This window comes from Glaciimonas sp. GNP009 (genome assembly GCF_054343755.1).
This window is the reverse complement of record NZ_JBTGUV010000004.1, coordinates 3,575,159-3,632,829: the sequence shown is the minus strand read 5'-3', so window position 1 is coordinate 3,632,829 and position 57,671 is coordinate 3,575,159. Positions and strand designations below refer to the sequence as shown.

Sequence of the window (57,671 nt, the reverse complement as noted above, 5' to 3'; positions counted from 1 at the left end):
GATGCAAAAAAAGCAGCGGAAGCAGACGACAAATTGAAGCAGAAACAGGAGGCGGCAAAAGAGGCGGCTAAAAAAGCTGCTATCGACAAACAACGCAAGGCCGACGATGCAGCTTCCGACAAACGACATAATGATGATATGAAGCGGTTACTGGGACAGGCTACCGGCAATGGCGCATCGAATAGCACCGGCACCGCCGCACAATCTCAAGGACCGCGTGGCGATCCTGGTTACGCCCAAAAAGTTGGTGCCAAAATAAAAGGATTTATCAACTTTAACGTGCCCGATGGCATGGCTGGAAATCCGTCGGTAGAATATGAAGTACAGCTACTTCCAGATGGATCAGTGGCCAGTATTCACTTGCGAAAACCCTCAGGTGTCTCGGGTTTCGACGAAGCGGTAAAGCGTGCAATTGAGAGATCTGCACCTTATCCAAAAGATAAATCGGGTTCTGTTCCCTCTAGCTTCATCGGAATCCATAAACCGAAAGATCAATAAACTATGAAAAAGAACCCATCAAGCCCGTTAATCGGGACTTGGATACGACATTCAGTGCGCTCAATTGCCGTGATCGGTATAGCCGTCACAGCCCTGATATCGACGCCATTGGTGTATGCCCAGTTACGCATTGAAACTGCAGGCGTGGGCGCCACGCAAATTCCTATCGCAATCGCTGGTTTTAGCAATGAAAATCTGGCACCGCAACAAATTACAGCGATCATTAAAGCTGATTTGTCGCGTAGCGGCATGTTTAAGATTATCGATACCAGCGACGTGGTCTCCGACGCATCGCAAATCAACTACGGTGATTGGAAATCACGTGGGGCCGACGCCTTGGTTGTGGGTAGTGTAGAAAAATTAGCCGATGGCCGGTTCGACGTCCGCTATAAGTTGCTCGATACAGTTAAGTCAGCCCAGCTTTCTGGACTGTCACTGTCGTCGTCTGCCCAATACACCCGCGTTTCAGCGCATAAAATTGCCGACGATATTTATCAAAAACTGATCGGCATTCGTGGTGCTTTTGCTACGCGTATTGCGTACGTCACTAAATCTGGTAAAGAATATCGTTTGGAAATTGCCGATGCAGATGGCGAAGGTACGCAAGTCGCTCTGCGATCCAACGAACCTATCATTTCGCCAGCTTGGTCGCCTGATGGAACCAAGGTAGCATATGTGTCATTTGAAGCAAAAAAACCGATTGTGTACGTGCAGAATCTAGTGACAAAACAACGCACTATTATTGCTAACTACAAGGGTAGTAACTCGGCCCCATCGTGGTCGCCTGATGGCACCAAGATCGCGATTGCCCTGGCGCGCGACAGCCTGACCCAAGTGTACGTTGTCAATGCTGATGGTAGCAGCCTGCGTCGTTTGACAAATACTTCCGGCATTGACACCGAGCCGCAATTCTCTGCTGACGGACAAAGTATTTACTTCACCAGCGATCGCAGTGGTGGCCCGCAAATTTACAAAATGAGTGCTAATGGGGGAGAGGCCCAACGCGTGACTTTTAGCGGTAATTACAACATCAGTCCTCGAATTTCGCCAGATGGCAAAACATTGGCGTATATTTCTCGTCGGAGCGGTGGCTTCCAGTTGTACGCCATGGATTTAGGTAACAACCAAGAGCAGCGTTTGTCGGATACGGTTAAAGACGAGTCCCCAAGCTTCTCGCCAAACGGTCAATACATTATGTATGCAACCGAGTCTGGCGGCCGTCGTGGATCGCTCGCGGTTGTCTCAGTCGATGGCCGTGTCAAACAACGATTGACCGTTCAGGCCGGCGATATCAGGGAGCCGACCTGGGGCCCGTTTATGAAGTAATTACCAAGTAGTAGTTCCATCGCGATGTGTATTAAAGTTAAGTAATAAGTAAAACAATAGGACTTACGCAAAATTGTCCCAGCAGCGGGCTTGCCAACCCTGCCGACAAAGAACGTTAGGAAAGCACAACCCCATTGGGGCGATTTTGCAGAAGTCCTGAACAACTCACCTCTCTGGAGAATAATAATGCGCCACCTCAGTAGCTTTGCCCTTATCGTTTCAAGCGCCGTTTTACTTGCCGCATGCTCATCCCCTGTCAAGCTTGACGACAAGGCTAAGATCGAAGACCGCGGCAGCATGACCGGTGGAGCAGATCCACGTTCCGTCAACCCGGTCAACGCTGGTTCAAGCGATGCATTGAATGACCCGCAAGGCGTTCTGTCCAAGCGCAGCATTTATTTCGACTACGATAGCTATTCGGTCAAAGAAGAGTTCCGCTCTGTTGTTGAAGCGCACGCTAAATACCTGATCGCTAACAAGGGTCGTAAGATCATCATTCAAGGCAATACCGATGACCGCGGCGGTCGCGAATACAATCTGGCACTGGGCCAGAAACGTGCTGAAGCAGTTCGTAAAGCAATGGCATTGCTAGGTGTTCCTGATGCACAGGTAGAAGCCGTTTCTCTGGGCAAAGAAAAGCCTAAAGCACTGGGCAACGACGAAGCGTCTTTCGCTGAGAATCGTCGCGCAGATATCGTTTATTAATAAACCAAGTGATGATCATGCGGATTTTTTCTAAATCAACGCTGACTGCGGCCTTGCTGGCCGCAGGTTGCTTTGCACCGATAGCCCACGCCGGTTTGTTTGACGATGCTGAAGCACGACGCGCAATTCTTGATATTCGCAGCAGAATTGATGCGGTGAATGCCCGCGTCGACGGCAAAGCGGATAAGAGCAGCTCACTTAGTCTGGCTGATCAAAACGATCAATTGAATCAAGAGATCGCCAAGCTACGAGGACAGATTGAAGTGTTGACCAACGAGGTTGCCAATACGCAGCAACGCCAGAAGGATTTTTATGTCGATCTGGATAATCGTTTGCGTAAACTGGAGCCGCAGAAAGTCAACGTTGATGGCCAGGAAGTCAGCATTGATCCTAACGAGCAGAAATCGTATGACGCTGCGCTAGCCAGTTTCAAGGGTGGCGACTACAAAGGCGCTACCGCGGCGTTCTCCGATTATCTGAGGCGCTATCCAGCGTCAGGCTTTGCGCCTTCGGCACAATACTGGTTGGGCAATTCGTACTTTGCGCAACGCGACTATAAAAACGCCATAGCGGCACAGCAAGTGGTGATCAAAAAATATCCCGACAATCCGAAAGCGGCTGACGCTCTTTTGAACATGTCGAGTAGTTACACTGAGTTGAAGGACAAGGGCGCTGCAAAAAAATCACTTGAGCAAGTCATCTCTCAATATCCAAACACGCCTGCGGCTGTGACTGCTAAAGAACGTTTAGCCGGTGCAAAGTGAACTAAAAGCAGTCTTTTCACGAAGATGAAATAAAAAGACAAGAGTAGTTTGACATAGTGCCTACACCTTCTCTATAATAGCGTTCTTTCGGGTCGTTAGCTCAGCTGGTAGAGCAGCGGACTTTTAATCCGTTGGTCGCAGGTTCGAATCCCGCACGGCCTACCACGAATAAAAAAGGGTTTTAGACGAAATCTAAAACCCTTTGTTATTTCAGAAATTTTCAGAAATAACGTCGTTTAGTTTTTAAGTAAGTGTGAACAAAAGACGGCTTTTTTGATTGCACTTAGCAGCACTGTTTTGGGTCGTTAGCTCAGCTGGTAGAGCAGCGGACTTTTAATCCGTTGGTCGCAGGTTCGAATCCCGCACGGCCTACCAAAATAAAAAGGGTTCCAGATTTCGATCTGGAACCCTTTTGTATTTCTGCTTCATCCTCTATTTTGTTCAGCCGTTGCTTCTGTCATGTTGACGTCGTTTTCGGCACCGGGTCTCTACCTTAAAAAGCCATCACACTTTTCCCAGTAAGCCACACGGCTATTTTTAATCCAGGCTCTCAGCTTTACCAATATTTTTGAGATCACTGACCAAACCCAGTCAATCCAACTAACGCACCCACAGCCAAAAACCATAATGGATGTAATCGGGTTTTCAACGTACCCACGACGCAACCCAGTGTGATCGCTCCCAATATCAAGGCATGAACGGATGCCTCCGTGATCAATGACGCGCTCGCCGCCACCAAACCAACCGTCACAGGAACCAGACCAGCCTGCACAATACCGCGCCAAGACTCATCCTTAAACCGTCGCCAATAATGCAAGGTAATGCCGGTGAGTATCGATGACGGGCCGAATTTTGCGATTGACGTCACAATCACGCCTGGCCACCCTGCTACATGCCAGCCAACCAGCGTCACCACCATCATGTTTGGCCCCGGTGCGGCCTGCGCCAGCGCGAACATGGCACTGAACTCCTGCGCCGACATCCAGTGATGAATATGGACAACCTGACGCTGCATCTCTGGCAGTATGGTATTGCCACCGCCAAAGGCAAGCAATGAAAGTTCTGAAAAAATGGCAGCAAGGGAAAGAAGAACTGCAATCATGCCGCCCACCGCCATGTAACAAGAATACTGACAGGAACCAAGACCAACATTGTTGGTAATAACGGCAAACGCAACAACGCAATCGCGACGAAGAAGGTGGCTGCTATCAAGATCCCTAACGGTTTGCGGCGTAGCGGTGTTGCCATCTTTAAAGCGGTCGATATAAGTAACCCCGCCGCCGCCGCCGCGAGACCGGCAAACATATGCGCGATATGGGTATCATTCTGAAAGCGCTCGTAAATAACCCCAAGGGCAATCACAATGGCAGTCGGCGCCGCGATCAATCCCAGCAGAGCGGCAAGCGCACCTCGGATACCACGAAACTGCAATCCGATCGCTACCGAGAGATTAATGATATTGCCACCGGGCAGAAACTGACACAGACCAAGAAGATCAGTGAACTCCGCATCGGTTAGCCACCGACGCTGCTCAACCAACATACGGCGTGCCAGAGGTAGCACTCCACCAAATCCGATCAATCCCAACCCGAGAAACCCTAAAAATAATGCCCGCACCGATGGCGGTTCCTGTGCGGGATGATTATTGTGCGCAGGGTCAGATTGTTGTGCCGCCCGTTCGGTTTGCACCTTCGTTGGTATCACCGCCTGCATTTCCGTTTGCGTCACCACTCGTATCACCATTTGTTTCACCACTTTTTTTGATCGGAGTATGGGAGATTTTTGGATCACCCTAATCGCTAAGCACAACCAGCTACCCAGTTGGCAACGGTTGGCGATTTAGTCGACATCTCATTTTTTTAAAATCTAAAAGTTGCAGCGGTCCTCTAATCCATCGGATAGCGATTATTCACATTCTGACGATATAGATGAGTTTTGCTGGTTAGCCGTATTTTATATTGATACAAACTCTGCCGCACGGCACTTAAAAGGACGTCAGAAGGAACAGGAAGCGCTTAATGGGGAGTGCGAGTGCAAGCCGGTCTGACGTCAACAAAATAGGGCACGACCACCATTGCCTCGCCTCGCGGGTCGACAACATTACTGGTGAAGCCTGGATTCAACATTAGAGGAAATAAAAAAACCGCTGCAATAGATGGCAACGGTTTTTTTAGAAAAATACAGCATTAGTTCTGATTGATACCTTCAACCTGAATCTTCAATTTTACTTCCTGTTTGAAACCCATTTTTTTGCCGTAGTCGATGCCAAAATCATCACGATTAAATTTACCGTCAACGTCGGCACCGCACACTTCACGCTTCAACATTGGGTTGATCTTGCAAAGAAAATCGTCAATCTTAAGATTCACTTTCTTAGTGACGCCGTGCATCGTCAGTTCGCCCTCAACTTCTTTCGGGACGTCGCCGTCAAACTTGATGAACTTTCCTTTATAGGTAACCTCAGGAAATTTAGCGACGTCAAACATATCGGCGCTTTTAGCGTGATCGTTCAGCTTGGCATTACCAAAGTCGATTGATGCAGGATCAATTTTGATCTCGATTGATCCTGTTTTGGCAGCACGATCGAGCAACACGGTACCGCTACTTTTCGTGAATTTGCCACGCCATTTAGACAAACCGCCCATGTGATCGGCCTCAAAACTTGGATACGTATGAGTCGGATCCAGATTATAGGTCGCGGGAGCAGCCATTGCAGCGGTTGCAAACAGTGCCGCAAAGGCAGCAACCAAAGTACGTAGTTTCATCGTTTTCCTTTTCGTTGAATGAATGGCCTCGAAACTTAGCCGTGTGTCATAAAAATTCTTAGCGCATCAACTTAATGCATCAACTTAGTCCCTCAAAATTTGCAGACCTTTTGCTTACGAGGTTTGACGGACACTTATTTTTTTACTGCAGTGACAATACGAAATTTGATCTGTACTTCATCAGCGACAACTGAGGTATCTTTCCAATCGCCCTCGCCTATGCTGAACGCGTTGCGTTTAATCGGCAATACGCCTTCAAACACGTTACCCCCAGCATCCTGCTTATAGCTCGCACCAATTACAACATCTTGCGTCCGGCCCTTGATGGTAAGTTTACCGACAACGTCATATTTGCCAGACGCGCCCTGCTTAATACTGCTGGAAACAAACGTCGCTTTAGGATATTTAGCAGTATCAAACCAGTCCTTACCGCGTACTTCTTTGTTGTACTCTTCCGCGCCAATGTCGAAACTCGCCATATCGATATCGACCTTGGCTGTTGATTGCGCCAACTTAGCTGGATTGAAATCTACCGTTGCTTCAAATTTTTTAAATTTACCGTCCATCGGCACGCCCAATTGTTTGGCTACAATGCTGACCGAACTTTTAGCCACATCAAGTTGTGCCCAGGCAGTATTAGCCATCCCGGCTATCGCACCAATCAGAGCCAGTACTATCGTCGATTTTGCTATCGTCGATTGCATAAGAAAATTTTTCACTAACATTACTCCTTCATTATTTTTCGAATCATTTCAAGAGCGTTTCTTTTATCCCTGATCAGGAAGTGAAAAAACTTACTTTAGAAATGGCAGCATACGACTCAACGTACCATCACGGTCAATCAACTGATGCTTCAATGCAGCCAGAACATGCGCTAACACAATTGTCGCCATCAAATAATTCAACCAGACATGCGTCGGTCCCAAAATAGATTTTAGCTGATCATTTTTTTCAATCAGCATGGGCATTTTAAACAAACCCAAATACACCACAGGAATCCCTGATGCGGCGCTGTAAAAATAACCCGTCAGCGGAATCGCGATAATCAACACATACAACAGTTGATGTACCAGATGCGCAGCTTTCTGCTGCCAACGAGGAATACCCATCGGCAAAGGCGGAGCTGGATGTAATAAGCGCCATGCAACGCGGATCACCGCCAAGCCAAAGACCGTCACGCCGAGCCATTTATGCCACGAAAATAACTTCAGTTTTTGCGGCGTAAGGCCGGGGATGCCGGTCATATACCAGCCCATCCCAAACGCTGCAAAAATTAATAGTGCGACCAACCAGTGCATCCTGATAGCGGTTGTTGTATAGCGAATAGGGGTGTTTGAATTTTTCATACGCTCATGGTTGTTCGTTGCCTCTGAAGCAATGCATTGACTGTACCGTAAGTAGCAAAGTTCCGCATCGACCAAAATAGACTCATTCAAATTTCTTAAATGATATTTTAATATCATCGGATAGCGTGGCGACAGCGTAGGAACAGAAGTCGTCATACAATAACGCATCCCATTATCAAACAAACCATGGTTATTGGTCGGGATCGAATTTAAGTGCACGAAATTAAGTGACTCAACTTAAGTGGAGATATGAAGACATCGCCGATAAAGTCTTCGATACTACCCATCTAGCCAAGAAAAGAGAGAAATCCCAATGCGCGTTATTGAAATTACACAACATGGTGGGCCAGACGTATTACAAATCCGTGAACGCCCTATTCCCGTTTTTAAGGCCGGTGAATTGCTGATCAAGGTCCAGGTAGCTGGCGTCAATCGTCCAGACGTGTTTCAGCGCAGTGGCAACTACGCGCCCCCACCTGATGCCTCGGATTTGCCCGGACTGGAAGTCGCCGGCGAAATAGTCGATGGAGACTTTTCTGAAACACACTTTAAAAAAGGCGATCTAGTTTGTGCATTGGTTCCTGGCGGCGGATACGCGGAATATTGCACCACGCCTGCTGTGCAATGTCTACCTATTCCCAAGAATTGGACCGTGCTCGAAGCCGCCTCCTTACCTGAGACCTTCTTTACTGTATGGAGTAATGTTTTTGAGCGGGGCAGATTAACGGGAAATGAAACCTTATTGGTTCAAGGCGGTAGTTCGGGAATCGGTGCAGCCGCGATACAAATTGCCACAGCGCTTGGACACCAGGTTTTTGCCACCGCTGGTTCGGACGAAAAATGCCGGGCTTGTGAAGATCTGGGTGCTGTTCGGGCTATCAATTACCGCACTGAAGATTTTGTAGAGGTGGTGAAATCATTGACCGCTGGGAAAGGCGTGGATGTCATTCTGGATATGGTGGCAGGTGATTATGCACCGCGCGAAATAGATTGCATGGCTGAAGACGGTCGTCTCGTTTTCATTGCGACGCTAGGTGGAAATAGTGCCAAGCTGAACTTTAGTAAAATCATGATGCGCCGTCTGACCATCACCGGCTCAACGTTACGACCGCGGCCGATTGCTTTCAAAGGTGCTGTCGCGGCCCAACTACAAACGCGCATCTGGCCGTTGTTGGCAGCTGGAAAAATTAAGCCGGTGATCTTTAAAACCTTCCCGCTCGAACAAGCTGCGCAAGCGCATGCTTTGATGGAGAGCAGCACGCATATCGGCAAAATTATGCTGACGATCGATGGGCCAAAGGATCAGCAGCAATAATGGATATGCAATAATTGAGACTATCAATTGAGACGAAGCGTTGCACATAGTACCAATTAAAAAAGCAGCCATCTGGCTGCTTTTTTAATAACGACAATACTTATCTAACACTATCTTACACTACCGAAACCATTAATCTAAGGGCACACTGCGATACCGATTCACTTCGGATGGTGATACCAACGTAGCGCTGTTACCCCATGAGTTGCGAATGTAGGAAACTACGGCCGCAACTTCTGCATCCGTTAAATCCTGCGCGAACGGCGGCATTCCGTAAGGGCGCGGATTGCCAACCGTTGTCGGCGCAAAACCACCGTACATGACAACCCGTATCGCGTTGACCGCAGATGGCATCGTAATAGCACGATTACCCTTCAATGGCGGATAGGCTGAAGGCGCACCTTTGCCGGAAGTAAGGTGACATGCAACACAATTGTCTTTGTAGACCTTTGCGCCTAATTCAAGGACTTGATCGATCTCATGCGGCCGCGCATATTCCTTCTCTGCAACCGGCCGGCCATCTGAACGAGGTAACGTTTTTAGGTAGACCGCCATTGCAGTAATATCCTTATCATGCAAATGCTGCAAACTGGCCGACACCACTTCGGCCATGGGCCCAAACACTGCACTGCGCGACGATACACCCGTCTTTAGCAGCGCCGCGATATGTGATATCTCCCAATCACCCAAACCGATCTCGACGTCGGACGTTAATGATGGTGCATACCAGTTCACGACAGGAATAAAGCCACCGCCGAGTTCGCCTTTCAGATTGAGTCCTCCCAGCGCGTTACGCGCTGAATGGCAGGCGCTGCAATGGCCGAGACCCTGAACCAGATAGGCACCGCGGTTCCACTCCACCGATTGCGCACTTTCGGGCTGATACACACCAGGCCGAAAATATAGAGCGCGCCAACCATAAAGCAAAACACGATTGTTATACGGAAATCGTAACTGTGGCGCAGTGTTCTTTTGCTTTACTGCTGGCATGCTTTGCAAGTACGCAAACATGGCATCGGCGTCCGATCGCGATACTTTTGTGTAATTGGTATAGGGGAAAGCGGGGTATAACAAACTGCCATCCTTCGACTTGCCGTTATGTAGCGCGCGCCAAAAATCGTTTGCGTTCCAACGCCCGATTCCGGTTTGCTGATCAGGTGTCAGATTCGGTGCGTAAATCGCGCCGAATGGCGTAACAATTGCTCGCCCGCCCGCATATTTTTGCCCACCGCGAACGGTGTGGCAAGCCATGCAATCTCCGGCACGGGTGAGATAAGCACCGCGCGCAATTTGATCGGCAAGTTGATGCGGTGCTAGTGGTGCTAGCGGCGCTGCTATCTGCGTGGCGCGGGGATCAGCATCGTCGATATTCATAAACGCCAGCCACCCGATGATGATAATCGCCAGCAGGACCAGGCTGCCAATACTCCATAACAAAATACGCTTAAAACGTGTCATGCATCTCTCCGCTCAATGTGGAACGCTGCCACAGGCAAGCGGAAGTTTTAGCGCTGAGGGAGCGGCCGCAGTCGCGCCTTCAGGAACAGGTTGCGCAGCTAGCCAGGAGGCGACCGCACCGATATCGGCAGCGCTTAGTCGCTTCGCCACTTGCGACATACAATCCGGTACCGCAGCGTGCCGCACGCCGGTCTGCCAGGCACCGATCTGCGCGACCAGATAATCACGCGGTAAGCCAAGTAACCCCGGAGTTGCCGGCAGAACGCCAGTCATTGCCGTGCCATGACAGGCAATGCATGCGGGGATTTTTTTGCTAACGTCGCCATGTTGCACCAAAGTTCGTCCACGCTGAAAATCGGCAGTCGATAGCGTAAATGGTTGTGGTGGCGGATAAGGTGGATGTTGATCTGAAAAGTAATCGGCTATTTCGCGTAAATAAGTATCAGACATATGATCGACCATATAAGTCATCATCGGATATTGTCGGCGTCCGCTGCGAAAGTTGACGAGCTGGTTGTACAAATAGCCTGCCGGTTTACCGGCGATACGCGGGTAATAACCGTCGCTGGCGGCGCGTCCTTGCTTGCCGTGACACGCGGTACAGGCCAACAATCGCTGTCCGATCGTATCCGGAACCGATGCTTGATCAACATCCACAACGGGGACGGCATTGGCTCCGATAGCCTGCGCGGCAAAGCCAACGCAACTACAGGACAAAACAACGCATATGCTAACGCGCACTACCGCATGCCACGCACGATGTAACGCTTGCGTGTTGAGACGAATTAACATTGGTTTAACCATCTTTCGGGCGATTACTTTGCATGTGGGAAGTTGCCTGTTTTACAGTGTTTTGTGATTTGCGCCATCCAAAAGAGCACACCTTCTTCTAACAACCTAGCTAGCCTCCCCGATCTCGTATTGTTTGCGGCGCACGCCAAGCCGTGCCATTGAACAAGAATCAGTGAGCGAATAGAGAGTAAGGACACAATCATAGAATATGAAATAAAAACAGTCTCGGAGTATACCAATGTTCGGCGAATAAGACGGTGCACTGTATTGTGAAATCGCAGTCGCAGCATATGTCGCATGCAACATATCGCGATGACATAGCGGTCAATGATGATAACGACGGCGTAAAAACCGCGCGATGGGAGGATGATAGATGAAATACTGCACGTCATTAAAAAACGTACAGCATCAAGCTGTCACAGCAAGCGGGGCGGGGCGAGCCGTAACTATTCAGCAAAAATAACGTGCCATGGTGACAGGCGCACTCTACTTTTTATCGGAATCGCGTACTTCCGTTGACACCATGGGACGATCCTTACCGGGTGCGTCGGTATTCGCGTAGACCTGCTCTTCCAGGATATCAAGCTGCTGACTCCCATCCAATGCGTGACCAAACGCAGATTGACGATGTGATGATGCCCGTCGTGACGAGTTGGTTTTCTCTGCTTCAGTTGGTATGACTGCGGACTTAGGCGATTGTTTACTTTCAGGCATGAGATCCTCCTATTGATATAACAATGGCAATTCGATACACAGGATTTTTTCTTCCAAATAGTCCGCACTGAGACTGTTCAGGCTACCTTTTTACTATATCAAAAGCCATAAAACAACATAATCAGGACTTACGCAAAATTGTCCCAGCAACGTGCTTGCCAACCATGCCGGCGCAGACAGTACGCTAGTACTGCGCCACGTTGACGGCAAGGAAAGCACAACGACGCTAGAGCATTTTTGCGTAAGTCCTGACAACTAAGTATCCTCCGAATACGGTCAATGGCAAGCACTGCTTATAAAAACGAAAATGCCGATGCGGGGGCTTCCCAGATCGGCATTTGTTGTATTACGTCATTTCTTATTAGCTGCCAGGGTGAAAACGCCATTACGCAACGACGCACTCATCCTTTAATAATCACCCTGCTTTAACGCTCGTAATAGCCATGATCGTAGCGCGGTTCATAGTCTCGATGATTATAATCTTGACGCTCATAAACCCGTGCTGGTTGATAATAGACTTGCGGTGCCGGGCGATAATAAACTGGTTCAGGACGCACATAGACTGCGGGAGGCGCGTAATAAGCAGTTGAACGGCGGTTGTAATCGCCGCGATCATAGTAACCACGATCGTGATAACCTCGACCTTGATTGCCACCCGCGCTCGCGCCAACCACTGCACCCAGCACACCACCTAAAACCGCGCCATTCCGACCACCAACGACGCTACCAATAGCAGCTCCCGCGACACCACCGATTACCAGATTAGTCCCTTGGTCATACGCTGACGCCGAGACAGAAACAGTAGTAGCTGCAGCAATAAACAGCGCGGAGATGATTACTTTTTTGGTTAACATGAAATAGTCCTTTCAGGATCGACATACGGTGCGACTCTTATGGTTAACTCAGCCAGGCTGATATTCCCAAAAACATCGTTGATAAGCTTTAAATTACCTATTCACGATGCGTTGAATTGAATATAGCAGTGTTAGAACCAAGTAAAGCGCTTCGAAACAGACTATTACACCTGCGAGAGATTGGTTACGTTTTGATGCTTTTTACGATTTACCGCGTCTAGCTACATTTTTAACGTGCCAGAGCGTGTTGAGATATGAGTTGAAATTGCGAACGAGTAGCCGCCTTAGACGCAGCAAAATAACAAACGTCCACATCGAACAGAGCAATGAAGACTAATTTAAGACTAATTTCGCACCTTGCGTTTATCGACGATCAGCTTCAGCAGTTGCCCCTGTGTCAATTGCTGCTCGAGCATTGGCAGCGTCTTAATCGCAAACTCCTTAACATCGGCATCTTTCGCTCTTTTTTGCGCCTGCTCAAACAATGCGATCCGGTCCTTGTGCGCCAGGACACCGATCTCTCGACTGAATTCTTTATCAAAACGAATTCCGCTAAGTTTTGATAATTTCAAAATGGTTGCCCGCTGCATCTTATTGGGATTCAAGGGAAGTATCACTCCCTTGGCCAAGGCCAATCGTCCCAATTCTGTTGTTATTACATCTTGATCAGCGATTAGCGCGGCAGCAAATTTTTTCACTTCAGGACTACTAAGACGCGTCTGTGCTAACTTACTTGCCTCTACTTCGGTATAGCCGCCCTCGGCAACGTGACGCAGAAACAGACCTTCATGGCGCGACAAGTCAGCTGCGCTAACGCCACCAGCACATGCCATTGCCAGCACAAAAAATCCGCCCCTCGACTGAAGGGCGAAGCGGGATAAGTATTGTGTAATTGGTTGGATTACTGCCACCTTCATATCAACTTTGCAACTTTCCATAAGTTAAGATTTATACAAAAATAGATACAGCCATTCACGTCCCCTCACGCCCAGTCAGCATCTCGGCTATCAACACAAAAACACCTCAGCATTACAACAAAATAGCGTGATCTTTATACGACTAATCATTTTCCATGAGGGAAAAGTCCTACAAAGCAATGCGTGGTTGACCGATAGCCATTGCATCTGCAAAGGCAAATAATACGAATATAAACCGTCATTCTCAGAAAATATCAAAAAATGTCAGTTAGGCCTGAATGCAATTTTTTGTCGGGAACCCTCCCGATCACTTTCCCTAAAAGGATGCATCATGAAAACTCTACACCACATGTTAGTTGGGACTCTTGCTTTAGCATTTGTTGCGTCACTAAGCGGTTGCAGCGGCATGTCTCACCGCGGCGCTGATACGGCCGTCGGTGCCGGAGTTGGCGGAGTTGCTGGTGCTGTATTAACCGGCGGTAGCGCACTTGGTACTGTGGGTGGTGCCGCCGTTGGTGGCGTGGTTGGCAATCAAATTGGAAAATAAAGTGTTAGCTCCTAAACATGCCGCACTCAATCAGCTACGCATACAATAACGGGCCGACATCCGGATACCATCCAACCGGAAATATCCACACATCAACCCCGTACACGTGCAAACGTGTACGGGGTTGATGTGTTTTTAATGCAGTTTGACCGAAGGTTTAGCGTGCTTCATCAAGCTGCTTGCGGTCGCCGTAACACCAGTGCGAATCGGCCCTAAGAGTGCGTTCAAGTGCAACAAATGCAAACTGGTGTACATCATGCGCGCAAAAAAACCATCAACAAACCAGCCCAGTTTTGATAGCGAACCCATTAAAGTACCAACCGACGTACTTCTCCCAAAAGACACAAGCGAACCGTGGTCTGTATAAACGTAGGCGGCCGTATTCACTGGTTGACCTTTATGCTCACGAACAAATATCGCTAACAAATAGTCGGCTTGTTGATGCGCCGCTTGCGCTCTGGGCGGCACGAGTCTGCCATCAGCGCTCACGCAGGCAGCACAATCGCCTAATGCGTAGATATTCTTACTATCTTTCACCTTTAAACCGCCGTCAACCTGGAGTTGGCCCAACCCGGTTACGGGCAATCCCAATGTTTTTAATAAATCAGGTGCCTTGATGCCGGCTGACCAAACGCAGAGATCAAAAGCGTAATCGTTACCGTTTGCGTCAGTGACAAATTGTTCCGCAATACTGGCTACGCGACAGCCCGTGACTACGCGCACATCCCTCTCCCTCAGCAACTTGGTTGCCGCATTAGCGACACGTTCCGGTAAAGGGGCCAGCAGCCGCGGTGCGCCTTCAAGGATCGTAATACGCACATCCTTATCGGGATGCAATCTCGGAAAATCGTAATCTGTATACACGCCGCTGGCTTCACGTAATTCTGCTGCTAGTTCAACACCGGTAGCACCGCCTCCCACGATCACGATATCAATACCGGCATCCGGTGAAAATTCCTTTTTGAGGTCGGCCAGCGTCAGCAATTTGAGCAATCGCCGGCGAAAATACTCCGCGTCCTCGGTTGAATTAAGTGAAATGGTGTTTTTCTCGGCACCGTTCAGCCCGAAATAATTGGAGACACTTCCCACTGCAATAACCAGTCGGCCAAAGGCAATTTGTCGTGGCGGCACGACCTCTACACCAGCCTCGTCATTGATCGCATCAACTGTAATGGTATTGTTAATTGCATCAAGGGCGGTCAAAGCACCATACACAAAACGGAATTTATTATCATGCGCCAACATCTGGTAGGACAAACCTTCCTGGTGGATATCACGCGTTCCCGCCGCGACCTCATGCAAAGAGGGCTTCCAGATATGATAAAGGGTACGATCAACCAGAGTGACATGACCATGCCCCAGTTTACGGCCCAACTTACAAGCCAGTTCAAGGCCACCTGCGCCACCACCGACTATGACGACTTCGTTGGATGCTGCTGTAGTCTGGTTCGCAACCTGCGCCAGCACCAGATTCTCATTTTCATTTGACATCGATTTCCCCTTCTCTTGATACATTACTACCTTAGTACATTGAATTGTTGTCCAATATCACTACCAACAGTGATTAGCTTAAAAATCGATGCCGAAAATAGCGCGCTATAACCTTCCCAACCCTTTCACCGCCATAGCCCTTTAGTGTTATCTTGAGATACCGCTAATAGTCTACGTTGAACAGTCTACTTTGAGATATGCAACCAAGGCAATAGAAGCATGCTGTTAGATCAAACCAGCCGCACCCGCAGCATACGTCTGGTGACTACTCCCAGTCTGCGCTATGATTAGCAGGACTAGTAAGAAACTGCTAAAAAACCGACCACCACCGGAGGGCATATGTACCGAAAAATTCTTATCGCTTACAATGGCACACCCGAAAGTCGCTGCGCGCTCCACGCGTGCATCCGCCTTGCTCCCGGTTCTGAAGTAGAAGTACATTTATTAGGGGTTATAAATCTTGCGACCTACCTGATGGCTGGGGAATTCGTCGCTGAATCCGCTATTACGTCAGAAAAAGCTTTATTGGAACAAGAGCTCACCAAAGGACATAAGCTGCTCAGCGATGTCGGCCTAAATGTCATCACCCATTTTGAAAGCGGTGAGCCGATCAATGTCATTAGCGATTTAGTGACGCAACTTGGGATTGATTTGGTGATCATTGCTCATTCACGCAAGAAGCCGTTGGCGTTACGATGGTGGCGTGGCTCCACCGATAGCCTTTTAGTAGAAAAAATTCCGTGCAGTATTCTCGTGGCGTCAGATTCCTGAGTATAAATGCAAAGAGCCCGTTATCACACGGGCTCTTTTTTTGGGCTTTTTTTTTCGACGGTCAAATCCTCATATAAATAAAACGTGGGCCGCTAATCGTATCTTCAAAACGCGTTAAAAAAAATGTAACAAATAGCGCGTTTTTTTATCGAGTTTAGTTAAGCGTAGAGATCGATCAGGCCCAATGAAGATCAAAATACATTGAACAAGCTAACGAACACAAACATCCTGCTGCTTTCTTTGTGCACGTTAATTCGTCACCCGACCAAGGATTAATGACCCTTTTGTGCATCCTTTACGGACTCTTTAACGTCACCAACAGTTTTTTGGACTTTACCAGAAACTTGTTTTTCAAGACCTTTTGCTTGTTGATTGTGGCTACCAACCAATTTTCCAGTTTTTTCCTGGATTTTCCCTGCAGCTTCTTTGACGTTACCTTTGACTTGGTCTTTATTCATTTTTTACTCCTGAGTGAATAAAACACATTGGGAGAAACCAGCTACAACCATACTGAGTGTGGCGATATTGCTGGATATAACTTGGTTTCGTTACACATAAAGGCTTTTGGCAAAATTTACATCGCCGTGTAATCTCGGCCCTGAATGTACTCTTAGGTTAATTAAACTGCGCAGTAAAATCCATCAGACATCCTCCGATAAGCACGTAGGAGATTATGAAGTCCAGTCAACATTAACTTTTATCGATCCGCTAATTGAGGTGTTCACCATCGCTGGCGTCACCCAACCGCGAAACCAGTGGCACCTCGATTTCTACTCTCGTGCCCACCTCTAATCCATTAACCCGACCCGGCTTAAACATCACCCGTCCACCGAGAAAACTTGCGCGTTCTTTTAACCCGCGCAACCCATGCGTATGGGTATTGTCAATACACTCTTGCGACATGCCGATACCGTCGTCACAAATTGTCAGCGCCAGCCGATCTTCATCCACATCGAGTACTACGTTAATTTTGGTAGCTTGCGCATGTTTGGCGACGTTATTTAATATCTCCTGAAGCATGCGATAAACAGCGATTTCGATCTTATGATTAATGGAAATATTTTCGTCCGGCAAACTGGCGCGGCAAATAATTCCTGTACGTTGCCCGAAATCTTCCAATTGCTCGGTGATCGCTGCCTTCAGCCCAAAAAGATCAAGCATATTCGGACGAAGTTCAGTTTGAATACGCCGCGTAGTAGCAACCAATGACCTGAGTAATTCTTGAATACGGGTTTGGCGCTCTTCCCATACAGGATCATCCGGGAAAACTTTATAGACGCCTTCCAAATGCATACTTAATGCGGTAAGCGCAGCCCCCATGTTGTCGTGCAACTCCCGTGCAATGGCGCGCTTCTCCTCTTCGCGGACATCTTCAATATGATTCGTCAGATCGCGCAGTAAAGCGGTACGTTGAAAAATGGTGCGTTCCAGTTCCAACTCCCTTCGCCTGAGTGAATCTTCTGCATGCTTCCGCTCAGTAATATCGGTCGCAATGCCGACGATTCCCATGATCTTTCCTTGCGAGTCGGACCAGGGCGACTTGGTCACTTGAAATGTCACAATGCCGCTTTTGAGAAGAATTGTTTGCTCTATGGTTTGGGACACACCGGCTTCCATAATGCCTACATCGTCATGATCTATCCGGTCGGCATCTTCCTGACGCAAAAATAGATCACGACTCCGCCGAAGCTTAGCCTCACTCCAACTCATATCGAATTGTCGAAGACACGCCGGATTTGCAAAAATTAAATTCCCAGTCCGATTTTTAACAAATATTGGATCGTTAGTATTGTCACTAACCGCGATTAATAAGGCGCTCGCTTCCGCTAATTCGGCAGCACTTTTTAAACGCGCGCTATATTCTTGATCGACCTTTCCTGCCGTTCGCCAAAAAATAAACAAGAACAGTCCACCGCCAATGATAGTCAATAAAGGTGGCACCAAATTGTAGTCATATAATTCTTCGCGGGCGCCCCAATCTACACACCAATTCAACACCGCTAACAAAATCAACATCTGCGGTAATGAGCGCCGCAATATTTGTCCACCAGGCGCATGCCGCGTAATAATCGCCATCAATAAATGGCGTGGACGAGACATTAACAAGGCCAATCCAAATAACAAGAAACACAACTCAGCGACTAACGGCACGCCTCTTTCGTACATCATATGAGTCAAGACGTCGACATCATATAGATAGCCAAACAATGGAATTGTGCTCAAAAAAATCAAAACACTTGCCAGATATTCAGCCGGATAATGTTGTCTCTGAGTTCGATAGTCGAGGACCAGCAAAGCGACCCCAGAAAAGATAAAACCAACCGCAACGAATGGATGCATTTCGGCAAAGCCGGACATCCCGCTCCAGGTAAATAGCAGAAAAAAATGTTCGAACTGGCTAGCAGACCCAAGCAGTTGCTCGGCCAATACAGCGATGGCTGGCACTAGCATCAATACGGCCAATATTTGCGTCAAAAACTTGATCGGCCACTTGTCGGCTAACGGCGAACATTGAAGTAGAAGAGCTGCCCCGCCCATCAAGAATCCCAGGACAACATTGGGTTGCAAAGTACTAAACTGCAACAGTACTCCGCTACCTTTCACCCCGTATAAAGCGCATACCAGAGTCAGACACGAAGCCACCATGACAACCAATATTAAGGTTACTGCGGTGGCGATAGTACGAGATACGTAAATGCCGGATAGCGCAAAGCGCTCAAGTGCGCGGCTTTTAAGCAGATATTGGTAATGCGGATGGTCGTCGCTTATTTCCTTTTCATCTGACGATTTTTTTTTATTCATATTTTCTTGCCCCTCTCGTCCAACTGATCACCATCGCAGATAAACATCATCTCTATAATCCGGGGTTTTATGCTAAGGCAAACAGTATCACTCATGCAACTAAAATACGGGGGATTTTGCGCGCACAAAGAAAAAAACCGCAAACGCCTAATGAGCGTAGCTGAACGTTTTTCACTACATCATACTGTGGATTTTTTTGCTACTGCGCAGCGTATGAACGACTGGCGTGTATCAAAGACTGATAAACAGAATGCACTGCTATCGTAACAAAAGCACATCAATGCATACTGGAACCTAATTCTTCAAGTAGCGTGCGCAACTTGGTAAATTCGGAAGTTTTGTCAAAAAAGAAGCGGACACCGTATTGCTCTCCAGCCCGCCGGTAGACCTGGCTGACATTGTTACTGAAAATTATCTTAAGATGGTTAATACTTTTATTCGATTTGGATAACGTCTTCAACAGGTTCATACCATTGCCCTGCCTCAACTCTATATCGAGGATCAAAATATCATAACTTTCAGCATCAATTTTCTCAAGCGCATCATTTTCCTCCGCCGAAAATCCAGCCAATATCACCCCTTGAATACCATTGACGGTTTCAATAATCCAATCGCGTACATCGACGGAATCTTCCACCAAAAAAATTCGCAGCGGTGCTGAGTGATTTTTTTCAGGCGCGGAAGTGAGAGTTTTTTTCATGAGTATTTGACAAACTTCAACGGCATCCATAGTTATCTTTAGCATTGATAATGGCGCTTCCCGAGCCGTAACGGAAACCAACATTACGAATAATAAAGCACAATAAATAGAGCTGAGCCTATCTGCAATCGCCTTAGGTTCTGGAACATTTTTCAATTGTCTTTACATCAAATTTACCGCGCAACTAAACTACTTCAATGCATCGATCAATCTTATCAATCGATCAAATTATTCTTAATTGCATAATAAATAATGTCAGCATTGTTAGTCATGCTCATCTTTTGTAAAACACGGGTACGATAAGTACTCACAGTCTTCACACTAAGACATAGCTCGTCGGCGATTTTTGTTACTCCCTCGCCTAGGCTTAGCTTGTAAAAAATCTCATATTCACGCTCAGACAATAACTCGTGTAACGGCTTCTGATCATCTGTATCAGGATCAGCGGTTAATAGCTCCGCGACGCCATAACTAATGTATTTATGCCCATCCAGAATTGTATTAATCGCTTTGACCAATTCCGTGGCAAGGGCCTCTTTCTGCACATAACCATTTGCGCCACTACGAAGTACTTGCACCGCATAACGGCTTTCGGGATGCATGCTGAGTATTAAGACTGGAAGTTTTGGCTTCTCACGTTTGATCTGCTTCAAAACTTCAACCCCGCTTTTGTCGGGCATCGCAATGTCCAGCAGGACAATATCCCACTCATGTGCGCGCACCATCCGGATGGCCTCCTCCGCGCTGGCCGCCTCGCCTCCTATTTCCATATTGGGCACATCGGCAATAAAGTAATGGACGCCTGCGCGCACGACAGCATGGTCGTCAACCACTAAAATTTTTATCATAGTTTCAACATTTTTTAAAACCCCGATCACGACAACTGTTCACAGGTTGATAATTACTTTTAAAAAGTTATTTATTTTAATCCATGATCAAGCAGATTCTTTCGCCTTATCAGTTTTACACCATTTTGTGTTAATTGACCTAAAATAAATGTAAATCCTATAAGTATTTTTAAGTCATATCTGTTCTTCCCAATTGCAAAAAGTCCGGGAGTCTTCTATCGAAGATCCCGGCGCGACCAAACCATTCAGCGTTGTTTTAGCTCTGCTTGATTTGGCTAGCTTGATTTAGCTGAATTTTTAACGCAGACGAATGTCGTTTTTCACAGACTGAACACCCTTAACGCCAGCTGTTACATTTGCCGCGGTCGCCGCATCCTGACGCTGGGCCACAAAACCACTCAACTGCACTATGCCCTTATAGGTTTCCACATTAATTTCAGCCGACTTCAATGTTGGCTCATTGAAAATTGCCGCCTTCACTTTGGTCGTAATCACCGCATCGTCGACGTAACCACCAGTGCCTTCATGCGTAGCTGTCGCTGCGCAACCTGCCAGAGACAACATGAGTAGCGCGAAAAAGAAACCAGTGAAACGTTTGGTGATTGATGTCATAGAATTCTCCTAAAAGTAATATATAAAACTACAAGGTCGTACAAAACTACGCATGCCGCATCCCTCACAATGCGTCTTTAATCTAGCTTCTAACTATCACGCCAGTGCAAGAGCTGGGTTGCTTTCATCATCAACAGATCAACGCGAAACCTGAACCAGTTAGGGACGATAGTCTTTATGGTTCTCTTCAAATGCTTTTATTTGCTTTTCAGCTTCATCTTTATTAACCCCATAAGCCTCTTGGATTTTTCCCGAAAGATCATCGCGTTTACCCGCAATCATATCGATATGGTCATCTGTCAATTTGCCCCATTGCTGTTTAATGTTGCCTTTCAGCTGCTTCCAGTTACCCTCAATAATGTCCCAATTCATCGTCATCTCCTGCAGTGAGTGGTGCTGATTAGTGGTGATCGTCAACCATCAGTGAATACTTCTTGCTGGTGTCAATGCTATATCACCCGGTGATTTGCAATGCGATTGAGGCCGCTATAGCGAATTCAACTAGCCAAGTAAATCGCGCATGTCATCGGCATGCTCTTCTTCAACCGCCATAATATTTACTAACATGTGGCGTGTTGTTGGATCAGTGTCACCAATACGCTCAATCATTTGGCGGTAGGTTTCGATCGCAATCCGTTCTGCAATTAAATTTGCTTTGATCATGCTCTTTATGTCGCTTGAATCGTCATATTCGGCATGACTCCGCTCAGCAATCCCGACAGGATTAAAATCTGGTTTACCGTTCAGTTGCACTATCCGTTCTGCAAGCATATCGGCGTGTTGCTCTTCCTCTCCGGCGTGCGCTAAAAACTCCGCTTTGATAGCGCTATTTTCAAGTCCGCTTGCCGTAAAGTAATGCCGCTTGTATCGCATTACGCACACCAACTCTGTCGCGAGAGCACTGTTCAACAAAGCGATGACTTCTTCACGATTACCTTGATAGCCGGATGTTACCGCGCCATCATCCAACTTTTGCGCAGCCGCTCTGATCGCCGCCGTGTCAATAGGCGTTGCGGTAGTCACGCGAGGCTTGCTACTAGCTTTGTTATTTTCGGCATTCATAACCATCCTACTTTCTTTAAATAGTCGACTAACTAACGATAGCTTTAGATTGGAATGTGGTTGTCATTGGTCGTAGTGTAATGGGACAAGAACCAAATACATTAAACGCAAATTGCAACTATCGGCAAACGGATTTAACGCACTTAGCCTTTTCTATTTACGTGACACACAGACGCCTGCAAGTACCCCAACCGCTAAAGAAATCGCGATTACACGCCATGGATTTTCATGAACATATTCGTCTGTTGAAGTAATCGCCGCCCGCCCACCATCTATGGCAGCGCTTTGCACTTGCTGGGCTTTAGCCAAGGTATCATCAAGTAAACCAATCCCTTTATTGATCAGATTAGTCGCTTTTTCACCTGTCTCGAACGAAGCTTCCCGTAGAGTCTTAAGTGCTTCGCGCACCAAACTTTGCATGTCTTGCTCGATGTTTTCTAAAGAATTATTGCGCATGATTGAGCTCTTTCATCAGAGACAGTTAACAAGGCGATGTGGACAGCTGCGTGAGCAGGTCTTACTCGATTTTTAAAATAACTGAGCGCAGTTCAGATATCACCTCAAGTAACGTTAAAAAATTTTCGAGGCAAAGCATGGGAAAGCACTAATGCGATGGAATAAGTCTAACAACCGACGTACCTACCTGACATAGGACAGGCGCTGTTTACTTTGTAGGACAAGCGGAAAAAAACAATGCTCATGATGATCAGCGGCACGCAACAATACGCAGAAAATACAGGGGTTTTGCGGCCCACAAAAAACCTATTATGTAGATATTGAAGGAAGCAGGGGACGCTAAATTTGTGACCGAAAAAGTCGTCATTTCATACTGTTAAAAGTACGTACTGAAGAATTGTGCTGAGGGATTTAGATAGATTACTTAAACCTGCAAACAAACCTTGAAGAAGTCACTTTCAAGATTTTATGTACCTTATAAAAAATTGTTCGACAGAACATATGATGCCGAAAAATTCGGTTTAATCCTCTTAAGTTCACTTATTGCGCCATCGGTAAGCACGTTATAAAACACCGACACACTTTGAGATTTCAAAGTAAATAGTCATCGGTTACGCACATAAGTTACCTACATGGGTTAATAGCCCTATTTATACGACTTAATTACGTACCTTAAATACACGCATAAGCTAACTATTAAGCCGCTTCCGCCACAGATTCATCCTCTGCCTCTTCCCCCAAAAATCCGCCACTTTGATGTGCCCACAACCGCGCATAAAGTCCCCCACTAGCAAGTAATTCACGATGGCTTCCCTGTTCTACAATCCGCCCTTTATCCAATACAATCAGGCGATCCATCGCTGCGATGGTTGATAGGCGATGCGCAATGGCGACCACGGTTTTACCTTCCATCAATCGGTACAAACTCGCTTGAATGGCGGCCTCGACTTCAGAATCGAGTGCACTTGTAGCTTCGTCGAGCAACAAAATCGGTGCGTCTTTCAACATCACGCGAGCGATCGCAATTCTCTGCCGTTGACCGCCCGACAATTTAACACCACGCTCTCCAACATGCGCATCGTAACCAATACGACCCTTAGCATCCATTAGGTTCAGTATAAAATCATGCGCCTCCGCGCGTTTAGCGGCGGCGATCATATCCACATCGGTTGCGTCAGGACGCCCATAGAGAATGTTATCGCGCACAGAACGATGCAACAAAGACGTGTCCTGAGTCACCATACCAACCTGCGCTCGCAAGCTGTCCTGCGTAACATGATGAATATCGGTACCGTCGATGAGTACGCGCCCTTGCTCGACATCATAAAACCGCAATAGTAGATTGACGATGGTCGATTTGCCTGAACCAGAACGTCCCACCAAACCGATTTTCTCCCCGGGTAAAATACGCAACGACAGATTTTGAATCACCGGACGAGGGCCGCCGTATGAAAAATCAACATCTTCAAACCGCACTTCACCCTGCGTAACGATTAACGCCTTTGCATCGGGAAGATCATTAATCGTATGCGAGCGCGATAGCGTATTGATACCGTCCTGAACCGTACCAACTTGTTCAAATAAGGATGCCATTTCCCACATAACCCAATGTGAGATACCGCTCAGACGCAACGCCATGGCGGTGGCGGCTGCGACCGCACCGATTCCAACCTGTCCTTGCGTCCAGAGCCACAGAACCATCCCTGCGGTACTGATAATCAACAACATGCTAAGGATGTGGTTGACGATCTCAAAGCCGCTCACCAGTCGCATCTGGCGGTGCACTGTTTGTAAAAATTCCTGCATCGCGGAACGCGCATAGCCAGCCTCGCGACCGGCATGTGAAAACAATTTTACCGTCGCAATGTTGGTATAAGCGTCCGTAATGCGCCCGGTCATCAGCGACCGTGCATCGGCTTGCGATTGCGCTACGCGACTGAGGCGCGGCACAAAATAGCGCAAAGCGAATCCGTAAAGCACAACCCAACCAAGAAACGGTAACAACATCCACAGATTAAAATTGCCCACGACCGCAACCAACGTGACGAAGTAGATCAGCACAAATACGAGGATATCCCCCAAAATCATACAAATATCACGTACGGCTAACGCAGATTGCATGACCTTGGCAGCGACACGTCCGGCGAACTCATCCTGATAAAATTCCATGCTTTGATTGAGCATCAGACGGTGAAAATTCCATCGCAGCATCATCGGAAAGTTACCTGCCAAGGCCTGCTGTTTAAACAGCGTCTGGAAAGCTACGACGACAATACTAGCGATCAGCACGATGCCAAGCAATATTAAATTATTCCGTTCCTGCGTCCACAAAAGCGAGGGTTGAACATGGCTGAGCCAATCAACAATTTTCCCCATCATCGCAAACAATACGGCCTCAAATGCACCAATCGTTGCTGTCAGCAAGGTCATTGCAATAATGTAACGACGCAGGCCTTTAGTGCATGCCCAGATAAACGCGACAAATCCGCGTGGTGGAGGTGCAATGACTGTTTCAGGATAGGGGTATATCAGTTTTTCAAACAGGCCAAACATACGAATACTCCAATAAATTCTGTAGAAACGTGACTCTCAGGCCGATGGATGCGCAGTAGATAAAGACAGCAGGATCAACGGTGAGCCGAAAGTCGACGAAGCAATGCTATCGCCATGTACCAATGAGGCGAAATAAGAAGGCGTTATAGCAGTCAGCTGGTAACAATGATGCGGCGCCTCGGTGTTGTGCTGAACATGCACTTCATCATGGATGCATAATGAATACGTAATTAATACGTAATGAATGGCCAAAACTCAGATTTCAGCGTCTATCTGATTTTCTGGTGCAGCCATAACGAAAGCGTCAAGTTGGCGGCAGTTATCATTAATGCGTAGCAATGTCGGAAAGGCCGACAAATCACACTTCTGCCGTTGTGCGTTAAACAATTGCGGAACCAGACAGCAATCGGCCAAAGTCGGCGTATCACCAAAGCAAAACTTGCCCACGCGTGCGTCCGCGGCGAGCGTCGTTTCAAGCGCTGTCAAACCCAACTCACACCAATGACGATACCAGGTATTTTTGGCTTCCTCTTCAACTTTCAAGTCGCGCACCAAATACCGTAAAACACGCAGATTATTAACCGGATGAATATCGCATGCGATCATCAGGGCAATACTACGCACAAAAGCGCGATCCAGCGGTGTTGGGGGCAATAACGCCACGTGAGGATACATTTCATCCAGGTATTCAATAATCGCCAACGACTGGGTAAGCACTGCGCGCCCCTCTGACGCATCTTCATCGACCATTGTTGGCACTTGGCCGCTTGGATTCAGTTGACGATACATCGGGCTTAACTGCTCTCCACCATGCTTCACCAAATGCACAGGAACGATATCACAAGGCAACTCTTTCAAATTTAACGCGATGCGCACCCGATAGGCGGCAGAGCTGCGAAAATAACTATAGAGTTTCATCCATTTTCCTATGAACTGGTGATGCATATCGTTGCGCAAAGAAGCACTAATATCGTGGCTTATGATTCAAACGGGCAGCTTAACGCTCTACCGGAGCACATTATAAAACGCTTATCTGGCGCGGTTTGATGGAAGTAACGATGAACAATATGACTTGTTTGGTCTATTGCCTTGCTATCAAAAATGATGCCAACTCAACCATTCACTCGCAAGGCGCATGGTCTCCTTATTTATGACCTGATTAGATGATGCGCAAACTTCAAATGCGCTCACTTAGGTTGCGCTAAGTCCGCTGGCGCCAAGCTGGCATCGTGAATGCCTTAATAACTATACAAGGCGCAAACGTAAATCACCGACACCCTCAACGCTGCCTTCCAGCAGATCACCTTTGACAACGGCTGCGACTCCCGCTGGCGTGCCGGTAAAAATCAGATCGCCCGCATGCAGTTCATAGAAGTTGGAAAGTTGTTCTATCGTTTCTGCGATGCTCCAGATTAGCTGATTGATATCGCCTTGCTGACGTAGCTGACCATTGACGTTAAGTTGGATTGGACCACGCTCAATCGGGCCGGTAACGCTAATCGGACGAATGGCTGAAATCGGCGCTGACTGATCAAACCCTTTGCTAGTACACCAAGGCCGACCAAGCTTTTTAGCTTCAGCCTGTAAATCACGGCGCGTCATATCCAGACCGACGGCGTAACCATAAATGTGTTTCACCGCTTCGGCAGCAGAAATATTTTTTCCACCGCTGGCGAGCGCGACGACCAATTCAATTTCATGATGCAGATCTTTAGTCATCGTTGGATAGGCCATCTCGCCGACGCTTCCCTGCGCTACAGGCAATACCGCATCCGCCGGCTTCATAAAAAAGAATGGTGCTTCGCGTCCGCTATCGCCCATTTCTTTTGCGTGCTCTGCATAATTACGCCCGACACAATAAATCCGATGAACCGGAAATAATTCACCACTGCCCTCAACCGGCACGACCGCTTGCTGCGGTGAAAAAACGAATTCCATGAAAAGCTCCTTTAGTTACAAGAGGATGCTGCTTTAAGTACAGCAGCATAAAGAACAGATCAAATAACAGGCTTACACAAAATTATTCCAACTAGACTACGAACCTGCCGAGCCTGCGAAGAATACAGCATGTCAGTATCAGGCCGCGTAGTTGGCTAGAAAAGCGCAACACTGCTGGGCGATTTTGCGTAAGTTCTTTCCCTGTTATTTCCCGAAAAATACTGCCAAGCGCCGCACTGCTTCTCGCAAATTGTCCATCGAAGTTGCGTACGACAGTCGGATATAGTTACTCGCAGTGAAAGGACCAAAATCCAGACCAGAAACGACTCCGACTCCGACCTCGTTAAGAATCTCTTTTGTCAACCGGTCGGCGTCATCACTCAGGTCACTGCAATCGGCATACACGTAAAATGCGCCATCTGGTGTTACAGGGACCTTGAATCCTAGCGCGATCAATGCCGGGACGAGATAATTGCGACGCTCTTTAAACTCGGCCTTACGCGCCTCATAAATTGCAATTGACGCTGGTTCGAAGCAGGCAATGGCCGCGTGTTGCGCAATCGAAGAAGCGCATATAAATAAATTCTGTGCCAGTTTCTCAATATGCGGCACAAGTGTCTCTGGCAAAACGAGCCAGCCCAGTCGCCAGCCGGTCATATTGAAATATTTGGAAAAGCTATTGATTACAATAATATCGTCGCCTAACGATAGCGCAGAAAATGGAGCAGCATCGTAGGTAAGGCCCTGATAGATTTCATCCACGATGGTAAAACCATTGTGACTACGCACCGTTGCAACGATCTTCGCAAGTTCTGAAGCGAGGATGGAAGTGCCAGTGGGATTAGACGGTGAAGCCAACAATACCCCACGGGTCGCCTCACTCCAATGCGATTGCACGGCCGCGTCGGAGAGCTGAAAGCGTTCAGCCGGACCGCTTGGAATCATTTTTGCCGAACCTTCAAACGCCGCCACAAAATGCCGATTGCAAGGATACGACGGATCGGGCATCAAAACCTCGGTGCCCTTTTCCACCAATGCGGCGCAAGCCAACAGCAATGCTGCCGACGCGCCCGCAGTCACCACAATGCGCGATGGCGCAATATCCAATCCATAGACTTGGGCGTAATGCTTGGAAATAGCTTCTCGTAAGGCTGGCAATCCGGTGGCGGAAGTGTATTGCATCTTGCCGGCTTGCATCGCTGCGGTAGCGGCCTCAACGACCATTGGCGGTGCCGTGAAGTCCGGTTCACCGATACCCATATGAATAATGTCGCGACCCTGGTGTTCGAGCGCCACCGCCATTTTTGCCAACTCCATGACATGAAATGGCGCTATGTTATCTAGCCTTGAAGCGAGGTTGGAGAGGTTCATTAAAACGTCTTTGCAATTAACTAGAGGAGGAAGCGCAATACGATGCGCTTACAAAGCGGTTACGAAGCGGTTACGAAGCGCTACGATAGCGAGTAATTCTGAACTACTCCAATGAATGGAAGTCGGCAGCATCAGCTGCGCGTCATATCCGTTAAAAAGGACTGAAAGAGGTAAAGGAGCGCAACTAACAGGCATCACAGCGTGCACCATTAAACGACGATGCCTATGCCCTCTATCAACTACCTGCGTCGGCTTGACTTAAGCATTCGGCTTATCGTTTAATCGAAAAATAATTAAGAACGGCGACCAGCATTGACTTCCGCTTCTCTGGCCTTAGCCGCAAATTTGTCCAAAACGCCGTTGACATATTTATGACCGTCGATACCGCCAAAAGACTTAGTCAACTCTACCGCCTCGTTGATCACAACTTTGTAAGGAATCTCAAGGTGATTCTGTAACTCAAACGCACCGATTAACAGTACTGCGTGTTCTACCGGCGAGAGTTCGCTAATTTTTCGATCGATCAATGGTGCTAGTTCGCCACGTAAAGTGGCCACATCCTTAATCGCACCGTACAACACCGAATTAAAATGCTCGGCATCGGCTTTATCGAACCCGTGCGCTTCACGGATGTTCGCCTGAATGGCATACACATCTTCATTATTGAGCAGCCATTGGTAAAGTCCCTGCAAAGCGAACTCACGCGCTCGATGACGCGGTGTACGGCTTTTGCTTGGGTTGGCGTGCTTAGGATGTTCTTGAGATTTGTTGGTCATAAATTTTCCGACTTATATTCCAGCCTCACGGCTAGCGGTAATCCATTTAAATACGCACGACTATTGCGCAACTTATTACTTATTTATTTTTATTGCTTTTTTTATTGGTTTATTTGCATTGATTACTTCTATAAAATCCTTTTGGCACACGCAATAACGATCTCTTTGACGCAATATAGAAGCAGCGCATTTTTTGCGCCGATTCATGCTCAGACCGTCACAGCTATCTGTTATCGATTAAATATCAGACCTTAGTCCTCATCGCTGGTCGATTCCGCCAACTCTTCCAGCGCGATCGACAAATTAGCCATTTCGACGGCTACGCGCGCGGCATCGATACCCTTTTCTGCCATCCTGACTTCGGCTTGCTCGTCATTTTCAGTCGTCAATACAGCGTTTGCTATAGGAATACCAAACTCAAGACCAACACGGCTAATTCCGGCACCTGCTTCATTTGAAACCAGTTCGAAATGATAGGTCTCGCCACGAATCACTGCGCCGATTGCCACCAATGCATCAAATTGTGCAGTTTCAGCTAACTTTTGTAACGCCAGTGGGATCTCCAATGCACCCGGGACGCTGACGTGTAAAACGTCTTCATCCACAACACCCAGATGTTTCAATTCACCTAGACAAGCCGATAGCAACCCGTGGCAAACATCCTCATTAAAACGCGCCTGCACAATACCGATCCGCAGACCGACGCCATCCAGATTAGGTTCGTAAGTTCCGACTGTCATGGTTTTTCCTTTATGCGCACTGCGCGTTGATACGTTAACAAATGAACACAACAAATAAAGACAACTAATATCAAAAATCTAGGTGGAACGCTTATAAGTTGCGTCGAACGCTCTCCACCAAGCAAAAGTACAAAGCGAAAGCTAAATTTCCGAAATTCCTTAAAGCAATGCAATTACTTACCATCGCATCTTTTAGCTATTCGGCTTATTTTGGTAGCCAGTAACTTGAAGCTCAAACCCGACCATCGATGGCATTTTTCTCGGGCTGGCTAAAAGCTTCATTTTGCCTACTCCAAGATCTTTTAAAATCTGCGCGCCAATTCCGTAAGTCCGCAAATCGAGGCGTGGCAAGGAAACATTGCCATCGGCACAATCGGCTAACGCTGCAAACTTCGCAAATATCTGCTCCGACGATTGTTCGCAATTCAAGAGAACCACAACACCACAAGGTGAAGATGCAATCGCTTCTAATGCCGATGTCATATTCCAGGAATGATTGGTCGCCTGAGTTTCCAGCAAATCGAGTATTGAAACCGGTTGATGGACCCGAACCAACGTCTCTACATCGGGGGTTGGCGTACCATGCAACAAGGCCAAATGCGCGCCACCGCTAGGCGTGTCGCGATAAGCAATTGTCTTGAACGTTCCTTGTGCAGTATGCGTGGTGCGCTCAGCCAGACGTTCAATCACACTCTCATGATGGCTGCGGTAATGAATCAGATCGGCAATTGTACCAACCTTAAGATTATGTTCACTGGCAAACACCAACAGGTCTGGTAAGCGCGCCATACTACCGTCGTCTTTAAGAATTTCACAGATGACTGAAGCTGGCGTCAATCCCGCCATATGAGTCAGATCGCACCCCGCCTCAGTGTGGCCGGCCCGCATTAAAACGCCGCCTTTCTTTGCCTTAACTGGAAAAATATGTCCAGGCTGAACAATATCGCTAGCCTTGGCATTTTTTGCAACCGCGACCTGAATCGTGCGCGCCCGATCTGCTGCGGAGATACCGGTGGTCACACCTTCTGCGGCTTCGATTGAGACAGTGAAATTGGTTCCGTAAGCCGTACCGTTTCGACTGGTCATCATTCCTAAGTCTAGTTGGGCGCAACGTTCCTCTGTCAGCGTCAGGCAAATTAAACCACGCGCGTATCTCGCCATGAAATTAATAGCTTCAGGCGTCACAAAATCCGCAGCAAGAACTAAATCGCCCTCATTTTCTCTATCTTCTTCATCGATTAAAATCACCATGCGACCAGCGCGCAATTCGGCAATGATTTCTTCTGTTGGTGCAATTGACATGTTATTGCCCTGAAATAGGCCTGTATTGAACGGATATAACCTAATGGTAGGTCGCTATTTTAATAGATTTATCCGTCAAGGACGCTTAGCGAATAAGCGCTTACTGACAATCACGCTTCGAAATCGGAAAAAATAGTGCGTTATAGCAGGCTTTATAGCACGCTAAAAACACGGTTTGCGAAGAATAGACAAAACCTTCATTAGCAATACCAACATTTTCTGAGAAGCGAAAAACGACATTTAATTTCAAAATTGATAACTCTTTGCGGAGTTAATAGCTGAACTCACGCAGCCACTAATTGCATACGTTTCAAAGCCTCTAACAATAGCGCAGGATCACCTGTCGCCAGCTTTTTCGAGTCTGACAACACTTGCCGAAATCCTCGCGCGCCCGGCAAACCAGCCATTAAACCCAACATATGACGCGTAATACTGTTTAAACGCAGGCCACTACCATCGCGACCATATAACTCAAGCTGACGACGAATGTAAGGCATCATCGTTTCCACGACTTCAGCACGGGACTTCGGAGTTACTTTTTCATCATCGTAGTAACGTGCGTCGAAATCCGCCATCAAATAGGGATTGTGATACGCCTCGCGTCCCAACATAACGCCATCCACGTGTGCCAGGTGAAGGTCGATTTCAGCGGTGGTTTTGATTGCACCATTGATGATAATTTCAAGATGCGGAAAATCGCGTTTTAACTGGTAAGCAAAGTCATATTTCAGCGGAGGAATCTCACGATTTTCCTTCGGACTCAAGCCCTTTAAAATAGCGTTGCGCGCATGGACAATAAACGTTTGACAACCCGCCTCCGCTATCGTGCCTACAAAATCACGGACAAAATCGTACGACTCAATTTGATCAATCCCAATTCGGTGCTTGACCGTTACGTCGATATCAACGACATCACGCATTGCCTTCACCCCGTCAGCGACAAGATCCGCTTCAGCCATCAAACAAGCGCCAAAAGCACCCTTTTGTACGCGTTCAGAGGGGCAACCGCAGTTTAAGTTGATCTCATCGTAACCCCATTGCTCACCCAGTTTGGCACTTTTCGCCAAATCAGCCGGATCGCTTCCACCTAACTGCAAGGCAACCGGATGCTCTTCGTCGTTGAAATCAAGATGACGCGGCACATCGCCGTGCAACAACGCTCCCGTTGTCACCATTTCCGTATAAAGCCAGGTATGACGCGTGATTTGACGGTGGAATACGCGACAGTGTCTATCGGTCCAGTCCATCATGGGCGCAACAGATATTTTACGCCCCCCGTATTTCGGCGCTTTATCAAGCGTGGCAAGGGTTTCCAAGGGATTGATAACTATTTTAGAGCTCACGGAAATTCACGTTATTTAATGGTTTAACATCTGTCATTGGACACAAATTGGACAACAATTCATATTAATGGCAACTATACAAAAGATCGGTAAGCGCTGGCGCGCTCGGGTGCGCAAGCAAGGCTTTCCTGCTGTAAGCGACATGTTCGATACTAAAGCGCGTGCCCAAGAATGGGCATCTAAGGTCGAATCCGACATGCGCTCATTGAAGTTTCAGGACGGACGTATCATAGCAGAGATGACATAGGCACTCTTATCGACCGTTATACTATAGAGATTGGGGCAAAAAAACCCTTCGGCAAAAATAAAGCCGCGGTATTGGGATCGCTCAATATAGCGCTCGGTGACGTCCTCTTGCCCGATCTGACGACAAACAGGCTGGTCGACTTTATCAAGATGCGCAGCACGGCTACTTCTGATCGCCCGGGCGCTAGGGGTGTCACTATTGGCATTGATCTAACTTATTTAGGTTCCGTTTTAAAAGCAGCAAAACAATTATGGGATCTATGGTGAGCCGAAACCGGATGATTCGAACCATTGTCGCCACTCCTTACAATTAACCATCAAAGTGGCACTTCTATTTTGTTCGTATTTCGGCGGGAACTATCGATGCAAAGGTATTAACTACTTGTAGTGTTTGATTGTCGGAATTCTTTACATGTGGCTTCCTGTCGATCCTGAGTAAGTCGGCTAAGCATCTGATTTGTATAGTATTTTTCCTGTTTTATATTATGGCATAAGAATTGCTTTATAAACAGCACTCACTGCCCAATCCAGAGGAAAAATTATGAACACAATCAAAAAGAAACTGCTACTGGCCGCTATTGGACTGATGTTGGGATTTGTAGGTTCGTCGCACGCTAGCGTGATACCCGCCATCAATTCTTGGCAGAGCAGCTCAGGCTATTTTGGCGGCAACTGGACGATTGGCTTTCAGTTTTCCGCAAGCCAAAATCTGAATGTAACCGCGCTTGGTACTTATGACGTCAATGGCCTGACGGCACCGACAACGGTCTCCCTGTGGAACGATACGGGTACCTTGCTTGCGTCAGCGGTAGTTCCGGTAGGTGGCAACGTGATCGGCGATTTCATTTACACAAACTTGAGCAACACGGTTTCACTCACCGCTGGTCAGCTGTATCGGATGGGCGTTGGTGTTTCCCAGGCGAACTGGCTGTATCAGGTGAACGGTATCAATACTAGTTCCGACATTTCCTACCTGCAGGGTGCTTGGAGTAATGGGCAAGATACGTTCGTCACCTCCTTGAATGGCGCTTCCAACCGATACGTTTCGGCCAACTTCCTGTCGACGAATGCAAATGTGGTTCCGGAACCTGCTTCGCTGGCCTTGTTGGGCATGGGCCTAGTTGGCTTGGCCGTGGCGGGGCGCCGTAAGCTGGTCAAGTAAACCTGCTGTTCGCATGAACAAAGGCTCCACGCGTTGGGGCCTACATTTACAACATCTTTGATAACGTCGAATGTTATTTCCATTTATTTATTGCAGCTACGAACACTACTCAAACTAAGTAATATTTGTAACTACATTTAGTAATATGCAGTTTTGCTCATCACAATAACAGGCTCCAGGTGCATCAAACTGCGTCACGCCATTGCAAAGTTATTCCCTCCGCGCCCGGCTCAGGGCGCTATCAGCAAGTCGCTCCCGACCAAAGCAATGGCGCAAGAATGGACGCGCAAGATCGAACATGAGATGGATACCTCCGATTTAAGGACGGTCGTACTTTGTCCGCCTTTACCGTTTCAAAGCTAATTGATCGTTACAAACGAGAAATGCAGGCCGTTAAACCTTTTGGCCGCACTAGCTCAGAAAATTGTTGACCTAAGATTCCATGATTTACGTCATGAGGGAATTTCACGTCTATTTGAGCAAGGGTATCGGATCGAGCAGGTCGCACTTGTATCAGGTCACAGGTATTGGAAGATGCTGGCTAGGCACACACAAATACGAGCGAAGGATTTGCTTAGGCACTCCGAAATTATTCAACAATACGCTGCCGAAACCACTGTGCCAGATCTTGCTCGCTGAGCGAGCCAGCTGCGGTTTGTTCCATCGCACGAATCGCCTCGATTGCGGAAAACAGTAGTTTGATGCCATTGTCAGCAAGAAAAACCCGCACAACAACCCAAGCCGTGCGTTTGCTTCCGTCGCTATACCCATGGTTGAGCACTAAACCATGCGCATAAGCTGTAGCTAGGTCGGCGGCATCCGACTTCGGCTCGCCATAGGTTTCGAGTTGCTCGGGCCGAGCTAAATCGGACTCTACTGCATTTTTATCGCGTATTCCATCTAAGCCGCCGTGTGTCGCGGGCACAACATTACGCGAGAACTGAACAGTTACCTTCGCGTACAGGTCCTACAATGTTGGCTTTGCCCCGAATACAAATTCGTTGGCGCATTGGGCCAGCAAGGCTATCCTAGGCGCTGTACGCGCTGCAAAACACCAAAACATTTACCCAATGCAATACTTAAGTTATTATAAACTTTTATTCTTTCAAAAAAAGAAAACATGAAGCGTTCTCAAATAGCCATCGCCGTCGGCGTCGTCGTACTTGCGTGGGTTGCCGTGGTTCCTGGCATAGTCGGCATGCGCGCCAAAGCGGAATTTAGCAAAATTGGCCAGGACACATCGGGCAGTAGTTCCTTGCCGATCAGCACCAAGCTGGCCTCGTTCCAGCGCGGCTGGTTCTCGTCGACAGCCAAGACTGAATACACGATTTCGATGCTAGTGCCGCCGGTCCGCCTGACGGTAACTCACAAGGTCAATCAATTCGCCATTCCGTTTTACCGTTGGGCCAAGATCACGCACACGATCGCGCTGGTAGACGACAAAGGAGTGGAAACACCATTACCGATCAAGCTCAATGCCAGCACCGACAAGCTATTCTTCGGCGGCCTGTCGACCAGCGTTGCAGCACCGGAAATCGATTGGAAGAGCCAGGAAGGCCTGCATATCGTTGGTAAAAACCTTAACTTGAACTTCCATGGGAAAAGCGGCGAAACGCAAAAATACGATCTCAATCTACCATCCCTCAGCGCCACTGCTGCTGGTAGCCAGATCAACGTCAGTCTGAGCAATCTCAACCTGAGCGGTACCTACAAGGACGAGAAGAGCGCCACTGACACCTGGCAACAAGACGGGCACATCAAACTAGATAGTATCGAAGCTACCAGAAACGGTAACGCCGTCCTGAAACTACAAAACCTGGTCATGGAGACCGACCTGAAAGACCACGGCAACAATTTCGATCTAGTTTACCAGACCAGGATAGACAAGAGCATCTTCGGCGATGCCAACGGCGTTGTTGCCGACGACATCCATTTCGATTTTTCCTATCTCAACCTGAACAAGGATGGGCTACTGAAAATTCAGGCTGCTTCCAAGGCGTTTTACGAAGCGGCTGCGAAAGCCCCGCCAGTCGCCGGTGCCGACGTTGCTGCAGTCGCAGCGCCAGCAGCGGGCAACGACAGCACCGATGCCAAGCTAGCCCAGAAAAAGGCACAGATGACCATGCTGATGCAGCATGCCGGCGAACTGGTCGCCAGCTCCCCCAGCTTCCGCATCGACCGCCTCAGTCTGAAGACTCCTAACGGCGAAGTAGCCGGCACCTTTGAAATAAATATGGATGGTAAAGGCTTGACGCCGGACGCGCTGATGGGTGACAACGTGATGGTGCTGCTGAAGGAAAAAATTTCCGGCAAAGGTTCGCTGACGCTCGCGCGCGATGTGTTCCTGAACGCATTCGAACAAAAAAATGCCGCAGCATCTGCACAACGGCAGATGAAGGAAAACCAGTTGAAGATGTATGTCGACCAAGGTTATATCAAGGACGATGGCAAGCAATTGTCGCTGGAATCGACCTTTGGGCCGCAAGGCGTTGTCGTCAACGGTAAACGCATCATGTGACGCCGAAATCGCCCAGTCTTAGCCGATTTACCCAAAATAACATTTCTACGACTCGCTAGCCTCTTCTTTCCTGCCGACCAGGTACTGAAGGCCTTCGGGACCGTAGAACTCCGAATGGGATACGTTTGCTAACAAGTGAAACACACTTCCAGGTGTATAGACTTGTTCTACTTCTCCGACCCGCATGCGCAATTCGCCTGCAAGGATGAGTGCTTTTGCTTCAAAGGAATGCACGTGGGCTTCGAGAAATCCATTGGATTCCCTCTCTACAATTACGCCCTCTGCGAATCCTTCTTTGGCAATCATTTCTACAAATTCATTTCGCTCCATATCGTATCACCTGTCTTTTTATCAGCTGTTTGTTGGTCTTATTTTGTTCGCATTCATCAAACCCGACAGCACGGTCAAGCAGCGCCGAACATCCTCAAGCAATGAATAATTTGCTGATTCATCAAACTTGAGAGTAAGCATTTTTTTAGCTGTTTGCTTAAAATGTAAGCCACCAAACATTATCACGTTCTTTGCCATAGGAATGCTTCGCAACCCACATTCCAAAAGGCAACTTGGATTTATGTGATTCCACATATTGACGAATCAGATAGATATTTTAGAGGGTATAGGCATCCCGCGTTTGCGCGGCGTCAACCTTTAAAAGATTGCTCGCTTAATGGCGTGAAAGCTAATGTTTCGAAGTGTGATTTTAAGGCCATAATTTCTCGGGATACGTCCACCGGAAATCCTTTGCGATGACCTCTTTGATCCATCAGAAGTTGGATAAATAAAGTTTCGCAGATTAATTGTTTTGTCCATGTATTGGCAAATTGGTTCGCAATACGGGGGAAATATTTCATTAACCAAAGAGGCCAAACCTCAACGGGAAGCGTCAATACCCACTGATAAGTTGTCTCGTTCAACTTCAAGTCGGCTGGAATCTCCAACCTACGCGCAGTCTCCCAATGCTCTTCTTTAGCCGCTACGCTAGCTATATCAAGGACCGCTTTTGCTTCAGAGATCGTGACGACTTCAAATGGAATGAACTCCATACCTGCCCCCAATAAAAAATATCGCTGAAGAGGGGATGCGGTGGAGGTTCTCAAAAACAAGACACCATCACATGGGGCCACTCAACAGATGAACATAGCAATTTTATTGCCTTTAGGTATTTTACGCCGTTTCTGGGACTTGGGAGCAATGGAACAGCGAACCGACTTGAGGATTTATGGAGGCCGGAATCCAGCGGTACAGGTCGTGCCCAATCTGGACTTGATGGCTGTGATCACAGCGAGTTGCTACGAGGAGAATGTAAAAACTCCCGCCCACCGTATTAATGCATTGTTCAAAGAGACCACCTACACGGTTCAAGAGTGAACAACAATTGCGGCTGGGGAATGTACTATTCGGCGCCTCAACCCCGGCCCGACTACGCCGAGCCGGATAACTTACATCGTTGACCGTCCGCTTTGTACGGTCTCCGATCTCGAAGCGGTCCCACAGCGCCTTGACCCGCTGTGGTTCAAATACTTCGTACAATGCATCTTACGTGTGGGTGTTGATGTTGTCCGTGACTAATGTGATGCGTGGTGCCTGATGGCTCTGCTGAGCAATGTCGTGCAGAAACTGTGCCCATTCCACCTTGGTCTTTTGCGCTGTCACCTTCGTGATGCGCCTGCCTGGCTAAGTATTGGGTTTTAAGTGCCAATTAAAAACCCCTCTAAAGCCCGTAAGGAATGTAGAGGTTTTTTCGTCTGAAGATTGTGAAACGCCGGCTAATGCTGGCGGCCGTATTGAAAGAGTTAGATGCGCAATTAGGCATCTGACACGCCAGTCTGCACCGCATATTAGAGAACAGTTTGGCGCTGATTAAAAAAATCACGCAAACGATTTGGGCACTGCTAGCGCATGATCGCTTGTAGGAGAAGAAATACGTCAGTATCGTGCCGGAGTTCACTTCCAGTGTGCCTTGATAATCGTGGCCAGCTTATCGAAAGCAGGTCGTATCTGTTCGCTCGGCACGCAAGCGTAGCCCAGTAACAAGCCTTTTTGCGAGAAGGCCGGGTCCATATAATATCGTGATAAAGGACGGGCGACGATACCGGCCTCACGCGCTACGCGACTGATGGCCAGGTCGTCACATTGCGGCGGCAGGCCCATCGCCAGATGCAAACCGGCCTCGCCGCCGGTCAGCGTGATGCGATCGCCGAAATGGTGTGCGATCGCATCCTGTAGCAGTTGCAGGCGCTCCGCATACAGCATCCGCATGCGCCGGATGTGAGAGGTAAAATGTCCCTCGGTCATGAAGTCTGCCATGATCGCTTGCATAAACACCTGACTGCCGCGATACAGTTCGGACACGCCGGTGGCAAATGCGCCCGCCAGTGACTCTGGCACCACCATAAAGCCGATCCGCATACTGGGAAACATGGTTTTGCTAAAGGTCCCCATGTACAGCACCCGGTCATGCGTATCCATCCCCTGCAAGGCTGCCAATGGACGGCTTCCGTAGCGGAATTCGCTGTCGTAATCATCCTCGATAATCCAGACTTTGCGGCTTGCCGCATACTCCAGCAAGGCGCGCCGCCGCGACAGGCTCATTACCATCCCGAGCGGATATTGATGAGATGGTGTGGTGCAGATAAAACGCGGCGGTTGGCGCAGGTTGGCCAGCCGCATGCGCATACCTTCGGTATCTACCGGAATGGCGACCGGCTTGATCCCGAGCGAGTTGAGCACGCTACGGGTACCCCAGTAACAAGGATCTTCGACCCAGGCGCTATCGCCATGTTCACCCAGCAATTTGACAACAATATCCAGCGACTGGTGGATGCCGGTAGTAATGATGACCTGATTAGCATGACAGTTGACCGAGCGCGCTATACGCAGGTATTCGGCGATCGCTTCGCGCAGTGGCATATAGCCGCCCGCTTCACCGTAGGTTAGCAAATCGGCACGCGAACGCCGCCAGTGCTTATTTTGCAGGCGGCTCCATATTTTGTTCGGGAACAACGTCACGTCCGGAACGCCGGGCATGAACGCGCCCCATTGCAAATCGCTGACACCCGCTTGTTGAATCAATTGCGCGCCATGAGCGGAGAGCTCCGATTGACCGCTGGGATCGGTCAGTGGCGGTTTGTTTAAGCGGCCACCGGGAATCTGATTTGGCGTGGTGTCGGCGATGAAAGTGCCGGAGCCCGCACGCGTTTCCAGATAGCCTTCGGCAATCAATTGTTCATAGGCGTAAGTCACGGTATTGCGTGATATTGCCAATTCGCGCGCGAGATCGCGCGATGATGGCAATTGCAAACCGGATGGCAACAGCTGCGCAAGGATGGCTTCACGGATGGCTTGATAAATCTGTCGGTTCAGTGGCGCGCCGGCGCTTGAGGTGGAGGAGCCGCTTGAGAGCCCGGATTTCGGCGTATTGCGCGGCTTTACCAAAGTGCTATCCAAAAGACGCTCAATACGTATCAGCAGAAATTCAGAGAGAGAGGCGATGCGCAAAGTGGCTCCGTTAAATAATTGAAAGTGGCTCTATATTGTAAGTCCACGAAAGCCTTAGTATTCGAAATGCATTAGAAAGTGCGCAAAATAGATACTAACGGAGCGGCGCAAAACCGCTGGCATTCCATATTTGGCAGGAGTACAAGTTGAAACAAGGAAATTTATCCCCCCATCTGGCCGATATCGCACGTAACGGTGTGGATACGCTGGTGCAGTTTTCGGGTGTCAAGAAAACCTATGACGGCGAAAGTCTGGTAGTCAAGAATCTCAATCTGGATATCAAGCGTGGTGAATTTTTGACCTTGCTCGGGCCGTCCGGCTCCGGTAAGACAACTTGTTTGATGATGCTGGCCGGATTTGAGTTTCCGACGGGCGGCGAGATTCGTCTTGACGGTCAACTGCTCAACAAAGTACCGCCACACAAGCGCAATATCGGCATGGTGTTTCAGAATTACGCGCTGTTTCCGCATATGACGGTAGCGCAAAACGTCGCCTATCCGCTGCGGGTGCGCAACATAAACGGTAGCGAACGCGCTGACAAGGTAAAGAAGGCGCTCGACATGGTCCAGATGGGCAAGTTCGGCGACCGCTATCCAGCCCAGTTGTCAGGTGGTCAGCAACAGCGCGTTGCATTGGGACGGGCACTGGTATTTGATCCGAAACTGGTGCTGATGGATGAACCATTGGGTGCCCTCGATAAACAGTTGCGCGAGCACATGCAACTCGAACTGAAGGCGCTGCATAAAAGCCTCGGCGTCACCTTCGTGTATGTGACGCACGATCAAAGCGAAGCCTTAACAATGTCGGACCGGGTCGCGGTGTTCGATCAGGGCATCATCCAGCAACTGGCGGTGGTCGATCGTTTATACGAATATCCCGAAAATCAATTCGTCGCCGGTTTCATTGGCGATAACAATCGCTTCAACGGCGTCATCGCTTCGACCGAAGGAGAGCGCTGCACGGTGCGCTTGCCTAACGGCGCACAACTGACCGGCGTCAATGCCAACCAGGCCAGAGCTAATGAGGCGGTAGTCGCCTGCATACGACCAGAGCGCATACGCCTACTGCCATCCGATAGTGCCCATCCGAGTGCGCTGCGCGCCAATGTCACCAGCCTGATTTATTTCGGCGATCACGTGCGCGTGCGCTGCGCAATCCCGCAACAGGCGGACTGTTTTGTCAAACTGACATTGAACGATCCGGCCTTGGCAGGTTTACATGAAGGAACTCAGGTGGTACTGGACATAAATCCCGACCATTTGCGTATTTTCATTTGAGGCATCTCTAAAAAACCTGCCGAGGGATTCGACAACTGCGCCGATCCCCGCGTTGCAAGAAACCGGATAGCACGTTGCCGTACTCCTTGGGCAAGGTCAGCGTCAGCTGAGGCGGCGGTTTTTTGAGACACCTTTCATTTGGCAATAGTAAGCACTTAATTATCTGTACTTCCACATTTGCACCCATTAGGAGACGTGATGAAATTGTTATTCAAACCTGTTCTGACCAGTATAGTTTTGTCTGTGGCAGCAGTCGGCATGACCCACGCGGCTAACCTGACGATTGTCAATTTCGGCGGCGCCAACGGTGCTGCGCAAAAAATTGCTTACATCGAACCGTTTTCCAAGGCCACCGGCGACAAGATTACCGTGGTGGAATTCAATGGCGAACTGGCCAAAATCAAAGCCATGGTCGAAGCCAAAAAAGTCAGCTGGGATGTCGTGGAAGTGGATGCTGGAGATATTGGACGCGCTTGCGAAGAAGGCTTGCTGGAAAAAATCGACGTGAAAAAACTCGGTAACAAAGCCGATTTCCTGCCCTCGGCAATTAATGAATGTGGCATGGGCGCCTTCGTTTGGTCAACCGTGCTGGCTTACGATGCCGACAAACTGAAAGTGGCACCGAAGGATTGGGCCGATTTCTGGAACGTCAAAAAATTCCCTGGCAAACGTGCCATGAAGAAGGGCGCCGAGTACACGCTGGAATTCGCATTGATGGCCGATGGCGTGGCCCCGAAGGATGTCTACAAGGTGCTGAGCACCAAAGCCGGTGTCGATCGTGCCTTCAAGAAACTCGATGAATTGAAGCCGAACATCCAGTGGTGGGAAGCAGGCGCACAACCGCCGCAATTCCTGGTGGCCGGCGATGTCGTGATGTCGACCGCGTTCAATGGCCGTATCGACGCGGCGCAACGCGAAGGCAAAAACCTGAAGGTGAGCTGGCTCGGCAGTATTTACACGCTCGACTTCTGGGTCATTCCAAAGGGAACGCCGAACAAGGAGCAGGCAGAGAAATTCATCGCATTTGCCAGCACCCCTGAATCGCAAAAAAATTACGCTAGCAACATTGCCTACGGTCCGGTTAACAATAATGCGCTGAAGATGCTGGATGCCAAAACACTGGCGAACCTGCCGACATCTGCGGCCAATGCCAAGGATGCGCTGCAACTCAATTTGTCGTTCTGGACCGACCACGGTGAAGAGCTGGAACAACGTTTCACTGCCTGGGCTGCCAAGTAATTTTTTTTATATCAAACGTGCGTTTTAGGTCCGCTCTTGCCCATGGATGTATAGGGCAGGAGTTATCCTTGCCATGAATAACGTGTCCTTAGCTTCGTCGCGTTCACCTTTGATGTGGAAATGGAATAATTTGTAGTGCTATTTAAGCTTCGAGGAAAGGTGGCGAGGAGTGCTTTTCAAAGAGGTACGCCGCAGGCGTCCTGTGACCACTGCTCGCCATGTTTCGGTCGCCTTTTTGCCATTGCGTACATCATGGCAGCAGTATTTTTTGGTAATACCAGATCACTATGAATTCTATTCCATCCGGCGCTGCCGTCCCTAATATGACGACCGAGCCCACCAGCCCTCAGCCGAATACGCAGCTCAAGCGGGAATTGCGTCAGGCACTGTTTCGCAAGCGTACTGCTGCGCTGGCGCTGATTGCGCCCCTGGCGATATTTTTGCTGCTGACATTTTTGGTTCCAATTGCCATGCTGCTCAAGCGGGCAGTGGAGAACCCGGAGATTGTCACTACGCTTCCGCATACCGTCGCCGCATTGGCGAGCTGGGATCGCAAGAGTACGCCGCCGGACGCCGCCTATGCGGCGCTGGCGGTCGATTTACTGAAAGCGCGACAGGATAGTGCTACTGGTGCGTTGGCACGCCGCCTGAATTCGGAAATCTCCGGTGCCCGTTCTATCATCATGAAGACCGCGCGAGCATTGCCACTGGTGGATGCCAACGGTCAGCCCGTATCTGCCACGCAAATAAAACCGGCCTTGATCGATATTGATCCACAATGGGGTGAACTGGATTACTGGCGGGCGATCGCCAAAAACGGTACGCCTTATTCGCCTTATTATTTATTGGCCGCGCTTGACCTTAAGCAAAATCCCTACGGCCATATCGAAAAAGTCGACGACAGCGCGTCGGTATATCAAAAGATCTTTGCGCGTACTTTGTGGATGAGTCTGGTGGTGACGCTGGCCTGTGTGGTGATCGGTTATCCACTGGCCTACTGGTTATCCAGCATGTCGGACCGACGCGCCAATTTGTTCATGATCCTGGTCTTGATCCCGTTCTGGACTTCCGTGTTGGTGCGGGTTGCCGCCTGGATTGTCTTGCTGCAATCGGAAGGACTGGTCAACAAGGCGCTGATGGCCATCGGCGTGACGCAGGCACCGCTGGAGTTGCTGTTCAACCGCATCGGCGTGTATATCGCCATGACTCATATCCTGTTGCCGTTCATGATTCTGCCGCTGTACAGCGTGATGAAAGCTATTCCACCTACCTATTTGCGCGCGGCAATATCGCTCGGCAGTCATCCGTTTGCCGCCTTCTGGCGCGTGTATGTGCCGCAAACTTATCCCGGGATTGGCGCTGGCGCATTACTGGTATTTATTTTGTCGGTCGGTTACTACATTACCCCGGCCTTGCTGGGTGGCCCGAACGAGCAGATGGTGAGTTATTACATTGCTTATTTCACCAATGTCACCATCAACTGGGGCATGGCTTGCGCACTCGGTGCATTGCTGTTTGCTGCTACGCTAGTGTTGTATACGGTATATCGCCGCTTTACCAAAATTGATGTGAGCATGGCTTAAATGATGAAGATATTTCCGCAATTTCCTCCCTATCTCTCGTTCATCGAGCGCGCCTGGTTTTTCTTGTCTCGCGGATTCAATGTACTGGTGCTGGTGTTCCTGTTGCTACCGATTCTGGTGATCATCCCATTGTCGTTCAGCGATAGTACCTTCCTGGTCTATCCGATTCACAGCTACTCATTTCGCTGGTATCAGAATCTGATCCATTCGGATGAATGGATCAGCGCCGCCAAGAATAGTTTTATCGTGGCACCTTCAGCAACCGTACCGGCGACAGTACTCGGCACGCTGGCGGCGGTCGGATTGAACAAGGCGGAATTTCGCGGCAAGGGTTTGCTGATGGCGGTGCTGATCTCTCCGATGGTGGTGCCGGTTGTTGTAATCGGGGTCGGGGTTTATTTGTTCTTCGCGCAGATCGGCTTGTCCGACAGCTATGCCGGCCTGATTCTGGCGCATGCAGCGCTGGGCGCACCGTTTGTAGTGACGACGGTATTAGCAACGCTGCAAGGATTCAACCACAATCTGGTGCGCGCCAGCCTCAGCCTGGGCGCCAATCCGCTGATGACGTTCTTCCGCATTACATTGCCGGTCATTGCGCCGGGGTTGATTTCAGGTGCGTTGTTTGCTTTTGCGACGTCGTTCGACGATGTCGTGGTGACCCTATTTGTTGCAGGTCCAGGGCAGGCCACTTTGCCGCGGCAAATGTTTACTGGCATCAAGGAAAATATCAGCCCGACGATCGCCGCGCTGGCAACTATTCTGATCATATTTTCTACCTGTCTGTTGCTGACGCTGGAATGGATACGCGGCCGTAACAAGGCGTTGGCCAAAATATAGCGTTGCAGCGGTCAGCGATAATGCCATTTCAGATAAAAAGACCTGGCGAGCAATGGAACAGCGAACCGACTTAAGGATTTATAGAGCCCGGAATCCAGCGTCACAGCGCTTCCATCGCCCTCCAGATCTGGCTCAGGCTTGCAATACCGGTTTCGAGTCGTTCACCAGTCAGGACATCGCATCGTTACGGCGCGATCGACTGACGTGGGTCGAGCAGAACTACATGCGCGATGAAACGCTGACCGATGGCAACGCAAGGTTGGTCTCTACCCAAAATAAAGTCGCGTTGGCGCGTACCTGGGACGGTGGCGATGTGGCATCGGCCGATAGCATGCGTTTTATTGTGCTGGTGCGCACCGTCCATACCGTGCCGAATATGCTGCTATGAAAGGGGCGGTTATCTAGGTTGCACAGTCAGCGTCTTAACTTTCGGCACTGGCAAGATTTAATAGTGAAATCGCTTCGACGTCTAACGTCAGTCGGGTCGCGGCGACCAAGTCATCCAGGTGCGCTAACGTCGTGGCACTCGCAATCGGTGCCGTAATACCGGGTCGCGCAAATAACCAAGCTAAAGCAACCCGCGCGGGATTTGCATTGAGACGTGCCGCGACCAGATCGAGCGCATCCAGGATGCGCAGACCACGCGTATCCAGATAGCGTTTTACCGCCTGCCCGCGCGGGTTCTTGGTCAGATCGGCGGTTCCGCGGTACTTGCCGCTCAGAAAACCACTTGCCAATGCGTAGTAATTGATAACCCCAATCCCATGTTCCAGCACCAGCGGCTGCAGCGTTTTTTCATAATCGGCACGATCGTACAGATTGTATTGCGGTTGCAATGTTTGATAACTCGGGTAGTTTTCTGCTTTGCTGACCTGAATAGCTTCCAGCAGGCGCGCTGCCGAATAATTCGATGCACCTTATCACTCTGACCTTGCCTTGCTCGATCAGACGCGCGTACGCGCCCAGCGCGAATACACATCGGCGGTATCAATGAAATTCAAGCCTGCATCGACCATCTTGTCGAGCAACAAGAACCAAGTCGGTTCGTCGCCGGTCCAGCTGAATACATTGCCGCCACATGTCAAAGGGGGGAACGTGTAGAGCGGGAGTTGCCCAGCTGACGTGAAGCCTTGATGGGAGTGGTTGTCATGGCATTTTCTCCGGTTAGAAGCGGGCAATGCGATTACCTCATTCGCTGTTTTCGCGCGTAGCACAGCCCGTCGGACCATTCCTGCAGACGTAAAAAAACCCGACAAACCAGTGTGGCGCTAGCCTCACAAATTGATCGGGTTGATCATCGCCCTCAGTTCAATCAGGCGCTGGCGAGTTGATCACCAGCAGCCATCTCAAATCAAGAATCGCGCGATGCTTTCTTACGGTCTGTTTCTTTCAAATGACGTTTGCGCAAACGAATACTCTTCGGTGTCACTTCAACCAATTCGTCATCTTCAATAAATTCAACCGCGTATTCCAAAGACATTTGGATCGGCGTTACCAGACGCACCGCTTCATCAGTACCTGATGATCGCACGTTAGTCAGTTGCTTGCCCTTGATCGGATTAACGACCAGATCATTGTCACGTGAGTGAATACCAATGATCATGCCTTCATACACTGGATCATTGTGGCTAACGAACATACGACCACGCTCTTGCAGTTTCCAGATAGCGTAAGCAACGGCTGCGCCATCGTCTTGTGAAACCAATACGCCATTGCGACGACCGCCCAATTCAGCCTTGGTATTGTCAACTGGTGCGTATTCATCAAACACGTGACTCATCAAGCCAGTGCCGCGTGTCAATGTCATGAATTCGCCTTGGAAACCGATCAGACCACGTGCAGGAATACGGTATTCAAGACGTACGCGACCTTTGCCATCCGGTTCCATGTTTTGCAAATCACCACGACGACGACCCAACTCTTCCATGACGCCGCCCTGGTTTGCTTCTTCGACATCGACGGTCAGGTTTTCATACGGCTCTTGACGAACACCATCAACCATTTTGTAGACAACGCGAGGACGCGAAACAGCCAGCTCGAAACCTTCGCGACGCATGTTTTCGATCAGAATCGTCAGATGCAATTCGCCGCGACCTGATACTTCATAGGTCGAATCGTCGTTTTCAGCCGGGACAACACGTAATGCCATGTTACCCTTCAATTCACGGTCCAGACGATCACGAATCTGACGTGTCGTCACAAACTTACCTTCACGTCCTGCCAATGGTGAGTTATTGACCATGAAATTCATCGTCAAGGTCGGCTCATCCACTTTTAGCATCGGCAAACCTTTAGGCGCATCCGGAGCACAAATTGTCGTACCGATACCGATCTCTTCGATACCATTGATCAGGACAATATCACCAGCCAATGCTTCGTCAACCAGTACACGGTCCAGACCTTTGAACGTCAGTACCTGATTGATACGGGCGCGGGTCGGCTTGTCATCAGGACCATTTAAAAGAACAACATCTTGCAACGCTCTGACGCGTCCGCTCAAGATGCGACCAACGCCGATCTTACCAACGTAAGACGAATATTCCAGCGACGTAATTTGTAGTTGCAACGGACCATCCGGATCGTCTTCGCGTGCAGGAACGTGCTCTAACACCGCGTCGAACAATGGTGTCATCGTGCCTTCGCGTACAGTTGGGTCCAGGCTGGCGTAACCGTTCAGGGCCGAAGCATAGACGACTGGGAAGTCAAGTTGCTCTTCAGTTGCACCCAGCTTGTCGAATAGTTCAAAAGTCGCGTTGATGGCCCACTCGGCACGCGCAGTAGGACGGTCAATTTTATTGATGACAACGATCGGCTTGAGGCCCAGTTCCAGCGCTTTACGCGTAACGAAACGCGTTTGTGGCATTGGTCCTTCAGACGCATCCACCAACAGCAATACGCTGTCAACCATTGACAGCACGCGCTCGACCTCACCACCGAAGTCGGCATGGCCTGGGGTATCAACGATGTTGATATGCGTGCCTTCGTATTCGACAGCGCAATTTTTCGACAAAATCGTGATGCCGCGCTCTTTTTCAATATCGTTCGAATCCATGACGCGCGCATCAACGTGCTGATTGTCGCGGAAAGTACCGGATTGACGCAAAAGTTGGTCAACCAACGTGGTTTTACCATGATCGACGTGAGCAATAATGGCAATGTTGCGGATAGCGCGTTTTGTGTTTGACATATTGTTATGGATATAGAGGAATTCAGTAAGGAATTCGGTAATTAACGCAGCAAGTGCGCGGTAAAAGCCCGCGCAGTACAAACCCTGAGAGGCCTGGAAAATGCAACGGAATTCGGGAGACCCAGTATTATAACATGATGCAGTGCAAAACCACCAAAAGCCTTCTGATTTCAAAGGGTTGGGATGTGTAGTTTTGCTTTATTTTTTCAGAAATACAATGTCTATAAAACCTGACCACAATTTAAAGATGACTATTTTGGTAATGCTGTCGACACCAATCGCTCTGGCGCCAGTACACCGTAGTCGTGAAATTGCGCAGTACCTAACAATTGCCGCAACGTCCCATCGGTTATTTCCGCAGTATGCGCGTACTCGCGATAAACCCGTACGCGCCCTATTTGCGCTGGAGGCAAAACGCCTTCTTTATCCAGCGTCAGACGTTGCCCTTGCAAAAACCGCTGCGCCAATGGCTCGGTCAATACCACCTCTGGAAATGTCAGTAAAAGACTATCCACGGAAGCCAGCAATGCCGCCCGCTCATCCTCGGGTATTGCAGTCAACGTCTCCAAAGTAAGGCAACCCGACAATGTTAAATGCCCAACTTGTGTCCGTCGCAATGCGTTTAAATGCGCACCGCAACCCAGAACGGCACCAATTTCTTCGCCTAAAACGCGAATATAAGTACCTTTGCTGCAGACCACACGGACACTCAAATATGGCGCTTGATAATCGATAAACTCAAGTAGATGGATCGTTACGTCACGCGCTTCACGCTCTAATGTAATACCGGCGCGGGCGTATTCGTATAACGGTTTTCCATCGCGCTTAAGCGCTGAATACATCGGTGGAACTTGTTTGATATCGCCGCGAAATTGTGCCAGCGCGGCATCAATTTTCTCACGCGTCACCTCCACATCGCGGGTCTCTAATACATCGCCTTCGGTGTCCCCGGTGGCGGTCGTCAAGCCCAGATGGATCACGGCTTCGTATGTCTTGTCAGCATCCAACAGGTCTTGAGCAAACTTTGTCGCTTCGCCAAAACACAATGGCAAAACGCCAGTCGCAAATGGATCAAGCGTGCCGGTATGACCTGCTTTTGTCGCATTCATTAACCGCTTGGCTTTGATCAGCGCATCGTTGCTTGACCATCCTACTGCTTTATCAAGCAACAAAACGCCATTGAGAGGCACGCGAATTCTTTTGGGCGAGGTTGACGCCATAAGGGAATGTACTTTGAAGGTGGTAATACTTATTTAGTTAGGATTGCTTAATGAGTAACAATATCGCGGTTTGAAGTGCGCGCTCACACTTGAGTCGGCGCTTAAAAACCTTGTCTCATCAAATATGCATAAGCTATTAAACCTATATTAAGCCTAGCATCACTAAATCCTTGTTACGAACAGAGCTGACAGTAAAGAGAAATCCTTGGAAGGACCTCAGTCTTCGCCGTCATCCTTAGCCCGTGTTGCGTTCGCCAATGCGATCAGCTGTGACATTTGGGCACCGCGTGCAGTCGAATTATCGTGGTGAAAATGTAATGCCGGCAATGTATGAATTGTCAACCGTCGACCTAGTTGATTCCGCAGGAATCCTGCCGCTTGCGTCAAGCCAGCCACCGTCAGGCGAATTGCTTCAGGATCATCATTCAGCATGGTGAAAAAGACTTTCGCATGCGCGTAATCAGCCGTCACTTGCACTTCAGTGATGGTGATCATTCCGACACGCGGATCTTTTAATTCGAACACGATGATTTCCGACAAATCGCGTTGAATCTGGTCGGCGACCCGCAATCCGCGTCCGGGGATGGATTTACTATGTTTAGCCATATCTCTTTACTTAGCCGTAGCTTTCACTGATGGACTACTTTAAAACTGTTTAACTTCCAGAATACACCAAAAGGAAATCGGGCACGAAGCCCGATTTCCCTGATTTAAATCATTTATGCTAATGCATGCACACTTTCATGTGCATGCTGCATCTGTACCTGACGCTTAAAGTTACAGCGTCCGTGCAATTTCTTCGACTTCAAAGATTTCGAGTTGATCGCCTTCTTTGATATCGTTAAAGTTCTTCAGAGTCAGACCACACTCAAAGCCAAACTTGACTTCTTTAACATCGTCTTTGAAGCGCTTCAGTGAATCCAGTTCCCCGGTCCACAAGACCACGCTGTCGCGCAACAATCGTACTGATGCGCCACGCTTGACCAAGCCTTCGAGTACATAGCAACCCGCAATTGCGCCAACTTTGCTGACCAACAGAACCTGGCGAATTTCGACCAGACCCAATGATTGCTCACGCTTCTCTGGCGACAACATGCCAGACATCGCCGCTTTGATCTCATCTACAGCGTCATAAATGATGTTGTAGTAACGTAGATCAACGCCATTGGCTTCTGCCATCTTGCGCGCCTGTGCATCAGCACGGACGTTAAAGCCAATGATGACTGCTTTCGAAGCCAACGCCAAGTTGACATCGGACTCGGTGATACCACCCACTGCAGCGTGTACAACCTGAACCCGTACTTCGCTGGTCGACAGTTTTTGCAAGGACTGCACCAACGCCTCTTGCGAACCCTGAACGTCGGTCTTGATGATCATCGGCAGATTCTTGACTTCGCCTTCGGCCATCTGATCGAACATGTTTTCCAGCTTGGCAGCTTGTTGCTTAGCCAACTTAACGTCGCGGAATTTACCTTGACGGAACAGACCGATTTCACGCGCTTTGCGTTCATCGACCATGACCATCACTTCTTCACCCGCAACCGGCACTTCGGTTAAACCCTGAATTTCGACAGGAATCGAAGGACCCGCTTCGCTAATTGCTTTACCGTTTTCGTCTAGCATGGCGCGAACACGTCCGTAGGCTGAACCAGCCAGAACTACGTCACCACGTTTCAATGTACCGGACTGAACCAAAATAGTTGCCACTGGACCGCGACCTTTATCGAGTCGTGCCTCAACCACCAGACCACGTGCTGCTGTGGTGATCGGTGCTTTCAGTTCCAACACTTCTGCCTGTAGCAGAACCTGTTCCAGCAAGGCTTCAATACCTTCACCGGTCTTAGCTGAAACGCCAACAAAAGGCGCGTCTCCGCCGTATTCTTCAGGCACAACTTGTTCGGCGATCAGTTCTTGCTTGACCCGATCCATATTGGCACCTGGCTTATCAATCTTGGTAACGGCTACGACGAGCGGCACGCCAGCTGCTTTCGCATGGGCAATCGCCTCTTTCGTTTGCGGCATCACGCCATCGTCACCAGCAACTACCAGAATCACGATATCGGTTGCTTTTGCACCACGTGCACGCATGGCCGTAAATGCTTCATGGCCTGGCGTATCCAGGAAGGTAATCATACCGCCTGGCGTCTCAACGTGGTACGCACCGATATGTTGCGTAATTCCACCGGCTTCGCCAGATGCCACTTTAGAACGACGAATGTAATCCAACAGCGAAGTTTTACCATGGTCAACGTGACCCATGACAGTCACGACTGGGGCACGAGACACCAGTTCTGCATCTGCCTGCTCTTCACCATCCACCAGCAATGCTTCTGGATCGTCTTCTTTGGCTGCATGTGCCGTATGGCCCATTTCTTCCACTAAAATCATGGAAGTTTCCTGATCCAGCACTTGGTTAATGGTGACCATTTGACCAAGCTTCATCAGATGCTTAATGACTTCCGATGCTTTCACTGCCATTTTGTGGGCCAGCTCAGCAACGGTAATGGTTTCAGGAACATAAACGTCCTTCACCACCGCTTCAGTCGGCACCTGGAAGTTCGTTTCGTGATCATCACTATGTGAATTACGACGTCCCTTACCACCACTGCGCCAACCATCGCGACCGCCGCCAGTGTTACCACGCGTCTTGATACCAGCGCCGCGTTTTTTCGCGTCGTCAGACCAAGTCGAGGAAACATTTGCAGACTTAATCGATTTCTTGTCGACAACAACTTTCTTGTCGTCTTTTTTCTCGCTTGGTTTCTTATCCGCAGGCTTGTGTAGCGTTCCAGCTGGTGCAGCTTTGACAACAACTGGAGGAGCGACAGGTTCAGGAGCCTTGATGACGCGACGCGGCGCATTCATCATCGCCTTGATCTGCGCAACTTCATCTTGCACCGCTTTACGGGCGCGCTCAGTTGCAGCCGATTTTTCTGCAGCTTCCTTCGCGGCTTCCGCCACTTTCTTCTTCGCGTCTTCAGCAGCTAAGCGCTTCTTTTCTTCCATCTCAGCATCGTCAGCAGTTTTCACTGGCGCCGGAGTCGGTGTAGAAGATGCAGCAACAGGCGCAGCCGCAACAGCAGCTTTTTTGGCGTCTATCTCAGCCTTTTTGGCTTCGCTTTCGATCTTTTTTGCATCACTTTCGGCTTTTTGCGCAGCTTTTGCCTGGGCTTCTTTCTCGGCTTCGAGTTTTGCCAAATGCTCCTGCTTTTCACGCAGCTCTACTTCTTGACGCGCCATTAATTCAGCATGCCGACGCGCTTCGTCTGCACGACGCGCCAGTTCTGCTTCATCAACCACTGCGGCAACAGGCTCAGCTGAAACCTCAGGCGTTTCCGCCGCAGGGTCATCGCGCTGAACGAAAGTACGCTTCTTACGGACCTCAACCTGGATGGTGCGCGATTTTCCTGTCGCATCAGCCTGCTTGATTTCTGTGGTTTCCTTGCGGGTCAGCGTTATTTTCTTTTTCTCGCCATCGGTCACTGCGCCGTGCGAACGGCGCAGATGTTCCAACAAACGATCCTTGTCTTCTTTTGACAAGGAATCATCAGTCGAATCTTTAGAGACACCTGCTGAACGCAACTGCGTCAACAACAAATCTGCAGGCATCTTTAGCTCGGTGGCAAATTGGGCTACATTGTTACTCGCCATTCAGTCCTCTTTTCTATGTGGCGCGGTAGACGACATTGGAACCTCGCGGATCACTTGGCTTCCGCGGTATTCCATGCTTTAGCCTGTAAGGCTTTAGCACGATCATCATACTTGGCATCGATAAGTTTCATCTCATCGTCGGTCACATCTTTAAATTCTTCTTTAATCAATTGACGGGCACGGTCAGTAGGCAGAGCCAAAATCGCGCCAAATTCGTCATACGCAAGACCAGTGAAGCCAGCCAGAGTCTTGATACCTGCCAAGCCCAACTTACCAGCAACAACACGGTCCATGCCATCAAAATTGGCCAGCGCATCTTCCATGCCTTCCAGGCCTTCTTCCGAGGCAATCGCTTCGGTCACCAATGCATCGCGCGCACGGTTACGCAATTCATTGACAGTTTCTTCGTCAAACGATTCGATTTCCAGCATTTCGGTAATCGGCACATAAGCGATTTCTTCAAGGCTGGCAAAACCCTCTTCCACCAGAATGTCAGCAACTTCCTGATCGACATCAAGCTTTTCCATGAAGAGCGCACGGACTGCTGCGGTTTCAACAGCCGACTTATCCGCTGACTCTTCAGCAGTCATAATGTTAATCTGCCAACCAGTCAACTCTGCTGCCAGCCGCACATTCTGACCACCGCGACCAATTGCGATAGCGAGATTTTCTGCGTCAACAACAACGTCCATCGCGTGTTTTTCTTCATCTACCACGATCGACGAGACGTTAGCCGGAGCCAGTGCGCCAATGACGAATTGCGCAGGATCTTCAGACCACAACACAATATCGACACGCTCGCCACCGAGTTCACCAGTGACGGCTTGTACGCGTGAACCACGCATACCAACACAGGTACCGATTGGATCAATCCGGCTATCGCTTGTATAAACAGCAATCTTGGCGCGAACGCCGGGATCGCGTGCAGCCGACTTAACTTCGAGAGAACCTTGCTCGATCTCAGGCACTTCAAGTTCGAACAATTTTTTAATGAAATCCGGCGCGGTACGTGAAAGAATCACTTGCGGGCCGCGTGCATTGCGATCAATCCGCAAAATGAAAGCACGGACACGATCACCGATACGCAGGTTTTCCTTAGGAATTGTCTGATCACGTGGCAGACGCGCTTCAATCTTGCCCGATTCAACAATTGCATCGCCACGCTCCATGCGCTTGATGGTGCCAGTGACTAAAGAATCTCCGCGCTCCAGAAAGTCGGCAAGAATTTGCTCACGCTCGGCGTCACGTATGCGCTGCAAAACAACTTGCTTGGTATCCTGTGCGAAACGACGGCCAAAATCAACCGATTCAATCGGCTCTTCAATATGGTCATCGACTTCTACGTCTTCGATTTGCTCTTTTGCTTCGAACAGCAAAATTTCCTGATCGGGCAATTGCAAACCTGCTTCATCCGGCACGACGTGCCAACGACGGAATGACTCAAATTCACCGGTTTCGCGATCAATCGACACACGAATATCCACGTCACCTTCGTAACGCTTTTTAGTCGCCTGACCAAGTGCATGCTCGAGCGCGCCGAACACCACGTCTCGGTCGACGTTTTTTTCATGCGCGAGCGCATCGACCAACAATAAAATTTCGCGACTCATGCTTTGCGACTCCTAAAATTCACCTGCGGCACCAAGCGTGCCTTGTCGACATCAGCGAGCGTAAAATCCAGCACCGCTGACGACCCATCGTTTGCTTCAAATTCGAGTTTTAGATTATCGCCATCCGGTATCTGCAAAATACCTTGAAATGTCTTCCGATGTGCAGCGCCGGGCATCGGCAAACACAACTTGATGATCACTTCTTTGCCAGCGAAACGGAGATAGTCGGAATATTTTTTTAACGGACGATCCAAGCCTGGCGAAGACACTTCAAGCCGCTCGTAGACAATATTTTCAACTGTCAACACGTGCAGCAATTGATGCGTTACTTTTTCACAGTCTTCGACCGTGATCGCACCTTGCTCGGCGTTTTCGGGCGTAATGTCGATGAACACGCGCAGTAAACCACCTGCGGCCTTTTCAAGCTCTACCAACTCGTAGTCCATGCCTACAACGGTTTTTTCAATCAGTTCCAGCAACTGCAAGGCGACTCTCCATTAAATAGCTACGCATACCATCAAATTAAACCCATGCACAAATGTTTAGCAAAAAAAAATGGGCATCAGCCCATCTTCTTATTTCTTGTTATTTGATGCAGCCTTTCGCGCTAATATGCGAAAAGACTTTTGTTAACCTATAAATTATAAGCGATTAGCACGGTTCCCGCAATGTGGAAACCGTCTTTTGTTGCTAACCCATATTTTTACATCGTTTCAACCGTTGTCAAATCGAAACTTTCAACGATTCGGATTTTGGTCTGACTTTCTCACTTGCACTTAACGAAAAACATCCCACCAGGCGCTCATCGCACGCTAGCGGGATAAGTGCTTACCGCGGACGGCGACGCGGCGAACCGGGTACACCTTGATAATCCGCACCCGGCGTTCTGCCACCAGGAGGACGGGCAGGACGTGAGTTGTTGTTGCGTCTCTGTCCTGCGTCTGGAAAACCTAATGCCGTTTGCATTGGATCCGGCTGGCGACTACGCTGACCTTGCGGAGGACGTCCACCTTGGCCAGAGCCTTGTCCACTCTGACCGCCCTGACCTTGATTTGGACCACGACCCTGATTTTGGCGCGGTTGTCCGTAACCTTGACCTTGACTTGGGGCGCGGTTAAATCCTGGGCCTTGGCCTGGATTAGTCGGATAGCTGCTACTGGCACGGTTCCCGTTTGGCTCACGATCACGCTCTCTTGCGTCGTCGCGCCCCTTATTGCCAGCGCCCGGTGCGGCTATTTTTTCCAAGCCGTTAGCGGCCATCATCGCTCGCACAGCATTTTCGTCCAGCTCTTCCCATCGACCGCGTTTTAAACCACGCGGCAATGTCATCGCGCCGTAACGGGTACGAATCAGGCGGGAAACAGTTAAACCAATTGCTTCGAACATCCGACGTACTTCGCGGTTACGGCCTTCGCCGATCGTCACGCGATACCATTTGTTGATTCCTTCGCCGCCGCCATCAGCAATCTTCGAAAACTGCGCTGTACCGTCGTCGAGCTGAACGCCTGCCAGTAATTTCTGGCGCATACCTTGCTCTAACTCACCAAGCGTACGTACTGCGTACTCCCGGTCAATGTTGTAGCGTGGATGCATCAATTTATTGGCTAAATCGCCGGAAGTCGTGAATAGCAATAATCCTTCAGTATTGAAATCGAGTCGACCAACAGCCAGCCATTTGGCGGCCTTCATGTTGGGCAAGCGATCAAATACCGATGGGCGCCCGTCTGGATCGTTATGACTGACGATTTCACCGGATGGCTTGTGATAGACCAAAACCCGGGGTGGACGTTTTGAAACTTTACGTTGTAACAACTTACCATTAATACGTACTTGATCAGTTGGCAAGATACGCTGCCCGATATGGGCAGGTTCGCCGTTGACCGAAACGCGGCCAGCGATAATCAACTCTTCCATATCGCGACGCGAACCCAAACCTACGTCAGCCAGAACTTTGTGAAGCTTCGGCGCATCGTCTTCAGCAGTGAGATCACGACGCACATTTTTTTGAGGGGCATTGCGACCAGCACGTTCACCGGCCTCATCTTCGGTCACCAAATCATCGAAATCTTCCGATGTAACAAACGAAAACACTTCATCCGCATCAGCGACACGCGGAGCGCCTTGCGGCCCTTTTTGACCTGGACGACCCGGCTGATTGTGTGGCTTCTTAGCTTGCTGGCGATCACGTGAGTTTGTACTATTGAGGCTATTACCGTTACGGCCGTCGCGACCAGGCGTGCGGCCTTCGTTGCGACCACCGGCACGCGGATTGCGGTCTGAATTACGTTCACCACGTGGCGAATTCGTAGCGTTCGCGGGCAGTTCACGATTTCCGTTTGGCTCGGAAGCCTCTGAAAACTCAGAGCCTTCAGGCGCTGGTGTCGGCTTTGAGTAAGGTACCGCAGGCGTTTGAGCAGCCAGTTCTTGTGCACGTGCGGCACGATTACTACGCAGAGCACGCGGTCCACGCACACCACGTCGGGGTGGCTTGTCAGTAGGATTAACATCCAGTGGTGAAGCAACTGGTACAAACGCCGCAGACGCACTTACAGTCACACTATTTATCGATGGCGTTGAGGCTATTGCCTCAATGATGAACGCCGGCTTCTGTGGAGTTGGCTTGCGCGGTCGTTTTGCGACCGTAAAGGTTTCTGGAGCGACTTCAATGACGAGTTCTTTTGGCGCCGGCTTCTTGCGAGGTGCGCGCTTAACTAGAGCCACTTCAGGAGCAACTTCAACTACGTTTTTTGCCACAGGAGGCTGTGCGGGAGGTTTAGCAATCACTGGTTTAACAACGACTGCCTCGGCAACAGTGCTCTTTGCCACAACCGGCTTGGTTGGCGCTTTTGCTGGCTCTACAGCAGCTACAACGGCAGC

General features: G+C 49.1%; 53 protein-coding genes, 2 tRNA genes and 3 pseudogenes (1 of these 58 cut by a window edge). 19 read left to right on the top strand and 39 right to left on the bottom strand.

Annotated features, from left to right (window positions below):
* The 6 genes from tolA to ACXX82_RS16815 all read left to right on the top strand — a co-directional run.
* On the top strand, positions 1–498 hold the 3' portion of the coding sequence (gene tolA, locus ACXX82_RS16840) for a cell envelope integrity protein TolA (protein ID WP_458563293.1). Its footprint begins 519 nt before the window's first position; only the last 498 of its 1,017 coding nucleotides appear in the window; the start codon falls outside the window, past its left edge; its stop codon occupies positions 496–498.
* A gap of 3 nt (positions 499–501) precedes the next feature.
* A complete protein-coding gene (gene tolB / locus ACXX82_RS16835; protein WP_322236869.1) occupies positions 502–1,824 on the top strand; it encodes a Tol-Pal system beta propeller repeat protein TolB in 1,323 nt (440 codons plus the stop codon).
* A gap of 186 nt (positions 1,825–2,010) precedes the next feature.
* Complete coding sequence (gene pal, locus ACXX82_RS16830) at positions 2,011–2,529, top strand: peptidoglycan-associated lipoprotein Pal (RefSeq protein WP_322236867.1); 519 nt, start codon at positions 2,011–2,013, stop codon at positions 2,527–2,529.
* Positions 2,530–2,546: 17 nt separating this feature from the next.
* Positions 2,547–3,293 carry a tol-pal system protein YbgF gene (gene ybgF / locus ACXX82_RS16825; RefSeq protein WP_322236865.1) on the top strand — a complete coding sequence of 249 codons (747 nt, stop codon included), beginning with the start codon at positions 2,547–2,549 and terminating at the stop codon, positions 3,291–3,293.
* An 89-nt stretch (positions 3,294–3,382) separates the two neighbouring features.
* A tRNA-Lys gene (locus ACXX82_RS16820) sits at positions 3,383–3,458 on the top strand.
* 134 nt (positions 3,459–3,592) lie between these two features.
* Positions 3,593–3,668: transfer RNA gene (locus ACXX82_RS16815), tRNA-Lys, on the top strand.
* 199 nt (positions 3,669–3,867) lie between these two features.
* On the opposite strand, the gene ACXX82_RS16810 is transcribed toward ACXX82_RS16815, so the two are convergent.
* The 5 genes from ACXX82_RS16810 to ACXX82_RS16790 all read right to left on the bottom strand — a co-directional run bounded on the left by ACXX82_RS16810 (position 3,868) and on the right by ACXX82_RS16790 (position 7,404).
* The gene (locus ACXX82_RS16810) at positions 3,868–4,395 is read right to left on the bottom strand and encodes a chromate transporter (RefSeq protein WP_458563292.1); all 528 of its coding nucleotides are present in this window, start codon (positions 4,393–4,395) and stop codon (positions 3,868–3,870) included.
* Positions 4,392–5,036, bottom strand: coding sequence for a chromate transporter (locus ACXX82_RS16805; RefSeq protein WP_322236861.1), 645 nt, complete (start codon positions 5,034–5,036; stop codon positions 4,392–4,394). Before ACXX82_RS16805 ends, ACXX82_RS16810 begins: the two co-directional genes overlap by 4 nt.
* Positions 5,037–5,479: 443 nt before the next feature.
* Positions 5,480–6,058 carry a YceI family protein gene (locus tag ACXX82_RS16800; RefSeq protein WP_323506844.1) on the bottom strand — a complete coding sequence of 193 codons (579 nt, stop codon included), beginning with the start codon at positions 6,056–6,058 and terminating at the stop codon, positions 5,480–5,482.
* Between the two features lie 134 nt (positions 6,059–6,192).
* Complete coding sequence (locus ACXX82_RS16795) at positions 6,193–6,702, bottom strand: YceI family protein (RefSeq protein ID WP_416348549.1); 510 nt, start codon at positions 6,700–6,702, stop codon at positions 6,193–6,195.
* A gap of 150 nt (positions 6,703–6,852) precedes the next feature.
* Positions 6,853–7,404, bottom strand: coding sequence for a cytochrome b (locus ACXX82_RS16790; protein ID WP_322236855.1), 552 nt, complete (start codon positions 7,402–7,404; stop codon positions 6,853–6,855).
* 313 nt (positions 7,405–7,717) lie between these two features.
* Between ACXX82_RS16790 and ACXX82_RS16785 the strand changes: the two genes are divergently transcribed.
* Positions 7,718–8,719 (top strand): NAD(P)H-quinone oxidoreductase, encoded by a 1,002-nt coding sequence (locus ACXX82_RS16785; protein ID WP_323506842.1) that lies wholly within the window; start codon positions 7,718–7,720, stop codon positions 8,717–8,719.
* Positions 8,720–8,851: 132 nt separating this feature from the next.
* On the opposite strand, the gene ACXX82_RS16780 is transcribed toward ACXX82_RS16785, so the two are convergent.
* From ACXX82_RS16780 to ACXX82_RS16760, 5 genes are all read right to left on the bottom strand, one after another.
* Complete coding sequence (locus ACXX82_RS16780; RefSeq protein WP_322236851.1) at positions 8,852–10,177, bottom strand: c-type cytochrome; 1,326 nt, start codon at positions 10,175–10,177, stop codon at positions 8,852–8,854.
* 12 nt (positions 10,178–10,189) lie between these two features.
* On the bottom strand, positions 10,190–10,969 hold the full coding sequence (locus ACXX82_RS16775; RefSeq protein WP_458563291.1) for a c-type cytochrome: 780 nt from the start codon (positions 10,967–10,969) through the stop codon (positions 10,190–10,192).
* Positions 10,970–11,455: 486 nt separating this feature from the next.
* On the bottom strand, positions 11,456–11,683 hold the full coding sequence (locus ACXX82_RS16770; protein ID WP_458563290.1) for a hypothetical protein: 228 nt from the start codon (positions 11,681–11,683) through the stop codon (positions 11,456–11,458).
* Positions 11,684–12,108: 425 nt separating this feature from the next.
* On the bottom strand, positions 12,109–12,537 hold the full coding sequence (locus ACXX82_RS16765; RefSeq protein WP_322236845.1) for a YMGG-like glycine zipper-containing protein: 429 nt from the start codon (positions 12,535–12,537) through the stop codon (positions 12,109–12,111).
* Positions 12,538–12,881: 344 nt separating this feature from the next.
* Positions 12,882–13,448 carry a DUF4142 domain-containing protein gene (locus tag ACXX82_RS16760; protein WP_323518934.1) on the bottom strand — a complete coding sequence of 189 codons (567 nt, stop codon included), beginning with the start codon at positions 13,446–13,448 and terminating at the stop codon, positions 12,882–12,884.
* 337 nt (positions 13,449–13,785) lie between these two features.
* Between ACXX82_RS16760 and ACXX82_RS16755 the strand changes: the two genes are divergently transcribed.
* Positions 13,786–14,001 carry a YMGG-like glycine zipper-containing protein gene (locus tag ACXX82_RS16755; RefSeq protein WP_322236841.1) on the top strand — a complete coding sequence of 72 codons (216 nt, stop codon included), beginning with the start codon at positions 13,786–13,788 and terminating at the stop codon, positions 13,999–14,001.
* A gap of 135 nt (positions 14,002–14,136) precedes the next feature.
* On the opposite strand, the gene ACXX82_RS16750 is transcribed toward ACXX82_RS16755, so the two are convergent.
* Positions 14,137–15,492, bottom strand: coding sequence for an NAD(P)/FAD-dependent oxidoreductase (locus tag ACXX82_RS16750; protein WP_322236839.1), 1,356 nt, complete (start codon positions 15,490–15,492; stop codon positions 14,137–14,139).
* A gap of 339 nt (positions 15,493–15,831) precedes the next feature.
* On the opposite strand from ACXX82_RS16750, the gene ACXX82_RS16745 reads away from it, so the two are divergent.
* A complete protein-coding gene (locus ACXX82_RS16745) occupies positions 15,832–16,263 on the top strand; it encodes a universal stress protein (protein WP_322236837.1) in 432 nt (143 codons plus the stop codon).
* A gap of 272 nt (positions 16,264–16,535) precedes the next feature.
* On the opposite strand, the gene ACXX82_RS16740 is transcribed toward ACXX82_RS16745, so the two are convergent.
* From ACXX82_RS16740 to dusA, 16 genes are all read right to left on the bottom strand, one after another.
* Positions 16,536–16,721, bottom strand: a complete 186-nt coding sequence (locus ACXX82_RS16740) for a CsbD family protein (protein ID WP_458563289.1) — start codon at positions 16,719–16,721, stop codon at positions 16,536–16,538.
* Positions 16,722–16,971: 250 nt separating this feature from the next.
* A complete protein-coding gene (locus ACXX82_RS16735) occupies positions 16,972–19,065 on the bottom strand; it encodes a PAS domain-containing sensor histidine kinase (RefSeq protein WP_458563288.1) in 2,094 nt (697 codons plus the stop codon).
* Between the two features lie 277 nt (positions 19,066–19,342).
* Complete coding sequence (locus tag ACXX82_RS16730) at positions 19,343–19,921, bottom strand: response regulator (RefSeq protein WP_322236832.1); 579 nt, start codon at positions 19,919–19,921, stop codon at positions 19,343–19,345.
* 59 nt (positions 19,922–19,980) lie between these two features.
* Positions 19,981–20,613 carry a response regulator gene (locus tag ACXX82_RS16725; protein WP_322236830.1) on the bottom strand — a complete coding sequence of 211 codons (633 nt, stop codon included), beginning with the start codon at positions 20,611–20,613 and terminating at the stop codon, positions 19,981–19,983.
* A gap of 297 nt (positions 20,614–20,910) precedes the next feature.
* Positions 20,911–21,225: a BON domain-containing protein gene (locus ACXX82_RS16720; RefSeq protein WP_458563287.1), complete on the bottom strand. Its 315-nt coding sequence runs from the start codon at positions 21,223–21,225 to the stop codon at positions 20,911–20,913.
* A 159-nt stretch (positions 21,226–21,384) separates the two neighbouring features.
* Positions 21,385–21,597 (bottom strand): CsbD family protein, encoded by a 213-nt coding sequence (locus tag ACXX82_RS16715; RefSeq protein WP_323506837.1) that lies wholly within the window; start codon positions 21,595–21,597, stop codon positions 21,385–21,387.
* Between the two features lie 129 nt (positions 21,598–21,726).
* Positions 21,727–22,287, bottom strand: coding sequence for a ferritin-like domain-containing protein (locus tag ACXX82_RS16710; protein ID WP_322236824.1), 561 nt, complete (start codon positions 22,285–22,287; stop codon positions 21,727–21,729).
* 153 nt (positions 22,288–22,440) lie between these two features.
* Positions 22,441–22,743, bottom strand: coding sequence for an ElaB/YgaM/YqjD family protein (locus ACXX82_RS16705; protein WP_322236822.1), 303 nt, complete (start codon positions 22,741–22,743; stop codon positions 22,441–22,443).
* Positions 22,744–23,439: 696 nt separating this feature from the next.
* Positions 23,440–25,296 carry an ABC transporter ATP-binding protein gene (locus ACXX82_RS16700; protein WP_322236820.1) on the bottom strand — a complete coding sequence of 619 codons (1,857 nt, stop codon included), beginning with the start codon at positions 25,294–25,296 and terminating at the stop codon, positions 23,440–23,442.
* A 255-nt stretch (positions 25,297–25,551) separates the two neighbouring features.
* Positions 25,552–26,214, bottom strand: coding sequence for a maleylacetoacetate isomerase (maiA, locus tag ACXX82_RS16695; RefSeq protein ID WP_458563286.1), 663 nt, complete (start codon positions 26,212–26,214; stop codon positions 25,552–25,554).
* A gap of 327 nt (positions 26,215–26,541) precedes the next feature.
* Entirely contained in the window at positions 26,542–27,234 is a 693-nt protein-coding gene (locus ACXX82_RS16690) for a fumarylacetoacetate hydrolase family protein (protein WP_322236816.1), read from the bottom strand.
* A gap of 204 nt (positions 27,235–27,438) precedes the next feature.
* Positions 27,439–28,605, bottom strand: coding sequence for a pyridoxal phosphate-dependent aminotransferase (locus ACXX82_RS16685; RefSeq protein ID WP_323506834.1), 1,167 nt, complete (start codon positions 28,603–28,605; stop codon positions 27,439–27,441).
* A 293-nt stretch (positions 28,606–28,898) separates the two neighbouring features.
* A complete protein-coding gene (nusB, locus tag ACXX82_RS16680; protein ID WP_458563285.1) occupies positions 28,899–29,381 on the bottom strand; it encodes a transcription antitermination factor NusB in 483 nt (160 codons plus the stop codon).
* 251 nt (positions 29,382–29,632) lie between these two features.
* Positions 29,633–30,121 carry a 6,7-dimethyl-8-ribityllumazine synthase gene (gene ribH / locus ACXX82_RS16675; protein WP_322236810.1) on the bottom strand — a complete coding sequence of 163 codons (489 nt, stop codon included), beginning with the start codon at positions 30,119–30,121 and terminating at the stop codon, positions 29,633–29,635.
* 192 nt (positions 30,122–30,313) lie between these two features.
* Positions 30,314–31,423, bottom strand: coding sequence for a bifunctional 3,4-dihydroxy-2-butanone-4-phosphate synthase/GTP cyclohydrolase II (ribBA, locus tag ACXX82_RS16670; protein ID WP_458563284.1), 1,110 nt, complete (start codon positions 31,421–31,423; stop codon positions 30,314–30,316).
* A 284-nt stretch (positions 31,424–31,707) separates the two neighbouring features.
* A complete protein-coding gene (gene dusA, locus ACXX82_RS16665; RefSeq protein WP_323506865.1) occupies positions 31,708–32,739 on the bottom strand; it encodes a tRNA dihydrouridine(20/20a) synthase DusA in 1,032 nt (343 codons plus the stop codon).
* Between the two features lie 94 nt (positions 32,740–32,833).
* Between dusA and ACXX82_RS16660 the strand changes: the two genes are divergently transcribed.
* From ACXX82_RS16660 to ACXX82_RS16650, 3 genes and pseudogenes are all read left to right on the top strand, one after another.
* On the top strand, positions 32,834–33,013 hold the full coding sequence (locus tag ACXX82_RS16660) for a hypothetical protein (RefSeq protein WP_322236710.1): 180 nt from the start codon (positions 32,834–32,836) through the stop codon (positions 33,011–33,013).
* A 540-nt stretch (positions 33,014–33,553) separates the two neighbouring features.
* Positions 33,554–34,174, top strand: coding sequence for a DUF4082 domain-containing protein (locus ACXX82_RS16655; RefSeq protein WP_458563283.1), 621 nt, complete (start codon positions 33,554–33,556; stop codon positions 34,172–34,174).
* A gap of 423 nt (positions 34,175–34,597) precedes the next feature.
* Positions 34,598–34,813, top strand: a pseudogene (locus ACXX82_RS16650) (hypothetical protein); the annotation flags it as partial.
* On the opposite strand, the gene ACXX82_RS16645 reads toward ACXX82_RS16650, so the two are convergent.
* Positions 34,764–35,099, bottom strand: a complete 336-nt coding sequence (locus ACXX82_RS16645; protein ID WP_458563282.1) for a type II toxin-antitoxin system death-on-curing family toxin — start codon at positions 35,097–35,099, stop codon at positions 34,764–34,766. The pseudogene ACXX82_RS16650 and the gene ACXX82_RS16645 sit on opposite strands and share 50 nt — an antisense overlap.
* A 195-nt stretch (positions 35,100–35,294) precedes the next feature.
* Between ACXX82_RS16645 and ACXX82_RS16640 the strand changes: the two genes are divergently transcribed.
* Entirely contained in the window at positions 35,295–36,692 is a 1,398-nt protein-coding gene (locus tag ACXX82_RS16640; RefSeq protein ID WP_458563281.1) for a DUF945 family protein, read from the top strand.
* Positions 36,693–36,737: 45 nt separating this feature from the next.
* Here the strand turns inward: ACXX82_RS16640 and ACXX82_RS16635 are convergent, their stop codons facing one another.
* Complete coding sequence (locus tag ACXX82_RS16635) at positions 36,738–37,022, bottom strand: cupin domain-containing protein (protein WP_322236702.1); 285 nt, start codon at positions 37,020–37,022, stop codon at positions 36,738–36,740.
* 311 nt (positions 37,023–37,333) lie between these two features.
* On the bottom strand, positions 37,334–37,735 hold the full coding sequence (locus tag ACXX82_RS16630) for a hypothetical protein (RefSeq protein ID WP_323518936.1): 402 nt from the start codon (positions 37,733–37,735) through the stop codon (positions 37,334–37,336).
* Between the two features lie 40 nt (positions 37,736–37,775).
* Between ACXX82_RS16630 and ACXX82_RS16625 the strand changes: the two genes are divergently transcribed.
* Entirely contained in the window at positions 37,776–38,060 is a 285-nt protein-coding gene (locus tag ACXX82_RS16625; protein WP_458563280.1) for a hypothetical protein, read from the top strand.
* A gap of 576 nt (positions 38,061–38,636) precedes the next feature.
* Here ACXX82_RS16625 and pdxR read toward each other — a convergent pair.
* Complete coding sequence (gene pdxR / locus ACXX82_RS16620; RefSeq protein ID WP_416186868.1) at positions 38,637–40,127, bottom strand: MocR-like pyridoxine biosynthesis transcription factor PdxR; 1,491 nt, start codon at positions 40,125–40,127, stop codon at positions 38,637–38,639.
* 209 nt (positions 40,128–40,336) lie between these two features.
* Between pdxR and ACXX82_RS16615 the strand changes: the two genes are divergently transcribed.
* The 5 genes and pseudogenes from ACXX82_RS16615 to ACXX82_RS16595 all read left to right on the top strand — a co-directional run.
* Entirely contained in the window at positions 40,337–41,467 is a 1,131-nt protein-coding gene (locus tag ACXX82_RS16615; RefSeq protein WP_322236696.1) for an ABC transporter ATP-binding protein, read from the top strand.
* A gap of 258 nt (positions 41,468–41,725) precedes the next feature.
* A complete protein-coding gene (locus tag ACXX82_RS16610; RefSeq protein ID WP_458564012.1) occupies positions 41,726–42,706 on the top strand; it encodes an ABC transporter substrate-binding protein in 981 nt (326 codons plus the stop codon).
* Between the two features lie 323 nt (positions 42,707–43,029).
* Positions 43,030–44,289 carry an ABC transporter permease gene (locus ACXX82_RS16605; protein WP_322240517.1) on the top strand — a complete coding sequence of 420 codons (1,260 nt, stop codon included), beginning with the start codon at positions 43,030–43,032 and terminating at the stop codon, positions 44,287–44,289.
* 3 nt (positions 44,290–44,292) lie between these two features.
* On the top strand, positions 44,293–45,126 hold the full coding sequence (locus ACXX82_RS16600) for an ABC transporter permease (protein WP_458564011.1): 834 nt from the start codon (positions 44,293–44,295) through the stop codon (positions 45,124–45,126).
* 127 nt (positions 45,127–45,253) lie between these two features.
* Positions 45,254–45,502, top strand: a pseudogene (locus ACXX82_RS16595) (Tn3 family transposase); the annotation flags it as partial.
* A 46-nt stretch (positions 45,503–45,548) separates the two neighbouring features.
* Here the strand turns inward: ACXX82_RS16595 and ACXX82_RS16590 are convergent.
* The 8 genes and pseudogenes from ACXX82_RS16590 to rluB all read right to left on the bottom strand — a co-directional run bounded on the left by ACXX82_RS16590 (position 45,549) and on the right by rluB (position 57,389).
* Positions 45,549–46,211: pseudogene (locus ACXX82_RS16590) on the bottom strand (aldo/keto reductase).
* A gap of 266 nt (positions 46,212–46,477) precedes the next feature.
* Positions 46,478–48,313, bottom strand: a complete 1,836-nt coding sequence (typA, locus tag ACXX82_RS16585; RefSeq protein WP_322236692.1) for a translational GTPase TypA — start codon at positions 48,311–48,313, stop codon at positions 46,478–46,480.
* A gap of 251 nt (positions 48,314–48,564) precedes the next feature.
* On the bottom strand, positions 48,565–49,533 hold the full coding sequence (truB, locus tag ACXX82_RS16580; RefSeq protein ID WP_322236690.1) for a tRNA pseudouridine(55) synthase TruB: 969 nt from the start codon (positions 49,531–49,533) through the stop codon (positions 48,565–48,567).
* Between the two features lie 216 nt (positions 49,534–49,749).
* On the bottom strand, positions 49,750–50,139 hold the full coding sequence (gene rbfA / locus ACXX82_RS16575; protein WP_205319526.1) for a 30S ribosome-binding factor RbfA: 390 nt from the start codon (positions 50,137–50,139) through the stop codon (positions 49,750–49,752).
* 171 nt (positions 50,140–50,310) lie between these two features.
* Entirely contained in the window at positions 50,311–53,184 is a 2,874-nt protein-coding gene (gene infB, locus ACXX82_RS16570; protein ID WP_322236688.1) for a translation initiation factor IF-2, read from the bottom strand.
* Between the two features lie 50 nt (positions 53,185–53,234).
* Entirely contained in the window at positions 53,235–54,794 is a 1,560-nt protein-coding gene (gene nusA, locus ACXX82_RS16565) for a transcription termination factor NusA (RefSeq protein ID WP_322236686.1), read from the bottom strand.
* On the bottom strand, positions 54,791–55,279 hold the full coding sequence (gene rimP, locus ACXX82_RS16560; protein WP_322236684.1) for a ribosome maturation factor RimP: 489 nt from the start codon (positions 55,277–55,279) through the stop codon (positions 54,791–54,793). Before rimP ends, nusA begins: the two co-directional genes overlap by 4 nt.
* Before the next feature lie 343 nt (positions 55,280–55,622).
* Positions 55,623–57,389, bottom strand: coding sequence for a 23S rRNA pseudouridine(2605) synthase RluB (rluB, locus tag ACXX82_RS16555; RefSeq protein WP_458564010.1), 1,767 nt, complete (start codon positions 57,387–57,389; stop codon positions 55,623–55,625).
* Positions 57,390–57,671: the final 282 nt, after the last annotated feature.

Bases quoted from the DNA above. Each gene is read 5' to 3' on its own strand.
- tolB (WP_322236869.1), top strand. From the start codon at position 502: ATGAAAAAGAACCCATCAAGCCCGTTAATCGGGACTTGGATACGACAT.
- pal (WP_322236867.1), top strand. From the start codon at position 2,011: ATGCGCCACCTCAGTAGCTTTGCCCTTATCGTTTCAAGCGCCGTTTTA.
- ybgF (WP_322236865.1), top strand. From the start codon at position 2,547: ATGCGGATTTTTTCTAAATCAACGCTGACTGCGGCCTTGCTGGCCGCA.
- ACXX82_RS16810 (WP_458563292.1), bottom strand. From the start codon at position 4,395: ATGATTGCAGTTCTTCTTTCCCTTGCTGCCATTTTTTCAGAACTTTCA.
- ACXX82_RS16805 (WP_322236861.1), bottom strand. From the start codon at position 5,036: ATGGTGATACGAGTGGTGACGCAAACGGAAATGCAGGCGGTGATACCA.
- ACXX82_RS16800 (WP_323506844.1), bottom strand. From the start codon at position 6,058: ATGAAACTACGTACTTTGGTTGCTGCCTTTGCGGCACTGTTTGCAACC.
- ACXX82_RS16795 (WP_416348549.1), bottom strand. From the start codon at position 6,702: ATGGCTAATACTGCCTGGGCACAACTTGATGTGGCTAAAAGTTCGGTC.
- ACXX82_RS16790 (WP_322236855.1), bottom strand. From the start codon at position 7,404: ATGAAAAATTCAAACACCCCTATTCGCTATACAACAACCGCTATCAGG.
- ACXX82_RS16785 (WP_323506842.1), top strand. From the start codon at position 7,718: ATGCGCGTTATTGAAATTACACAACATGGTGGGCCAGACGTATTACAA.
- ACXX82_RS16780 (WP_322236851.1), bottom strand. From the start codon at position 10,177: ATGACACGTTTTAAGCGTATTTTGTTATGGAGTATTGGCAGCCTGGTC.
- ACXX82_RS16775 (WP_458563291.1), bottom strand. From the start codon at position 10,969: ATGTTAATTCGTCTCAACACGCAAGCGTTACATCGTGCGTGGCATGCG.
- ACXX82_RS16770 (WP_458563290.1), bottom strand. From the start codon at position 11,683: ATGCCTGAAAGTAAACAATCGCCTAAGTCCGCAGTCATACCAACTGAA.
- ACXX82_RS16765 (WP_322236845.1), bottom strand. From the start codon at position 12,537: ATGTTAACCAAAAAAGTAATCATCTCCGCGCTGTTTATTGCTGCAGCT.
- ACXX82_RS16755 (WP_322236841.1), top strand. From the start codon at position 13,786: ATGAAAACTCTACACCACATGTTAGTTGGGACTCTTGCTTTAGCATTT.
- ACXX82_RS16750 (WP_322236839.1), bottom strand. From the start codon at position 15,492: ATGTCAAATGAAAATGAGAATCTGGTGCTGGCGCAGGTTGCGAACCAG.
- ACXX82_RS16745 (WP_322236837.1), top strand. From the start codon at position 15,832: ATGTACCGAAAAATTCTTATCGCTTACAATGGCACACCCGAAAGTCGC.
- ACXX82_RS16740 (WP_458563289.1), bottom strand. From the start codon at position 16,721: ATGAATAAAGACCAAGTCAAAGGTAACGTCAAAGAAGCTGCAGGGAAA.
- ACXX82_RS16735 (WP_458563288.1), bottom strand. From the start codon at position 19,065: ATGAATAAAAAAAAATCGTCAGATGAAAAGGAAATAAGCGACGACCAT.
- ACXX82_RS16725 (WP_322236830.1), bottom strand. From the start codon at position 20,613: ATGATAAAAATTTTAGTGGTTGACGACCATGCTGTCGTGCGCGCAGGC.
- ACXX82_RS16720 (WP_458563287.1), bottom strand. From the start codon at position 21,225: ATGACATCAATCACCAAACGTTTCACTGGTTTCTTTTTCGCGCTACTC.
- ACXX82_RS16715 (WP_323506837.1), bottom strand. From the start codon at position 21,597: ATGAATTGGGACATTATTGAGGGTAACTGGAAGCAGCTGAAAGGCAAC.
- ACXX82_RS16710 (WP_322236824.1), bottom strand. From the start codon at position 22,287: ATGAATGCCGAAAATAACAAAGCTAGTAGCAAGCCTCGCGTGACTACC.
- ACXX82_RS16705 (WP_322236822.1), bottom strand. From the start codon at position 22,743: ATGCGCAATAATTCTTTAGAAAACATCGAGCAAGACATGCAAAGTTTG.
- ACXX82_RS16700 (WP_322236820.1), bottom strand. From the start codon at position 25,296: ATGTTTGGCCTGTTTGAAAAACTGATATACCCCTATCCTGAAACAGTC.
- maiA (WP_458563286.1), bottom strand. From the start codon at position 26,214: ATGAAACTCTATAGTTATTTTCGCAGCTCTGCCGCCTATCGGGTGCGC.
- ACXX82_RS16690 (WP_322236816.1), bottom strand. From the start codon at position 27,234: ATGGAATTCGTTTTTTCACCGCAGCAAGCGGTCGTGCCGGTTGAGGGC.
- ACXX82_RS16685 (WP_323506834.1), bottom strand. From the start codon at position 28,605: ATGAACCTCTCCAACCTCGCTTCAAGGCTAGATAACATAGCGCCATTT.
- nusB (WP_458563285.1), bottom strand. From the start codon at position 29,381: ATGACCAACAAATCTCAAGAACATCCTAAGCACGCCAACCCAAGCAAA.
- ribH (WP_322236810.1), bottom strand. From the start codon at position 30,121: ATGACAGTCGGAACTTACGAACCTAATCTGGATGGCGTCGGTCTGCGG.
- ribBA (WP_458563284.1), bottom strand. From the start codon at position 31,423: ATGTCAATTGCACCAACAGAAGAAATCATTGCCGAATTGCGCGCTGGT.
- ACXX82_RS16660 (WP_322236710.1), top strand. From the start codon at position 32,834: ATGGCAACTATACAAAAGATCGGTAAGCGCTGGCGCGCTCGGGTGCGC.
- ACXX82_RS16655 (WP_458563283.1), top strand. From the start codon at position 33,554: ATGAACACAATCAAAAAGAAACTGCTACTGGCCGCTATTGGACTGATG.
- ACXX82_RS16640 (WP_458563281.1), top strand. From the start codon at position 35,295: ATGAAGCGTTCTCAAATAGCCATCGCCGTCGGCGTCGTCGTACTTGCG.
- ACXX82_RS16635 (WP_322236702.1), bottom strand. From the start codon at position 37,022: ATGGAGCGAAATGAATTTGTAGAAATGATTGCCAAAGAAGGATTCGCA.
- ACXX82_RS16630 (WP_323518936.1), bottom strand. From the start codon at position 37,735: ATGGAGTTCATTCCATTTGAAGTCGTCACGATCTCTGAAGCAAAAGCG.
- ACXX82_RS16610 (WP_458564012.1), top strand. From the start codon at position 41,726: ATGACCCACGCGGCTAACCTGACGATTGTCAATTTCGGCGGCGCCAAC.
- ACXX82_RS16605 (WP_322240517.1), top strand. From the start codon at position 43,030: ATGACGACCGAGCCCACCAGCCCTCAGCCGAATACGCAGCTCAAGCGG.
- ACXX82_RS16600 (WP_458564011.1), top strand. From the start codon at position 44,293: ATGAAGATATTTCCGCAATTTCCTCCCTATCTCTCGTTCATCGAGCGC.
- typA (WP_322236692.1), bottom strand. From the start codon at position 48,313: ATGTCAAACACAAAACGCGCTATCCGCAACATTGCCATTATTGCTCAC.
- truB (WP_322236690.1), bottom strand. From the start codon at position 49,533: ATGGCGTCAACCTCGCCCAAAAGAATTCGCGTGCCTCTCAATGGCGTT.
- rbfA (WP_205319526.1), bottom strand. From the start codon at position 50,139: ATGGCTAAACATAGTAAATCCATCCCCGGACGCGGATTGCGGGTCGCC.
- infB (WP_322236688.1), bottom strand. From the start codon at position 53,184: ATGGCGAGTAACAATGTAGCCCAATTTGCCACCGAGCTAAAGATGCCT.
- nusA (WP_322236686.1), bottom strand. From the start codon at position 54,794: ATGAGTCGCGAAATTTTATTGTTGGTCGATGCGCTCGCGCATGAAAAA.